Here is a 54,969-nt window from a genome sequence, read left to right on the forward strand (position 1 = left end):
GGTGGGGGAGGGGGCAGCGGTGCTGGTCAACTTCCGGTACCTCGCATCTTCTGCTCGGCGTCGGCCAGCGCGGCCCGCACGTCCTCGGTGGTGACCTGGCGGCCCGTGGCGATCTCGGCGAACAGGTCCCGCATCGCCGAACCCACGGTCGTCTCGAAGTGCGCCTCGGTCGGGATCATCGGTGCCGGTTCCGAGTAGTGGGCCAGCACGTCCGAGAAGACCGCGTCCTCCTCTGTGTGGAAGGCGGGATCGTCGTAGGCGTCGGTGACCACCGGCAGCGTCCCGTACTTCTTGTTCAACGAGGCCTGGATGTCCTTGCTGGTCAGGAACTCCACCAGCTTCAGCGCCTGCTCGCGCTTCGGGCTGTCGGCGAACACCGCGACGTTCGAGCCCGCGACGTGGCTGAGCGCGGGCGTGCCGCCCGGTGGCAGCGGATCGGGCGCGGGCAGCCGGACCACCCCGTAGGCGTCCTCGGACATCCCGTTGTCGGCGAGCGTCGGGATGACGCTGTTCTGGGCGATGAGCATCGCCGCGTTGCCGTCGGTGAAGTCCTCCGCGGCGCTGGAGGTGTTGCCCTCCTCGGCGTCGCCGGGGCTGACGACCTTCTGCGTCGACATCAGGCCCAGGTAGCGCTGCACGGCGGACACCGCACCGGGCGAGTCGAACTCGGGGCCGTTGGCGGTGATGAGGTCGACGCCCTCCCAGCGGGCGAACATGAAGGCGAAGTGCGCGTTCTCGGTGTAGCTGGCGCCCGCGATGGTCAGTCCCCAGCGGTTGCGGGCGGGATCGGTCAGGCGCTGGGAAGCGGCGAGGAACTCGTCCCAGTTGCGCGGGGGAGCGAGTCCGGCCTCGGCGAAGAGCTTCTTGTTGTAGAACACGCCGTAGCTCAACCCGTACAGCGGCAGCGACGTCGGGACCTGGCCGGCCATGCCGGTCGAGCTCATGCTGCTGTCCAGGAACCGCTCCCGGCCGCCGAAGCGCTGCATCAGCCGGTCGTCGAACGGCACGAACGCGCCGGTGGCCTGCAGCGACGCGGCCCAGGTGTTGCCCAGGTTGACCACGTCGGGTCCGACCCCGGAGGTGGCCGCGCCCAAGATCCGGTTGAGCAGGTCGGACCAGCCGATGACCTCGACGTTCACCTCGATGCCCGTCTGGGCGGTGAACTGGGCGAGCTCGTCGCGCAGGATCTCCATGTCCTGCTCGGCGCTCTTGCCCTGGTTGCTGGCCCAGTAGGTGATCGTGTTGGGGTCTTCGGCCGAGCCCGCGCATCCCGTCAGCGTCCCGGCGAGCAGTGCCGCGATCAGCGACACGGCCGCGAGTGAGCGTTTGATCACGAAACGACTCCTCGGCCTCGTCGGACCCGTCGTTGGGCCCGCCGCTCAAACTAGGGACTTAACCGGTTAACAAGAAGGCCGGTCCGATCTGCGTGGCCGATTCGTTACCTTTGGTGCTCTCGTGCTGCTCCGGTCAGGCGAACATCGGTGCCGCAGCGGTGCTCTCGCGCGTGATCAGCTCTCTGGGCTGCAAGCGGGAGTCGTCGGCGACGCCCGTTTCGACCAGCTCCAGCAGCATCAGCGCGGCGCACGCCGCGGCGGCTCCCACGTCGTGCGAGAAGGCCGTGATCGCCGGGTGCACCACCCGGCACAGCATCGAGTCGTCCCACGCCAGGACCGAAACGTCCTCGGGCACCCGCACTCCGAGCTCCGCGGCCCGCGCCACCGACGCCACCGCCATCACGTCGTTGTCGTAGATGATCGCCGTCGGTGGCCGCGCCGAGGCAAGCAGCCGCGCCGTGGCGGCCACACCGCCGCCCTCGGTGTAGTCGCCCTGATCGCGCACCAGCGCCACACCGGGCCGCTCCGCCGCCGCGCGCCGCAGCTCCCGCTCGCGGCGGGCGGTGTGTCGCAGCTGCCCCGGCCCCTGGACGTGGCCGATCCTGCGGTGGCCCAATCCGGCGAGGTGCCCGATCGCGCTGTCGGCGATGTCGTGCTCGTCGACCCACAGCACGGGGATCCCGGCCATGGGCTGCTCGGTCCCGAAGAACACCGCCGGTATCCGCAGCTCCCGCAACAACGCCGGGCGCGGATCGTCGACGCGCAGATCGGTCAGCAGCACCCCGTCGACGCGGCGCTCCGCCCACCACCGGCGGTAGGTCTCCAGCTCGGTGTCCGGGTCCGACGCCAGCGCCAGCTGGAGCGAGAACCCGTGCGCCGAGAGGGTCTGCTCCAACCCGGCGACCACCTGCATGAAGAAGGGCTCGGTCCGCAGCACCTCCGGAGACCGGGCGAGCACGACGCCGACCGTGGCCGCCCGGTCGCTGGAGAGCGCCCGCGCCGCACTGCTCGCGCGCCAGCCCATCTCCGCGGCCACGTCGAGGATCCGCTCCCGCGTCTCCTGGGACACGCCGCCGCGGCCGTTGAGCGCGTAGGACACCGCGGCCTTGGACACGCCCACGGCGTGGGCGATGTCGATGATCGTCGGCCGCTTCACGGCGCCACGGCCTCCTCGAGCCGCCGCGGCAGGTCCTCGCGCAACGCCCAGTCCGGAAGTCCCGCCACCGCTTTCCCCTCGGGAGGCTGCTGTTCGAGCAGCAGTGTATGGCACGTCGGACGCCGGCGAGATCGCTCAGCGATCGACGATGGCGGTGATGATCAGGCCGTTCTCGGCCAGCCAGCGGCCGGTGAAGGAGGTCAGGGGTGCGCCGTGGGGGTCGTAGCCCTGCTTGAGCAGGTGGGCGTGGAAGGTGCCGTCGAGGGAGAGGGTGACTTCGGCTTCCTCGAAGTCGAGCCACTCGCGGCTCAGCGGGAACCAGGACTTGTAGACCGATTCCTTGGCGCTGAACAGGATTCGATCCCAGTGCACGTTTCCCGGCAGCGCCGAGATCATGGCTTTCTCGGCCGGCAGCGACACCGCGTCGAGCACGCCGTCGGGCAGCGGCTCGTGCGGTTCGGCGTCGATGCCGATCGTGCGCACCGCCTTGTCCCAGGCGACCACGGCCGCTCGGTAACCCGCGCAGTGCGTCATGCTGCCCACCACTCCCGGTGGCCAGCCCGGAGCGCCGCGCGCACCAGGCAGGAGAGGGCCGATGGGCGCGCCGATCTCGGCCAGGGCGATGCGGGCGCAGTGGCGCACGGTGGCGAACTCGCGACGTCGCTTGTCGACCGCTCGCGCGATCACCGCGCTCTCCTCGGCGAACAACCGCGCCTCCGATGGGTCGGTGAACAGCTCGTGCCGCGCGAGATCGTCGGGCAGGACTCGTTCGAGCATCACGACTCCTCCGGGAACACGCGGCGCAGCGGCTCCTCGGGCAGACCCCGGCGCTTCCACTCGCGCGGGTAGCCGATGGAGACCTCCTGGAAGCGGACCCCGTCGTAGAAGGTCGTGCGCGGGATGTGCAGGTGGCCGTAGATGGCGGCCGCCGCGCGGTGCCGCACGTGCCAGTCGGCGGTGCGCACGGTGCCGCACCACTGCGCGAACTCCGGGTACCAGAGCACGTCGGTGGGTTGGCGGACCAGCGGGTAGTGGTTGACCAGCACCGTCGGCAGGTCCGGATCGCAGTCGGCGAGCCGCTTCTCGCTGTGGTCCGCGCGGGCCCGGCACCACGCGTCGCGGCTCGGGTAGGGGTCCGGGTGCAGCAGGAACTCGTCGGTGCACACCACCCCGGACTCGTGCGCCACGGCCAGCGCCTCCTCCTTGGTGGAGGTGCCGGCGGGGCGGAAGGTGTAGTCGTAGCCCACGAAAAGCGGCGCGATCGTGACCGGTCCGCCGCGGCCGGTCCACACCGGGAAGTCGTCCTCGGGTGTGACGACGCCGAGCTCACGGCAGCGCCGCACCAGTTCGAGGTAGCGCGCCTCGCCGCGCAGCTGCAGGGGATCCTGCTCCGGCGTCCACAACTCGTGGTTGCCGGGAACCCACACGACCTTCTCGAAGCGCCCGGCCAGCATCTCCAGCGCCCAGGTGATGTCGTCGGACATCTCCCCGACGTCCCCGGCGACCAGCAACCAGTCGTGATCGGAGCCGGCACGCAGCTTCCGGGCTATGTCCTTGTTCTCATCAGCAGCGACGTGCAGGTCGCTGATCGCGAGCAGTTCACCAGAGGCCATGATTCCCCGATGCTAGCCGCCTCAAACCAGCGTCCCACCAGGATTGGTGTGCTATAGGAGCTAAGGTGACGTGCATGGGTGGTCACGAGCGCGGGGAGCTGCTCCGCGACTTCGGCCGGCAGGACCGGTTCACCGCCGAGCTCGCGGTCGGGTCCGAGACGGTTCTCTGCTCCGATCCGACCACCGACATCGTCGATCTGCGAGACCTGGGCGGGACGGCGGAGCGCTCGTTCTGGTGCGCCTCGAGCGGCGCGTCGCCCGCGCCCTCAACGCCCACGACGAACTCACCGAGGAGCAGCGAGTTTCCGCCTCCTGGGCGTTTCTCGTGGTTCGAGCGTGGGAGCGTGGTGGTCGTCGAGGGTGAGGTGGAGGACTCCCGGGTTGAGGTCGAGGGGGCGGAGGCGGATTCCTTGTCGCCTGCTCGTTCGGGGTGCTAGAGCTCCGGGAGATCTCGGCGAGCGAAGGGGCTGACCGGTGAGCGCAGGGGAGTTCGAGGGGCTGGCGGCGGTGGTCACCGGCGGCGGGTCGGGAATCGGCCTGGCGGTGGCGCGGACGCTGGCCGATCGCGGGGCGAAGGTCGCGGCGCTGGACCTGGACCCGGGCGGGGTTCCGGCCGGGATGCTCGGTCTCCGGTGCGACGTCACCGACGAGGACTCGGTGCGCGATGCGGTGCGGGAGTCCGTCGAGCGCCACGGCGGCTTGGACGTGCTGGTCAACAACGCGGGCATCGGCGCGCAGGGCACGGTCGAGACGAACTCCTACGACGAGTGGCGGCGCGTCTTCGACGTCAACGTGCTGGGCATCGTGCGCACCAGCCGCGCAGCCCTGCCGCACCTGCGCAGGTCGGCGGCCGCGTCGATCGTCAACACGTGCTCGATCGCGGCGACTGCGGGCCTCCCGGACCGCGCCGCCTACAGCGCCAGCAAGGGTGCCGTGCTCTCGCTGACGCAGGCGATGGCCGCTGATCACCTCGCCGAGGGGGTCCGCGTCAACTGCGTGAACCCGGGCACCGCCGACACGCCGTGGGTGCGTCGGCTGCTGTCGGCGGCGGACGACCCGGACGCGGAGCTCGCCGCGCTGAACGCCCGGCAACCCTCGGGCCGCCTGGTCTCCGCCGACGAGGTGGCGGCCGCGGTCGCCTACCTGGCGGGCCCCGCGGCCGGGGCCACGACGGGGACGTCGCTGGCCGTTGACGGCGGCATGCAGGGCCTGCGGTTGCGGAAGTGACCGTCCTGGGCGGATCCGGGGTGCGGGTGAGCGCCCTGGGCTTCGGCGGTGCGGTGATCGGCAACCTCTACCGCGAGGTCTCCGAAGCGGCGGCGGCGGAGACGGTCGCCGCCGCGTGGGACGCCGGGGTCCGCTACTTCGACACCGCACCGCATTACGGCCTGGGGCTGGCCGAACGCCGGCTCGGCGCGGCGCTGGCGGGACGGGCCCGGAACGAGTTCTCGGTGTCGACCAAGGTCGGCAGGATCCTCGAACCCGTCCCGAACCCCGGGCGCACCCGCGACGTGGCGGGAGGGTTCGCGGTCCCCGCGGACTTCGCGCGGCGCTGGGACTTCAGCGCCCACGGCGTCCGCCGCTCCCTGGAGTCCAGTGTGGACAGGTTGGGGCTGGATCACGTCGACCTGGTGCTGCTGCACGACCCGGACGAGCACTGGGCGCAGGCGATCGCGGAGGCCTACCCGGCGCTGCACGAGCTCCGCTCGCAGGGAGTGGTGGGGGCGATCGGGGTCGGGATGAACCAGTGGCAGATGCTGCGGCGCTTCGTCACCGACACCGACGTCGACGCCGTGATGCTCGCAGGCCGTTACACCCTGCTGGACTCCTCCGGGGAGCCGCTGCTGGACGAGTGCGCTCGCCGCGGCGTGTCCGTGCTGGCCGCAGGGGTGTTCAACGGCGGGGTGCTGGCCACCGACGACCCCACCGCCCACGCCGTCTACGACTACCTCCCGGCATCACCGCAGGTGGTGGGCAGGGCGCGGCGGATGGTCGAGATCTGCCGCCGCCACGGGGTGGCGCTCCCGCAGGCGGCCATCGCGCACGCCGCGCGGCACCCGGCCGTGGCGTCGGTGGTGCTGGGAGCGCGATCGCCCGAGGAGGTCCGGCGCAACGCCGAGCTGTTCCGCGCGCCCGTGCCCGAGGAGCTGTGGGAGGAGCTGGCGGCGGCCGGGCCCTGACCGTCCGGCCGCCGCCAGCGGTCAGAAGCGGATGACCAACCGGCCTCGGGTGCCACCGGCTTCGAGCCGCCGGTGCGCCTCGGCGCCTTGGTCGATCGGGTAGGTGTCGGCGACGCGCAGCGTCAGCGCGCCCTCCTCGACCTGCTGCCGCAACCGGTCGAGCCGGGCCTGCTCCGACCAGTAGTCGCGGACGAGCACCGCGTGGTACCGGATGCCGCGCTCGGCCTCGGCGGTGAACCCGCGCACCGTGGCGATGCCGCCGCCATCGCGGACCGCCGGCTCGACGGCGTCGTTGAGCACCGCCCCGTCCACGACGCCGTCCACACCGCCGGGCGCGATCTCGCGGATGCGGGTGGCGACGTCGTCGCCGCGCTCGACGATCTCGTCGGCGCCCAGCGAGGACACCAGATCGCGGTCGGTGTCCTTGGCATCGGTGATCACCCGCAGCCCGTCGGCCTTGGCCAGCTGCACGACGTAGCCGCCGAGGGTTCCGGCGGCGCCGGTGACGGCGAGCAGACCGCCGGGGGGCAGCGCGAGCCGGTCGAGGGCGAGGCGAGCGGTGAGCCCGTTCATCGGCAGCGTCGACGCGGCGTCGTGACCGGTTCCGGCAGGAGCGCGCGTGACGGACGCGACGGGCAGCACGACGCTCTCCGAGTAGGCGCCGTGCGCACCGGACGGGATGACGATGGCCATCACGTCATCGCCGACCCTCAGATCGGTGTCGGTGCCCTCGCCGACCTCGTCGATGACGCCGGCGGCGTCCATGCCCGGCACGTAGGGCGGTTCGACGTCGCGGTAGCGATCGGGGAACCAGCCCGCGCGACCGGCGGTGTCGGTCGGGTTGACCGCCGCAGCGCGCACCCGGATCCGCACTTCGCCCGGGCCGGGGTGCCGCTCCGGCACCTCGTGCACGCCCAGGACCTCCGGACCGCCGAACTCGGTGAAACCAACAACACGCATGCCGATCACGAACCCGCGGCGGACGGCCGGTATTCCGCGGCGTCGGGCGGATCACGTGAACTAGTCTGCGTGCATGCGGAGGTTCCAGCAGGTGGACGTGTTCACCGACGTCCCGTACTACGGCAACCCGGTCGCGGTCGTCCTCGACGCGCAAGGCCTGACGGACGCGCAGATGCAGCGCTTCGCGGCGTGGACGAACCTGTCGGAGACGACCTTCGTGCTGCCACCGACCAGCGACGAGGCCGATTACCGGGTGCGGATCTTCACCGCCTCCGCCGAGCTGCCCTTCGCCGGTCACCCGACGCTGGGCACCTGCCACGCCTGGCAGTCGGTGCACGGCCGGCGCGACGCGGTGGTCCAGGAGTGCGGTGCCGGGCTGGTGACGGTGCGCCGCACCGCTGGCGGACTGGCCTTCGAGGCGCCGCCGCTGCTGCGTTCCGGTCCGGTGGAACCGGGACTCCTGGACCGCATCGCCGCAGCGCTGGGCATCGACAGCAGCGAGGTCGTGGACGCGCGGTGGGCCGACAACGGCCCTGGATGGGTCGCGCTGCTGCTGTCCGACGCCGATGCGGTGCTGGCGCTGGAGCCCTCGTACCGCGACGACCTCAAGATCGGCGTCGCCGGCCCGCACCCGGTGGACGGACCCGCCCGGTACGAGGTCCGCGCGTTCGCACCGGGCGGCAGCGGTTGCGTGGAGGACCCGGTCACCGGCAGCCTCAACGCCTCACTCGCCCAATGGCTGCTGTCCGCAGGCCGCACGACGGCCCCGTACACCACCCGGCAGGGAACGGCCCTCGGTCGCGCCGGTCAGGTCCGCGTCGACACCGACGAGCGCAACGCCATCTGGGTGGGCGGGAGCACGGTCACCTGCATCGACGGCGCGGTCGAGATCTGAGCCCCCGCTCCACGAGTCGTGAGCAGCGCCTAACCGTCGATGAGCGCGGCGAAGCCGTCGACGATGCGGTCCAGGCCGAACTCGTAGGCGTGGTCGGGGCTGTAGGCGGCCCGGTGCCGGGCACCGGCGGCTGCGCCGATGCGGGCGGCGTTGGGGTACTTCGCGGGGTCGAAGACCTCCGCCAGCAGGGGTGCGCTGGTGTGCCACCACTGCTCGTCGGTGGTGGCGCTGTCGCGTTGCGCCGCTTCGGATTCCGCCGCCGCGAGGGCGGTGGAGCGGACGAAGCCGAGCACCAGCGTCAGCGCCGAGTCGATGGCCACGTCGTCGAGCCCGAGGCCGAGGAACGCGCCGAGCTCGTGCTCGTACTTGGTGATCAGCCCCGGACCCAGCGGTGGGCGGCTCGTCGAGACCTTCAACGCCCACGGGTGGAGCCGGTAGAGCTCGCGGTTGCGCGCGGCGATCTCGACGACCCGCTCCCGCCACGGCAGGTCTGCCAGCGGTTCTCGCGGCATCCGCTGGTAGATGCCGTCGAGCATGAGGTCCAGCAGCTCGGCCTTGCCGGGGACGTAGGTGTACATCGACATCGTCGAGACGCCCAGGCGTTCGGCGACCCGGCGCATCGTCACCCCCGCGAGCCCGTCGGCGTCGGCGAGTTCGACTGCGGCGTCGACGACCTGGTCGATGCTCAGGCCCTTGCGCGGGCCCCGCTGCGGTGAGCGCTCGCCCAGCTCGTGCCGCCACAGCAGCTCCAGCGTTCGCCCGGGATCTCCGGCGCTGCTCCGCTCCATCACCGCGCACCACCTCCGTACTGTGTACACTGTACGAGGTACGGGGAAGTCGAGCACGAGGGGGTCGCAGATGCGGATCACGGCAACTGCGGTGTCGCTCAACGTCGAGGACGTGGCGGCGTCGAGCCGGTTCCTGGTGGAGCACTTCGGATTCGCCGAGGTCATGGCCGCCGACGGGTTCGCCTCGCTGGCCAGGGAGGACGCCGGCGTCAACGTGGTGTTCCTGCGGCGCGGCCTGGAGTCGCTGCCCGAGGGCCAGCGCGACGACCACGCCGCCGGTCTGATCCTGGCCTTCGAGGTCGACGACCTGGAGGGTGAGCTCGCCCGGCTGCAGGACGAAGGAGTGGTCATCACCATGCCGCTGACGGTCGAGGAGTGGGGCGAGCGGGCGTTCCAGGTCCGCGACCCCAACTGCGTGATCGTCCAGCTCGTCGACTGGAAGGGCTGAGCGCGGGTGCGGCCTCGCGCCTCCGCGGCGGGGGTCGCACCTCGCGTCGGAGCCGGCGGGCGGCGAAGAGCATCAGGACACCGCGGAAACCGGTTCGCTCCGAAGGTGCGGTGGTCGGCCGTCCGGTTGGCGGAGCACGGAGGATCCGGGCCGCATATCCTCGCGGGCATGCAGCTAGATCTTTCGGGACGCACCGCGTTGGTCACCGGATCGACGCAGGGGATCGGGTACTCCATCGCGCAGGGGCTGGCCCGGGCCGGAGCCCGGGTGGCGATCAACGGACGCATCCCGGAGCGGGTCGACGAGGCCGTGCAGCGGATCCAGCAGGACGTGCCCGGCGCCGAGACCGTGGCGGCGGCCGCCGACGTCACCACCGAGGCCGGGACGGCGGATCTGCTGAAGGTCCTCCCGCGCGTGGACGTGCTGATCAACAACCTCGGCATCTTCGGCGCTCAGCCGGCCATGGAGATCACCGACGAGGACTGGCGCCGCTACTTCGAGGTCAACGTGCTCGCCGCGCTGCGCCTCACCCGCTCGTACCTGCCGGGGATGGCGGGGGAGGGCTGGGGCCGGATCCAGTACATCGCCAGCGATTCGGCGGTGGTCATCCCCGCCGAGATGATCCACTACGGCATGTCCAAGACCGCGCTGCTCGCCGCTTCCCGCGGTTTCGCCAAGGAAGCGGCCGGAACCGGGGTCACCGTGAACTCGGTGATCGCCGGGCCGACCCACACCGGTGGCGTGGAGAAGTTCGTCTACGAGCTGGTCGACTCCTCGCTGCCGTGGGATGAGGCGCAGCGGCGGTTCATGCGCGAGCACCGGCCGCAGTCGCTGCTGCAACGCCTCATCGAGCCGGAGGAGATCGCCAACATGGTCGTCTACCTCAGCTCCCCGCTGGCCTCGGCCACCACGGGTGCCGCGGTGCGCGTCGACGGCGGCTACGTGGATTCCATCCTGCCCTGATCGCGCAGGTGGGAGTGGTGGACCAGCCAGCCCCACATCGGTGCTGCGGCGTCGAACTCGCGCTCGGCGCCGCAGCGGCAGACCGCGCGGACCCCGTTGCCCGGCAGCCACTCCACGCGGTTGGCCAGGGTCTCGCCGGTCGGGCAGAGGGTGTCGATGGCGAGCTCCTGTCGGGTCCGCGATCGGGTCGCGAGGGCGTGGGAGCTCCCACCGTATTGCTGTTGATCTTGACAGTAAACGGCAGAACCGTAAATCAGGGTTCGCACATCGCTCGCGAGATGGCGCGGGCGCCCGCGCGCACGAGCGCGCTGAGCGCGTGCGGAGCGGCGCTGCCGTGGCGCACGACCAGCGACACCGAGGCCACGACCTCGCCCCGCTGGTCGTGCACCGGCGCCGCCACCGACAGCGCGTCGTCGGTGACCTGCCGGTCGCTGATCGCGTAACCGCAGCTGCGCGTCTCGGCCAGCATCCGCCGCAACGCCGCCGGGTCGGTCACGGTCAGGTCGGTGAAGCGCGGGATGTGCCCGCCGAGCACGTCGTCCTGGACCTCGGTGGGGGCGTGCGCCAGCAGCACCAGCCCGACGCCGGTGGCGGTGAGCGCGAAGCGCCCGCCCACGCGGGTGCGCACCGGGATCGCGCCGCTGCCTGCGATGCGCTCGACGAAGACGACCTCGGTGCCCTCGCGGACCGCCAGCTGCACGTTCTCCCGGGTCACCGCCGAGAGGTCTTCCATCGTCGGCAGGGCCCGCTCGCGCAGGCCCAGACCGCGCGGTGCGAGCGCGCCCAGCTCCCACAGCCGCAGTCCCACGCGGTAGGCGCCGTCCTCGCCGCGCTCCAGCGCGCCCCAGTCGACAAGGTCACCGAGCATCCGGTAGGCCGTCGAGGGCGGGAGCCCGGCCTGGCGGGCCAGTTCGGTGAGCGTCAGCGCCGTGCGCTCCGGTGAGAACGCGTCGAGCAGGTGCAGCGTGCGGCGGACCACGGGACCGGTGGCGCCGGCCGGCTTTCCGCGCCGGGCGGCCATCACAGCCCGATCGTGCGGCCGAGGAAGTCGTTGCCGAACTTGCCGTCGGGGTCGAAACGCCGTGCCAGCGAGCGGAAATCGGCCAGCTTCGGGTACAGCAGGTCCAGGTCCGGAGGTTCGGTGGTGAACAGCTTGCCCCAGTGCGGGCGACCGCCGAAGGGCTCCAGCGCGGCTTCGACGTCGGGCAGCAGCCGCTCCACCGACGCCTGCGCGGGACGCCAGGTGAAGTGGAAGGCCACCGAATCGGACCCGTGCGCGGGGCTCAGCCACAGGTCGTCGGCGGCGATGGTGCGGATCTCGCCGATGTGCAGCAGCGGAGCCATCTTGTCGGCCAGCGGTCGCAACGCCGCCAGCGCCGCCGCGCCGTGCTCGGCCGGCACGAAGTACTCGCTCTGCAGCTCGTCGCCGTCGCTGGGCGTGACACCGGCTTTGAAGTGCGGCAACCGCTCGTGCCACGAGCCCGCGACACCGAGCTGCTCGGTGAGGTTCTCGATCCCGCTACCGCGCAGCATGTGGGTGGGCACCTCGGCCGGGCGGGCGCCGAAGAAGTCGGTCCGGGCGTCGTCTCCCACGCGGGCCTTCGCCCAGACCTGGACGGTCTCGTCGAAGTCGGTGAACACGCTGACGCTGTAGGCGGCGGAGGCGATGGCGTCGAACTCGCCGAGCAGCGAGTCCCAGTCCAGGCCGAGGTGCACCGTGGTGGCGACGTCGAAGGCCGGTTGGACGCGCAGGCCGATGCGGGTCACGACGCCCAGCGCGCCGAGATGCACCACGGCACCCGCGAAATCGGGGTCCTCGGGCCGCAACCGCACCAGCTCGCCGTCGGCGCGCACGATGTCGAGCCCGGCCACCGCCGCGCTCAGCGAAGCGTTGCCGACGCCGGAGCCGTGGGTGCCGGTGGCGGTCGCCCCGACGACGGTGATGTGCGGCAGCGACGCCATGTTGTGCAGCGCGCGGCCGGAAGCGGCCAGGTGCGCGGCGAGCTCTCCGTAGCGCATGCCGCCGGGAACCCACACCACGTCGCCGTCGATCTCGACGTCGTCGGGCAGGGCTTCCAGCGAGAGGTGATCGGCGGTGGTGTCGGCGATGTCGTTGAAGCAGTGCCGCGAGCCGAGCGGCTTGATCCGCCCGGCCTCGGCGACGATCCGCCGCACCTCCTCCACGCTGCGCGGGCGGTGCATCCGCTGCGCGCGGTAGGTGAGGTTCCCGGCCCAGTTCGTTCCACTACCAGCCACGGGGAAACGTTAACGCGGCGAACGCCGGCGGCGGTACGGTCTGCGATCACCGCACCGCCGCCGGGTGGCTCATGCCGAGACGTTGGCGGTGAGCTTGGCGACCGCGGTCGTCAGCTGCTCGACGACCTCCGGGTCGTCGGCCGGGTGGGTCTCGGCGAAGCGGGTCATGGAGCCGGGGATGCTGAGCTTGACCTCGTCGACGATGGCCGCTCCGGCGATGCCGGCGGACTTGCGGGCCTCGTCCTGCGCCCAGACGCCGCCGTACTGGCCGAAGGCGGTGCCGATGACGGCGGTGGGCTTGCCGGAGAGGGCGCCGGAGCCGAACGGGCGGGACAGCCAGTCGATCGCGTTCTTCAGAACGGCCGGGATGGTGCCGTTGTACTCCGGCGCGAACAGCAGGAACGCGTCGGCCGCGCCGGCGACCTCGCGCAGCCGGGTGGCGGCGGCGGGCACGTCGGCCTCGGTGTCGATGTCCTCGTTGTAGAAGGGCAGGTCGCCGAGACCGTCGAAGACCTCGATCTCGACATCGCTGGGGGCGAGGCTGCGCGCGGCTTCGGCGAGCTGGCGGTTGTGCGAACCGGAGCGGAGGCTGCCGACGAGCGCGAGGATCTTGACGGACATTGGTATCTCTCCAGGTGAGGAGTATGGTGGAAGTTAATCGGACCGTGGTCCGATTAATTTTCTACCACCGAAGCGGACCGCGGTCCAGTTCCTTGTGGGAGGCGTTACGCTGTGCGCATGAGCGCTGGCACTCCGCGGATAGGGCCGACCGGCGACACGCTGGCCGGCCCGGTGGAACTCGACCTCACGTCCGTCGACGGCGCCCGCCGGCCGCGCGCCGACGCCGTCCGCAACCGGGCCAAGCTGCTCGACGCCGCCGCTCGTCTGATGGCCGACTGCGGTGCCGCGAACCTGACCATGGACGCGGTGGCGGCCGAAGCCGAAGTCGGCAAGGGCACCGTGTTCCGCCGCTTCGGCGACCGCAACGGCCTGCTGCTCGCCCTGCTCGACCACGAGGAACAACGCCTCCAGCAGGCGTTCCTGTCCGGACCGCCACCGCTGGGTCCCGGTGCACCGGCCATCGAGCGGCTGCGGGCCTTCGGGCCCGCCGTGATGCGCCACGAGCTCGACAACGTCGAGCTCTACCTCGCCGCCGAGCCGCCCGCCGAACGCCGCTGCGTGGTGCCCGCGCGCGGACTCCGCCGGAGCCACCTGGTGATCCTGCTGCGCATGACCGAAGCCGCCACCGACGTCGAGCTCGCCGCCGAAACCCTGCTGGCTTCCCTCGACACCCCGCTGGTGCACCACCTGGTCGAGCAGCGCGGGTTCAGCCTCGACCGCCTCGACTCCGGCTGGCAGGACCTGGTCACCAGGCTCGCGAAACCCTTGCCGTGATCTTCCGCTGAGCGGGAAGATCGATTTGGTGAGAGCGCGTTCGCGGTGCGAACCTCCGGCGGCTCGTGCGTGAAGGGAGTTCGCCGGTGAACGACCCGGATTTCGAAGTGCCGACCCGACTTTCCGGGACGGCTCGATGAACGCGGTGCCGAGGCGGAGCTTCCTCGCCGCGGCCGGACTGGGCGTTCTCGCCGGGGTCGCGGGCTGCGCGCCCGGCGCGCACCGGCCGGTGGCCGCCACCTACCTGACCACGTCCTACGACGACCTCTACCCGGGCGTGGAGATGTTCCTCGGCAAGGCCCGCGAGCTCGGCGGGTTCGACTTCGACGTGTTCCCCTCCGGGCAACTGCTCGGCGCCGAGGAGCTCGTGCCCGGGATGCTGCACGGCGTCGCCGACGTCGTCCTGCAGACCAGCTCGTACGTGTCCTCGAGCTTCCCGATCCTCGGATCGCTGGAACTGCCCTTCACCACCGAGGACTTCGGCCGCTACCTGCGCGCGTGCGACCCCGACAGCGACGTGTCCCGGCTGATCAACCAGGGGCTCACCGGCCAGAACATGCGGATGCTCGGCGGCATGGCCACCGGGTTCGAATACCTCTGGACCATCGACAAACCCATCCGCACTCCCGAGGACGTGCGCGGGCTGCGGCTGCGGGTCGCCGGTGAGATCGAGGGCGAGACCGTCAAGGCGCTCGGCGGAGCCCCGGTCTTCCTCGGATCCGCCGAGCTCTACCAGGCGCTGGAACGCGGCACGATCGACGGGATGATGAGCTACCTCGGCACCGTGGTCTCCCGCGATCTGCAGGAGATCCTGCGCTACGGCACCGCAGCCCACTTCGGCGCGTACACCGTGGACGCCTACTGCCGCAACGACTGGTACGAGGCGCAGGCGCCGCGGCAGCGCCACGCGCTCGACGAAGCCGGACGGGTGCTCTTCCGCGACGGCACCGCGAAACTCGTCGACGTCCACGAGCACGAGTACCTGCCCGCCGTGCGCGAGGCCGGCGTCGAACTCATCGAGCTCGACGAGGTGCAGCTGCGGCCCTTCCGCGACGCCGTGTCGGCCGTGCACGAGCGCTGGCGCGCCCTGCTGGGCGACCCGGTCGCCGCGCAGCGGGCGCTCCAGCTGATCCGCGACGCCTGAGGAGCGACGATGCTGAACCACCTCCGCCGCATCGTGCTGATCGGCACCCGGTCCATGGCGGTGCTGGCCATGATCACCATCGGGCTGATGATGCTGTCCATCAGCTACGACGTCATCGCCCGCTACGCCTTCCGCGCGCCCACCGACTGGGCCTACCCGCTCAACTCCAGCGCGGTGCTGGCCGTGACGGTGCTGGCCATCCCGCACCTGTACGCCACCGGCCACCACATCTCGATGGACCTCGTGCACCGCTCGTTGCCGCCGAGGTGGCGGAAGGGCGCCGACGCGGTGACGGCGACCGCGGCCGCCCTGCTCGGACTGGTGCTGGCCGTCACCGGCTTCCAGTCCATGGTGCTGTCCTACGGTCACGGGCTCACCGGTTCCGGCACGTTCAGCGTTCCACTGTGGATACCGGACCTGATCCTCGGCGCGGCCGGAGCGTTCCTGCTGCTCGTGGCGCTGCTGTTCCCGCCGCACGCCGAACCGGAGCTCGCCGCGACCGCCGCGGGCGCCGACACCGCACAGGACGGAGCGAACGCGTGATCCTCTCCCACGGGCTCATCGTGGTGCTGGCGGTCGTGCTGCTGCTGGTGCTGATCGCGGTGCGCACACCGATCTTCATCGCCCTGTCGGTCTCCGGCATCGGCGGACTGCTGTGCCTGTCCGGATTCGGCGGGCTGAAGCTGGTGCCGCTGGCGATGGGCGCCCAGCTGCAGGAGTACGCGCTGGTCGCGGCACCGCTGTACATCCTGCTCGGCGAAGCGCTCGCCGTGACCGGACTCGGGCGCGACCTGTTCGGAGCCGCGCACCGCTGGTTCACCCGCGTGCCGGGTGGGCTCGGTGCCTCGGCCATCGCGTCCTCGACGCTGTTCGGCGCCATGTCGGGGGTGAGCATCTCCTCGGTGGCGCTCATCGGGCGGATGGCCGTGCCCGAGATGCTCTCGCGCGGCTACAAACCGGGTTTCGCCGCTGGTTCGGTGGCGGCCTCCGGCGCGCTGGCGATGCTCATCCCGCCGAGCCTGATGTTCATCCTCTACGCCTCGGTCACCGGCGAGAGCGTCGCCGCGCTGTTCGCCGGCGGCATCGTTCCCGGACTGCTGCTGGCCGCGCTGATGATCGGCTACGTCGTGGTGCGCGCCAAGCTCAACCCCGACAGCGCGCCCCGCGACGGCGACCGGTTCAGCTGGCGGGAGCGATGGGCGGCCATCGGCAAGATCACCCCGGCGCTGGTGCTCATCGCGATGGTGCTCGGCTCGATCTACACCGGGTTCGCCACGCCCACCGAGGCCGCGGCGATCGGGGCGCTGCTGGCGTTCGCGATGACCGGGCTGGTGTACCGGAAGCTGGGGTGGCAGAACCTCAAGCTCATCTTCGCCTCGACCGCGACCGTGTCGGCGGCGATGCTGGCGATCGTCGGCTCGGCGTTCGTGTTCACCCAGATGCTGGTGGTGGCGCGGGTTCCCGAGGCGCTCACCGATTTCGTGGTGGGCCTGGACGTGCATCCCTACGTGGTGCTGATCGGGATCATGCTGGTTCTGATCCTGCTGGGCTGCCTGGTCGACGCCGCGTCGCTGCTGCTGGTGGTGACGCCGATCCTGGTCCCGGCCATCGAGGAGCTCGGCTTCGACCCGCTGTGGTTCGGGGTGCTGCTGGTGGTGAACCTGGAGTTGGCGGTGATCACCCCGCCGGTCGGGTTGAACCTCTACACGATGAAGTCGGTGGTCCCGGAGCTCGACCTCGGTGACATCTTCCGAGGCATCGCCCCCTACCTGGCCATCGAGTTCGCCCTGATCCTGCTGATGATCGCCGTCCCCGGAACCGCCACCTACCTGCCGAGCGTCATCACCTAGCTCGTCCTCGTCGCGCGGTCGACTCGGACCGGAACCGCCTCCCTGTCCTGGACTGGTCGCGGGGTCAGAGCCACTGGGGGCGGCTCGAGCCCCGGGGGAGGAGGACGTGGCGGTAGTGGCCCGGCGTCGCCGTCATGCGGACCTGGTCCGTGACGCCCTGGTAGCGGCCCAGAGGTGTGTCCGCGGTGAAGGTCTCGGGATCCAGGTACGCGTGCTGCTCGCCGCGCCCGGCGGTGTCGAAGGCGTAGGAGCGGTCGAAGACCCCGAGGCTCAGGATCCACAGCGCCGCGCGCGTGAGCGAGACGTGGACCCGCCAGCTGCCGCCTTCGGTGGCGCGCCGCGTCAGGGCCGCGGTGATCCCGGCGGTGAGCAGCCAGGACACGATGTAGTCGTTGACCACCAGGATCGGCGGGAGCATCGGCCTGGTGCCGTCACCCTCCAGGTCCATCATCCCGACCAGGCTGCCCGCCGTCTGGTCGAAACCCACCCGGTCTGCCCACGGTCCGCGCTCACCGTTGAGCGTGGTGGTCGCGTGCACGATCCCGGGCCGCAGCTCGGCGGCCTCGGCGGGCGACAGCCCGATCTCGTCGAGGTAGCCGGGCCGCCGGTTGGCGTAGAAGACGTCCGCGCCGACCAGCAGCTCGGCGACCGCGGGACGGTGCTCTCGGGGATCGATCGTCGCCGAGCGCACGCCCACGTTGGCGCTCATGTAGGCGCCCTCGTGCTCGAACTCGCCCGGCCGCCACAGGTTCAGCACGTCCGCGCCGTGCAGCGCGAGCGCCCGACCCGTCCCGGCACCGGCGATGACGTGCCCCATGCCCAGCGCCCGGACACCCGACAGCGGTTGTTCGACGCCCGGTGCCAGGGCTTCGGGTTCGGCGTCGCCGATGCGCTCGATCTCCACCAGCGGCATCGCGGCGAAGTGCTCGGTGTGCTGCGGCTCGGCGAGGACTTCCTCGGCGCTGCGCAGCATCGGCATCACGACACCGGCGACGGCCCCGGCCTCTTCGAGGTCGCGGGCGTTCCACCGGCCGATGGCCGCCGCCACCGCCTCGGAGTCCTCCGGCACGCCGAGCAGCCGCTGCGCACCGGCCTTGAGCTTCGGGTACGGGTTGAGCGGCATCACCCAGCGGTCGTCGGCGGTGGGGTAGAAGCGAAAACCGAAGGACCGGTTGGCATCCCCGGCGCCGGGATAGCCGTTGAGCAGTTCCCACCTGCGGTCGTAGAAGGGGCACAACCGGTGCGGTGCGGTGCGCAGGTCGACCTCGATGTCCTGCCCTTCGCCACCGCGCAGCCGCCACAACCGCGCGATCGCCGCGGATTTGGCCGCGAGGGTGATCGCCGCCGCTGCGCCCAGCCGGAGCGTGCTCGGCACGACCGGGTCGGCGCCCAGGAACCGCACCCGGCCGCCGGTGTCGACCGGGCTCATCCCGATCCCGGCCAGGACCTCGGTCAACTCGGCGTGGGGGTCGAAGTCGTCGTCGGTGCGGGGCGCGGCCACAGCTGCGGCGATCCGGTCGGTCAGCGTCACGATTCGCTCCCGTCTGGGACGTGACCACCGGCGGTCGACGCGGTGGTCGGCGGGACTGCCGATTACTGCGGGAACTCGGAGATGGCCAGGAAGATCTCGCTGCACCACTCGACGATCTCGGACTCCGACGCGTCCAGCCCGCCGTCGAGCCAGGCGGTGAGCGTCTGGGCGAGTCCGCCGACCAGGAAGCTCGACAGCAGCTCCAGCCTCGCACCGTCCTGCACGCCGTAGACCTGCCGCGCCTGCGTGCCCATCAGCTGGGTGAACAGCCGCGTCGACTCGGCCCGCCGGTGCGCCAGCGGTGTTCCCGCCAGGAAGGGGGAGAACAGCAGCCGTCCGCGACGCGGATCGTCTGAGATGAGCTGCACGATCGTCGTCAGGCCGGAGCGCACCTTGCTCTCGGGTTCCTCGACGACGGTCACGGCGTCCAGCGCGGTGGTGGCGATCTCGTTGACGACGTGGTCGTAGACGGCGGTGGCCAGCTCGTCGCGGTCGGTGAAGCTCTCGTAGAAGTAGCGGTTGGCCAGTCCCGCCTGCCGGCAGACCCCGCGCACCGTCAGGCTCGGATCGCCGTCGGAGGAACCGAGGAGCTCCAGCCCGGCCTCGATGAACAAGGCGCGACGTTCGGCCTGGCGGTCCGAACCCGTCACGCCGCCGTAGACGCGCAGAGGAGTGGTGGCCACCGAACCATCTTGACATCCCCCAGCGCGACTCGTCTCATGGATTTGACAACGACCGTTCCCAGATCTGGCCGTGGAGGTCGTGCGATGCGGCGCAGCAGCGGCGTGGAGAACTCGGTCCTGGGAGCCGGCCTGCTGGCCGGATCCGCGAACGTGATCATGCAGCTCAGCCGTCCCGGCGTCGGGTACGGCGTGGTGGAGAGCCGCGTCGACAGCGGAAACCTGTTCAAGCGCCCGGCCAAGCGCACCCGCACCACGATCACCTACATCGCGGTGGCCACCCTCGGCACCGACGAGGAGCGCCGGGCGTACCGGCGCGCGGTGAACGCGCAGCACGCCCAGGTCCGCTCCACCGAGCGGAGTCCGGTGTCCTACAACGCCTTCGACCCGCAGCTGCAGCTGTGGGTCGCGGCCTGCATGTACAAGGGGATCGAGGACGTCCACCGCCTGTTCCGCGACATCTCCGATCCCGCCGACCTCGACGAGGTCTACCGCTTCTCGGCCCCGCTGGGCACGACGCTGCAGGTGCGGGAGGACATGTGGCCCGCCGACCGCGCCGAGTTCGACCGGTACTGGAACGCCCAGCTCGCCGAGGTCCACATCGACGACACCGTGCGCGAGTTCCTGCACGACGTGGCCGCGCTGAAGTTCCTGCCGAAACCGCTCAGCGCCGTGTTCGGCCCCTTCAACGTGTTCATGACCACCGGGTTCCTGCCGCCGAGGTTCCGCGAGGAGATGCGCCTGCCCTGGACGGCCCGCGACCAGGCCCGCTTCGACCGGATCATCGCGGTCGTCTCGGCGGTGGGCGGTCGCGCCCCGCGCCCGCTGCGCCGCTTCCCGTTCAACCTCGCCCTGTGGGACCTGCGCCTGCGCATGCGACGCGGTCTGCCGGTGGCGTAGGAGCGGTTGGGCCCAGGGCGATTCGTCAGCGGGGGTGCGGGTTGAGGTGGGCGTGGAGGTCTCGGCTGGCGGCGGCCATGGTGGGGGTGACGCCGAGGTCGGTGAGCATCTCGGTGGCCGCGGCCATCTCGTCGGTGCGGCGCACCGCGTGCTGGTAGGTGCCGGAGACGATGCGGTCCACGGTGGACTCACCCGCCGCGGTGAAGTCGGCGATGATGTTCTCCCGCAGCAGGTCCTCGAAGCCGGCGGCCCTGGCGGCCTCCAGGGCTTCGACGATCGAGGCGGCCATGCCCTTGAAGTAGACGCTGCGCAACAACTTCCGGGTCGCCGCCAGCCCCGCCGGGCCGTCGAGGACCTCGACGTTCGCGCCGAAGCCGCGCAGCAGCTCGGCCGCGCGCTGCGCGCCGGATCCGCTGACCAGCAGCGGGACCTGGAGCCTCGGCCCCGGGACCGGTGCCATGATCGCCACGTCGGCGAACGGCACACCGCGCTCCTCGGCGATCTCGGCCAGCCGGCGCTTCTTCTCCGGCGACGCCGTGTTGAGGTCGGCCCACACCGAACCCCGCGGGAGCGAGCCGATACCGGACTCCATCGCCTCCACGGCGACCGCCGAGCGGTTCACGCTGAGCACCAGATCCGCGCCGGTCGCCGCATCGGACTCGCTGGTGGCCGCTATGAGGTCCGGCCCGGCCGCCACCGCGGGGTCGTAACCGCGCACCACCGCGCCCGCCGCCGCCAGGCCGGCGCTGAACGCACCGCCCGCTTCGCCCAGGCCCAGCACGCCGATCACGGTCCGCTCCGACTGCTCCATCCGGTGCCACCTCCAGTCGCTCCACCGACGCATCCACCCCGAAACTAGCCCGTCGGTCAGCCGTGGCCGGTGAAGTGTTCCCGGGCTCACGCGTCCCGGCTCCACCACCTCCGCCGCGGGCGCACTTCGAGAAAGGCCCCACGGCGAGTTGATCACCGGCTACAGTGGGCGGCTGCAGGCGGACATCAACCGGAACCGGAGGCGGACCTTGGCGGCGGAGATCAAGCGCCCTCGCGCACGCGCAGCGGGTGTGCTGGTGCTGATGGCGGCGTTCCTGGTCGTCGTGTGGTTCGACGATCCGACGGTCGGCGGGTTCCTCACCGGTGGCATCCTCGCCGGTTTCGCCGGCCTGTGGTTGCCGACGCGGATCGGCATCGCCGTCACCGCGCCCTACGTGGTCGGCTTGTTCTTCGTGCAGCACGTGGGTCACGGCCACGCACCGGGTGCGGTGATGCTCATCGTCATCGGTGCGATCGTCTGCTTCGGCATCGGCGTGTTCGTGCGCTCCAGGCACGACAGCAGCGCCGAGCCCGCCGAACCGGAGGCGTGAGCGCGCCCGGTCAGTCGAGCCAGAGGGCGGCTGCGGTGAGCAGGGCGGACGAAGCGCGCAGCAGGGTGGGTTCCAGGCCGGTCGGCACGAACTCGGGCGAGTGGTTGCCGGGCGCCTTCCCGGCCGCCACCGCGGCGTTCGGCCTCGCCGGGTCCGCGTAGAGCGCGGGGTCGAAACCCCCGAAGTTCCAGAACACCGACGGTACCCCGGCCGCGGTGCCGAACGCGCCGAAGTCCTCGCTGCCGGCCTTGGCCTGCGGCGTGTGCACGAACTCGTCACCGAACTGTCCGGCGAAGGCGTCGGAAACCCGTCGGGCGGCGTCGACGTCGTTGACCAGCAGCGGGAACGAGTTGATCGGCTCGATGTCGGGCTCGCGGGGCGCGCCCGCTGCCGCGGCCTCGTGGCGGACGATGCGGCCGATGGCGGCCAGGACGGTCTCCCGCACCTCCGGGTCGAAGGTGCGCACGTTGAGCTTGAGCTCGGCGGTGGTGGGGATGACGTTCTCCTTGCCGCCCGCGTGCACCGCGGCGACGGTCACCACCGCGACGTCCTCGGGGGAGATCTCCCGCGCCACCACGGTCTGCAACCGCAGCACGATCGAGGAGGCGATGACGATCGGATCGACCGTGGCCTGCGGCTGCGCGCCGTGCCCGCCGCGGCCGTGCACGGTGACCCGCAGGCTGTCGGCGGCGGCCATGAACACCCCGGGCCGCACGTACAGGTGCGTGCTCGGGGCGGAGGCGATGTGCTGGCCCAGGGCCACGTCGAAGGCGGGGAAGCGGTCCAGGAAACCGTCGTCGATCATGGCCCGCGCACCGCCGCCGACCTCCTCGGCGGGCTGGCACACCGCCAGAACCGTTCCCGACCAGGCGTTTCGACGCGCGGCCAGCTGCTCGGCCGCACCGATCAGGGCCGCCATGTGCGCGTCGTGCCCGCAGGCGTGCATCACCGGTGACTCGTTGCCGTCGGCGTCGACGCCGACGGCCGTGCTGCGGTAGGGGACCTGCTCGACCTCGCGGACGGGCAGCGCGTCCATGTCCGCCCGCAGCAGCACGCCCGGCCCGTCGCCGTTGCGCAGCACGCCCACGACGCCGGTCCCGCCGACCCCGCTGGTCACCTCGTAGCCGGCCGCCCGCAGGCGCTGCGCCAGGACCCCGGCGGTGCGCTCCTCCCGGAACGACAGCTCCGGGTTCCGGTGCAGGTCCTCGTAGAGCTCGCGGACACCTGCGACGCGGTCTTCCAACCCGGCCAGCAGCCCGGACATCCCTGCTCCTCCCGTGGGCGACGGAGCCACCCTCGCACCTCGCACACCGCAGGCGAAGCGCGTGGGGTCTCATCGGGGGATCGGCCTCGCCTGCGAGAGCCATCAGCGCCATGCTGGGGTGGCCTGCCGCCGCCGGACCGGCGGCCGTTCCGGGGAGGGAAGCATGACCATTGCCGAGCAGCCCGCCACCACGACCGCGCACCCGCTGGACCCGATGACCGCCGAGGAGGTGACCGCGGTCCGCGCGGCGCTCGACGGCGCCGGCCTGCTCGGTGAGAACGTCCGGTTCACCTTCGTCACGCTCGAAGAACCCGACAGGGACGCGGCGCTCGCCCACCGACCGGGACAGGAAGCGGACCGCCGGTTCCGGGCGGTGCTGCTGGACCTGGCCAGCGGCGTCTCGCACGACACCGTCGTCTCCGCCACGCGATCCACTGTGGACTCCGTGCGCCGGCTGGACCCGGCGGTGGACGGGCAGCCGCCGATCATCGACACCGAGTTCGAGCTGGTCGAGGAGATCGTCAACGCCGACGAGCGCTGGACCTCGGCGCTGCGCAAGCGCGGGATCGACCCGGCCACGGTGCGCGCTGCGCCGCTGTCGGCGGGCGTCTACGACGAGCCGGGGGAGCGGGGCAAGCGCATCATCCGGTCGCTGGGGTTCCAGCAGTTCCACCCGGCCGACCACCCGTGGGCGCACCCGGTGGACGGGCTGTGCGCCTACATCGATCTCACCAACCGCGAGGTCACCCGCATCGTCGACCACCGCGAGCTCCCGGTCCCGCAGGAGTCCGGCAACTTCGACGACCCCGAGGTCACCGGGCCGGCCCGCACGAGCCTTCGGCCCATCGAGATCACCCAGCCCGAGGGCCCGAGCTTCACCGTCGAGGGCCACCGGGTGCGCTGGGAGAACTGGGACCTGCGGCTGGGTTTCAACGAGCGGGAAGGGCTCACCCTGCACCAGCTGTCCTTCCACCAGCGGCAGGTGCTGCACCGCGCCTCGATCGCCGAGATGGTGGTGCCCTACGCGGATCCGTCGCCGGTGCGGTTCTGGCAGAACTACTTCGACTGCGGCGAGTACATGTTCGCCCGCTACACCAACTCGCTGGAACTGGGCTGCGACTGCCTCGGCGAAATCCACTACTTCGACGCCGTGGTGGCCGACGACTTCGGCAGGCCGCGCACCATCCGCAACGGCATCTGCATGCACGAAGAGGACTACGGGGTGCTCTGGAAGCACACCGACCTGTTCACCGGTTCGCAGGAGACCCGGCGCCAGCGCCGCCTGGTGATCTCGTTCTTCACCACCGTCGGCAACTACGACTACGGCTTCTACTGGTACTTCTACCTCGACGGCACCATCCAGCTGGAGTGCAAGGCCACCGGCATCACCTTCACCGCCGCCTACCCCGACGAGGGCCACGAGTACGCCACCCAGATCGCCCCCGGCCTGGGCGCCCCGTTCCACCAGCACCTGTTCTGCGCTCGGCTCGACGTGGCCGTGGACGGGCAGCGCAACGCGGTGGAGGAGGTCGAGGCCGAACGCGTCCCGGTCAGCGAGACCAACCCGCGCGGAAACGCGTTCCGGGCCAAGAGGACCCGGCTGAGGACCGAGGGGCAAGCCGCCCGGCTCGCCGACAACTCCCGGGCCCGGACGTGGCACATCGTCAACCCCGGCAGCCAGAACCGCTACGGCGACAACGTCTCCTACGTCCTGCACCCCGAGGGCCGGCCGGTCATGCTCGCCGACGAGTCCGCCTCGGTGCACGCCCGCGGGACCTTCGCGACCAAGCACCTGTGGGTCACCCGCTACGACCGCGAGCAGCGCTACCCGGCCGGCGACCTGGTCAACCAGAACCCCGGAGGCGCGGGGCTACCGGCCTGGACGGCGCGGGACCGCGACATCGACGGCCAGGACATCGTCGTCTGGCACACATTCGGGCTCACCCACTTCCCGCGGCCCGAGGACTGGCCGATCATGCCCGTCGACCGCGCGGGCTTCACGCTCACGCCGGTCGGGTTCTTCGACCGCAACCCCACCCTCGACGTCCCGCGCTCGACCGGCACCGGCTGTCACGGGGAGGGATCTACCGGCCTCTGACCTGCAACGACCCGAGCAGCTTCGCGGTGGCGCGCTCGATCTCGTCCACCGCCTGTTCGAAGCTCTCGGCGTTGTGGGCGGCCGGCGCCCGGAACCCGGAGATCTTGCGGACGTACTGCAGGGCGGCCGCCCGGACGTCGGCGTCGGTGACCTGCTCGGCGTAGGGCGGGCGGAGGGTCTTGATGCTGCGGCACATGCCCGCATTGTCCGCCTCACCTCTGACAGCGACCAGCGGTAGTTTGGCTCCGGGCGCCGACACCGGGGAGGGACGACGATGGGGCTGCCGATCTGCGCGACCTGCGGGATGCAGTACGCCGAGGCCCGAGAGGACTGCCCGATCTGCGAGGACGAACGCCAGTGGGTGCCGCGCGACGGCCAGCAGTGGACCGACCTGGACGCCCTCCGCGCCGAGCGCAGCGCCGTGCTGCGCGACGAGGGCGGCGTGCTCGGCATCGGCTGCGAACCGAAGTTCGCCATCGGCCAGCGCGCGCTGCTGGTGCGCACCGACGCGGGCAACGTCCTTTGGGACTGCACGGCCTACCTGGACGACGAGATCGTCAGCGCGATCAACGACCTGGGCGGCCTGATCGGCATCGCCATCAGCCACCCGCACTACTACACGACGATGATCGAGTGGGCCCGCGCCTTCGACGTGCCCATCCACCTGCACGAAGCCGACCGGCAGTGGGTCGGCCGCCCGGACCCGGCGATCCGGTTCTGGGGCGGCACGACCCACGAGATCGTCCCCGGCCTGACGCTGATCAACCTCGGCGTCCACTTCGCCGGCGGCGCCGTCCTGCACAGCGCCGCCGGGAAGGGCTCGTTGTTCACCGGCGACATCGTCCAGGTCATCCCGGACCGCACGCATGTCGGCTTCATGTACAGCTACCCGAACCTCATCCCGGAACGCCCCAGCGTGGTCCGGCGGGCCGCCGAGCTCCTCGACGAGCTCACCTTCGACTCCCTCCACGGAGCCTGGTGGGACACCGTGATCCCCACCGGTGCCCACGAGATCGTCCAGCGCTCGGCAGCCCGCTACCTGCGGTTCGTGAACGAGGAGTGAGCAGCCGACCTACGCGGGCACCCGGCGCAGCGGCATCGGCTTCCACCAGGTCGCGGTGCGCAGCGCCCACTCCGCGGGCCCGTACCGGAAGTGCCCGAGCCACCAGTGGCTGAAGGCGGCCTGGACGGCGAGAACGATCAACGCCAGCCCGAGCGCGGTGGACCAGTCGGTGGATTCGCGCAGGCCCAGCGGCCCGGCCACGGCGACGACCAGGAGCGTGGCGGTGAGGTAGTTGGTCAGCGCCATCCGGCCGAGCGGTTCCACCAGCGCCGCCAGCGGTCGGCCGATCCTCGTGCGGAGCACGAGCAGGAACGCCGAGGCGTAGGCGACCGCGCCGAGAACACCGGCAGCCGCCGCGATGCGGGTCGTCAGCGGACCGTCCGGTGGGTACACCAGCTGTGCCCAGACGGCGGGAACGCTCAGCAGCACCGCGATGACGAGCACGACCGCGAGTTGTCCGGGACGGCGGTCGACCGTCCGCGCGATCCCGGTCCGGGCGCACGCCAGGCCGAGCAGGAACAGCCCCGGGATGCTGAACATCCCGCCCGAGACCGCGGTGAACCCGGCGAGTGCGGCGAGAACGCTCACCGGCACCAGCACGCGGGTCGGCAACCACGACGCGGGCAGCAGGACCAGCAGCCCGAAGATCGCGTAGGGCAGCAGCGCCTCGCCGGGCTGCAGCACGTGGTGGGCGGCGCCGAGGAGCCCGAGGACGAGCAGCCTGCGCGCCAGCATCAGGCGGGGACGGCGCGAGCGCTGCGCGCCCTCCAGGAACAGCGAGAAGCTCAGCCCGAACAGGAACGCGAAGATCGGGTAGAAGTGCTGCTCCACCAGCATCCCGAGGCCGTTCGAGATGAGGTGCGACGCGCCGTTCTCGGAGCCGTGGGCCATGCGGGTGATCTGCGGGATGTTGACCAGGAGGATGCCGCAGAGCGCGAAACCGCGGAGGGCGTCCCACTCGGTGACCCGGCGCGGCGCGGAACCGCCGGGACCGGTCGGGCGGGACGGTGGTGGATCAACGGTTCGGGCCACGACGGCCCGGGAGGATTCGCTTCCTGAGGTGCTCATGACCGCTACGGTGCACCGCAGGCGCAGCTCTCCGCCTCGGCCTGCGGGCCGATTCGCCTCGGCCGAAAGTCCGGAATCCGGCGGCCGGCTGACCGTCAGCCGGTGTGGTCGGCGGGGACGGCACCGGTCGACCACGCCCACGCCGCGATCTCCACCCGGTTGCGCGTCCCCAGCTTGGACTGGATGTTGGTCAGGTGGGTCTTGACCGTCCCGAGGGAGAGGTGCAGCTCGGCGCAGATCTCCTGGTTGGTGCGGCCCACCGCCACCAGCCGCGCCACGCCCAGTTCGCGCTCGGACAGCACCGCGGGCGGCGTCCGCGCTCGATCCGGTGCTTCCCGGGTCTCCAGCCGGTGCAGCAAGCGCACCGTGACCGCCGGTGAGATCAGCGCGTCCCCGCGGTGCGCGGCCTCCACGGCTTCGACCAGCAGCGCCGGACTGGCGTCCTTGAGCAGGAACCCGCAGGCGCCGTTGCGCAACGCCTCGTGCACGTAGTCGTCCTGGTCGAAGGTGGTCACGACGACCACGCGCATCGGTTCGGCTGTGGCGGCACCGGCCAGGACCCGGGTCACCTCCAAGCCGTCGAGCTCGGGCATCCGGATGTCGACCAGGCAGACGTCCGGGCGGAGCCGCCGGGCCAGCTCGACGCACTCGGCGCCGTCGGCGGCCTCGCCGACCACCTCGATGTCCGGCCGGGCGTCGAGGATCATCCGGAAACCGCTGCGCACCAACCGCTGGTCGTCGGCGATGAGCACTCGTGTCGGGGTGTCGCTCACGCCGAAGAGTCTGGCACGCCCAGCACCGGGAAGTCGGCGGCGATGCGCCATCCGCCGTCGGGCGTGGCACCCGCCTCCATCGTGCCGTCTACGGCGGACACCCGTTCGCGAAGTCCGACGACGCCGAACCCGCCGTGGCCGCCCACGGGCGGCGCGGCCCGCTCGGCGGGTGGGGTGTTGGCGACCTCCGCGCGCAGCCGGTCGTCGGTCAGGTCGATCCGCACCGACACCACCGCGCCGGGGGCGTGCCGCCGCGCGTTGGTCAGCGATTCCTGCACCAGCCGGTGCACTGAGGTCTCCACCTCGGGAGCGAGCCGAGCGCTGCGGGCCGCCGCGGCGACCGACAGCGTCGCGCGCTGGTCCTCGCCGCTGCAGAAATCGCTGACCAGCGCCGCGATCTCGCTGAACAGCTCGCCCTGGCGCCGTGGTGGTCCGTCGACCTCCCGCAGCACCCGGACCAGCCGCCGCATCGAGTCGAGCGTTTCGGTCCCCGCGGCGTGGATCTCGGTGAGGATCGCGTCGATCTTCTCGGGCGCCGTGTCGCGGATGGCGCGTGCGGCGTTGGCCTGCACCACGATCCCGGTGACGTGGTGGGCGACGAAGTCGTGCAGGTCGCGCGCCAGCTCCAGGCGTTCGCCCTGCCGCACTGACTCCACCGCGCGGGCCCGGCGGGAGTCGAGGACGCGCAGGTAGCAGCTCAGGCCGACCACGCCACCGGTGGCGAAGGTGAGCAGGAACGCGTAGGAGAGCACGGAGGTGAACTCCTCCGGATCCCAGCCGAAGGTCCGCGCCGGACCGGTGATCACGGCGAGGCCGAGCGGCAGAGCGACCAGCGGCACGGGGATCCGGCGGCACGCCCGACCGAGCAGGATCAGCAGGCAGATCGACTCCAGCACGCCCCAGTTGCCCCTGACCTCGGTCGTCAGCAGCATCGTCGCGGTCAGCGCCAGCGAGCCGACCGCGGCGATCCAGCAACGGCGGTGCAGCGAGACGTACCGGTCGGGGATGAACAGCAGCAGCGCGGCGACGGCTCCGGCGACCAGCGGCGGGATCCAGTTGTTGTCCCCGTCGCGGATGCCGTCGGAGGACTCCAGGTCCAGCAACCACACGAGCAGCAGCGCCCCGCACAGCCCGGCGGTGAGCGCGTGCCGGGCGGGGCGGGGGAGGGCAGGGCCCTCGGCGGGAACCTCGTTGTGCACGTCGAAAGGCTAGGACATGCGGGTTCCCCGCCGGATCAGCCGCGCGGACGATGTGGCGGAGCGGGCATCGGCCGCGCGGCCGATGCCCGCTCCGGGTGCACCAGCTCAGACCGCGTCGTGGGCGACGTTGAGGTCGCGGTCCCCGGTCTCCGGGGCGACGAGGGAAGCGATGAAGCTGATCGCCATCATCACCATCATGTAGATCGCGACCGGGATCCACGATCCGCCGAACGCGGCCATCAGACCCGCGCAGATCAGCGGGGCGACGCCACCGCCGACGACCGAGGAGAACTCGCGGCCCAGCGCCACGCCCGCGTAGCGGTAGCGGTTGCCGAACAGCTCCGGGAAGTAGCTCATCTGCACGCCGACCGAACCGTGGCAGGCCAGGATGAACCCGAGCACGATCGCCACCGTGATCGCCACCGGCGAGCCGGTGTTGAGCGCGATGAACGTCGGCACCGGAAGCAGCACCAGTGCGCCCATGATCGTGGAGTAGACGCTCCTGCGGCCGACCACATCGGACAGCGCGCCGAACCCGAAGGCGGCGATGCCGCCGCAGATCGCGCCCAGCAGCAGCACCTTCGGCACGAACGCCTTGTCCACGCCGACCGTGGAGACCAGGTAGGAAGCCATGAACACCTGGTAGGTGTAGGACTGGGCGTTGGAACCGACGTTGAGGAAGAACGCCAGCAGCAGCGGCTTGCGGCCCTTGCGGAACGTCTCGGCTACCGGCGCCTTCGTCTCGCCGACCTGCTCCTTGAGCTCCTGGAAGACCGGGCTCTCGTTGAGCTTGCGCCGGATGATCAGCGCGGCGATCGTCACCAGCAGGCTGCTGCCGAACACCAGCCGCCAGCCCCAGCTCATCAAGGCGTCCTCGGGCAGCGACTGCGCGAGGATCCACGCGACCGCTCCGAGCGCGGTGCCCAGCGCGGCACCGGTCATCACCAGCGACGCCAGCGCGCCGCGCTTGCCCCTGCCCGCGGTCTCGGTGAGCAGCGTGGCACCACCGGCTTGCTCGGCGCCGGCGCCCATGCCCTGGAAGAACCGGCACGCGACCAGCAGGATCGGCGCTAAGAGCCCCACCTGCGAATAGGTGGGCAGCAGTCCGATGGCCAGCGTGGACCCGCCCATCAGCAGCAGCGTGGCCACCAGGACCCACTTGCGGCCCAGGCGGTCACCGAAGCGGGAGAAGATCAGCCCGCCCAGCGGCCGCGCGGCGAACCCGACCGCGTAGGCGCTGAAGGAGGCCAGGATCCCGGCGACCGGCGAGATGTTCGGGAAGAACAACTTGCTGAAGATCAGCGCCGACGCGGTGCCGTAGATGACGAAGTCGTACTGCTCCAGCGTCGTGCCGATCAGGCCGGCCCACGCCGCGCGCCGCACGGCCTTGCGGTCGGGAGGGGCTTCGGTGGTGTCCGCAGTGGAACTTCTTTGTTCGCTCATGGGTCCACGCAATCTTGTCGTGCGGTTATCCGTCGGCTTGCAGGGCTTCTTCGGTCGCCGCGGCGACCCCGTGGGCGCTGAGCACGTCGACGAGCTCGGCGACCCGCGCCTGGAACTCCTGGTGCGCGGCGAGTTCGTCGCCCAGCAGTCCGTCGCGCAGGGCGGCGGCGACGAACGCGCGCGTGCCGGAGGCGTTCGCGCGCGCGGTGCGCAGCGCTTCGGCGGCCGGATCGACCATCGCCGCGGTGTGCTCGGTGGTCCCGGGCGCGGTGGTGCAGCGCAGGTAGGCGGCCACGCTCAGCGCGAGGTGCTGCGGCACCCGACCGGCCTTGAGGTGCAGCGCGGCCGGTTCCGGGACGCGCTGGGCGAGCTTGGTCGAGCCGTCGGAGCCGACCTGCCGCGTGCGGTGGCCGAGCGCGCTGTTGCTCCAGCGCGTGAACAGCTGGGCGGAGTAGTCCTCGAAGTCGATGTCGGCGGGCATCGTCAGCGTCGGCAGGTAGTCGGCGCGCATCAGCCGTCGCGCGGCCTCGGCGATGTGCGGGCGGGCGGTGGCCTCGGAGATCAGGTCGCAGCCGTCGAGCGCGCCCAGGTAGGCGATCAGCGAGTGCGTGCCGTTGAGCAGCCGCAACTTCATCAGCTCGTAGGGCTCGACGTCGTCGGTGAAGGTGACACCGCCGTGCTCCCAGGCCGGACGCCCGGCGGCGAAGTGGTCCTCCAGCACCCACATGCTGAACGGTTCGGCGGGCACGGGGGCCTCGTCGCGCAGTCCGAGCCGGTCGGCGACGGCCTTGCGGTAGGCGTCGGTGGTCGCCGGCACGATCCGGTCGACCATCCCGTTCGGGAAGCTGACCGAGCCGCGCAGGTAGGCGAGCAGGTCGTCGCGCTCGGCGGCCGGCAGGGCCTCGGCGAACTCGCGCACCAGGCGTCCGGTGAGCTCGCCGTTGCCGGTGAGGTTGTCGCAGCTGAGGATCGCCACCGGCGAGGCGTGCGTGGCGGCGCGGCGCTGGAGCGCGCGGGCCAGCCGGCCGATCGTGGTCCGCGACGCGCCACCGGCGAGGTCGGCCCGGATCGCCGGGTCGTCGAGGTCGAGGGACTTGGTGCGCGGCGAGTAGCTGTAGCCCTTCTCGGTGATCGTCAGCGTGACGATGCGGGTCTCGTGCGCCGACAGCGCGTCCAGCACGGCATCGGGCTGCTGCGCGGCGACCAGCACGTCGCTGTGCACGGCCGGGACGCCGATCTCGGTGCGTTCCGGGGAGATCTCGACGACCCCGTAGCGCATGTCCTGCTCGCGCATGGCCTGGGCGATGGTCGCCGAGGAGTTGGCGACGCCGACGATCGCCCACGGCCCCTCGGTGTGCTCCAGCGCGCGGGCGGTGTGCACGGCCTGGTGCGCGCGGTGGAAGTTGCCGAGTCCCAGGTGGACGATGCCCGGCGCGCCCAGCGAGCGGTGGTGCTGCAGTGCGGAGGCGGGTGTGGTGGACGCGGTGAGTCGTTGCATGGCGAACCAATCAGGCGGGCCGGCGGGCGGCGGGAGCGGTCGAGTCGCGCACGACCAGGTGCGAGGGCAGCAGGTGCTTGCGCGGCGGCGGTCGGTGTCCGCCGAGGATCGGGCCGAGCAGCTCCATGCTCAGCGATCCCGCCTTGGACCACGGGATGGAGATGCTGGTCAGCGACGGCCGGGAGACCTCGGTGAGTGCCACGTCGTCGATGCCGATGACGCTGAGCCCCTCGGGGACCTGCACCCCCAGGGCGCGAGCGCCCTTGATCACGCCGAAGGCGACCAGGTCGTTGTGGGTGATCACCGCGGATGCTCCGGTGGCCAGCACGCTGGCGGCCACGGCCGTTCCGGCGGCGACGGTCTCGGCGTGCCAGTCCAGCACGTGCAGCGAGATGCCGGCCTCGGCTGCGAGGGCTTCGACGAGCCGCACGCGGCGGGGGCTGGACCAGGAGTGGGTGGAGCCGGAGACGAACGCGATGCGCTCGTGGCCCAGCGCGGCGAGGTAGTCGACGGCCTGGCGCAGGCCGTCACCGGCGTCGGCGAGCACGCAGTCCACGGCGTCGTGCTCCTGGTTGATCAGCACTGACGGCGTCGACCCGCACAGCTCCACGAGCTCGTCGGCGGGCAACCGCGACGAGCACAGCACGATGGCCGACACCTGGCTGCGCAGGTGCGCGATGGCCTCGCGTTCGCGCTCCGGGTCGCGGTCGGTGTCGTGGAGCACCAGGGTGTGCCTGCGCCGCCGGCCTTCGCCCTGCGCCGCCTTGACCAGCGTGCCGTAGACGGGGTTGGCGATGTCGGGCACGACCATCGCCACCGTGGAACCGGCGACCTGCGCCTCCGCCGGCTTGGCGGTCTGGTAGCCCAGCTCCTGGGCGGCGTCGAGGACCTTGCGCAAGGTGTCCGGGCCGAGCCGCTGCGGGTCGCTGAACGCGCGCGACGCCGTGGACAACGCGACGTCGGCTCGCTTCGCCACGTCGGTCAAGGTCGGCGCCATCGCCCCTCCGCTCCGTCGCGCCCGGGCGGTGCGCCGGGCAGAGCAGATCTTGACCAACCTTGCGCAAACTTGTCAACCGCTTGCCGAACTCATCCGGCCAGAGCGCGGCGCAGCACCTGCCCGACTTCGGCGATCTGCCGCTGCGAGACCTCGGTCGACACGATCGCATGCGAGCCGTGGAACGTCCCCGGCCACCAGATCCGGATCGGCACCTCCGTTCACCCGGGACGAGCCGGTCGGTGACCTCCACGGTCGAGGTGTCGCTGCGGTAGCCCCGAGTCCACTCGGGCCGACAGGAAGTCGCTTCCGCGATGGGTGAGCTCGATGCGCGTCTTCGCGGGGACTCGATCCGCTGACCGAAGTGGTCGCGCACTGGACGCCGCACTGCGCGACCCCGGCTGAGCGCAACTAGTCGAGGGCGGTGCCCGACTGGCCCAGGGCTTCGCCGACGCGCAGCCGGTAGAGGCGGGTCGGACGGCCGCGCCGGGTGGGTTGCGCGCTTCCCTCGGAGGTGACCAGTGCGGCGGTGCCGAGCTTGCGGATCAGCCGCCTCCCGCTCGGATCGGTGATGCCGAGCAAGGTGGCCAGCTCGCTGGGCGAGACCGCGCGTCCGCGCAACTCGCGTTCCAGCGACACCAGGCGGGACAGCGTGGTCGGGCTCAACCCGACCTCGCGCGCCATCCGCTCCAGCTCGGCGCTGTGGTCCCGGTAGGCGAATTCGGTGCGCCGTCCGGCACCGCCGATCGGCCCGATGATGACGCCGCTGTCCTGGATGACGAACCCGCAGGAGTGCGGCTCGGCCTCGGCGCGCACCGCCGCGCGCTCGGCGAGCGCGATCCCGGCGCGCACCGAAGCGCCCAAACCGAAACCCGCGGCGATGCGCACGTCCATGCTCCGTTCGGCCTGCTGCAACGCGGGAACCACCTGCCAGCCCGCTGTCGCGCGTTCCAGCAGCGCCTTGTGGGCGAACAGGACCAGCCCGCGCTTGCCCCGGTTCTCCACCCAGGAGCCGGCCAAATGCGGGTCCTGCAACAGGATTTCGCGCAACCCCGCCCGCGCGCGTTCGACGTCCTCGCCCTCGCGGACCTGGAAGACCCCGGCGGCGAAACGGCAATCCTCGGCCTGACCGGCCTTCACCCGCAGCAGCAGGTCCTGCAGCTCGGCGCGCACGGATGCCGCCAGCAGGTCGGTGTCGACCACCGGTGCCTCCGCGCGCAGCGCCTCGGCGACCTCCAGGCGCGGGGTGATCACCACGCCGCCGTTGCGCAGCGCCGCGCGGTGGTGCTCCACGATCTCGGCGATCGGCTGATCGGTGGCGTAGGGGAGAGCGGAGTGGCGGACGCCGAGCGTGGTGGCGACTTCCTTGATCACGTGGTGGTCGAAGGTGTCGATGCTGGCCCTGCGGTGCTCGGGGTAGTCGCTGCGCATCCTGGCGACCGCCAGCGCCAGCTCGAGCGAGCTAGGTCGTGTCACCGCCACCGGGAGGTCCTCCGGAACCCGACCGCGCACGGCCTCGTAGGAACGCGGCCCGATGAGCAGACCGTTCACCCCCGGCGAGGCGAGCAGTTCCCGCAACCGGTCCACGGCTTGGGCGGATTCCCCGCAGACGGCCCAGCGCAGTGTCACGCCGGAAACGGTGCTCGCTGCCTGGCGGAAGACCTCTTGGTGCCGCGCGTGTACCAGGACGCCGATCACCACGCTCATGTCCCCACCTGGATTCAGTTCGCCGACGAAACTTCACCAGGATTGCGCGATCAGTGGTCGGGGTCAACGCGGTCGGTCTAGTCGGTGATGATTCGGATGCGCTCGGCGTGATCGAGTCGATATCCGACGCCGCGCACCGTCGTGATGAGATCCATCTCGGGACCGAGCTTGTTGCGGAGCCGGCGGACGTGGACGTCGACCGTGCGCGTGCGGGGTTCGCTGGAGAAATCCCACACCGCCGCCAGCAGCGTGTTGCGGTGGTGCACCCGGCCCGGGTTGCGGGCCAGGAACAGCAGCAGGTCGAACTCCAGCCGCGTGAAGCGGATGTGGGTGCCGTCCGGGCGGACGATCTGCCTGGCGTGGACCAGGATTCGCAGCTTCGGCGACTCCACCGGCGCGGTGTCCACCGTGGACTGCGCCGGGATCGCTTCGCGCAGCTCGGCGTTGCGGGTCAGTATCCTCTCGAGCAGGCCCAGGTCTTCGCGGGTGACCACGAATCGGGCGGTGACCTCGACGAGACCGGCGTCGGCCGGGGCGAAGTCCGCTGTTGTCGGTTCCAGCGTCATGGCACGCTTCTCCATCGCTGCGGGGTGTGAACGGGCGGGAGCGGAAGAGCTCAACCGCGCGGACACGCAGCGGAGGCGACCCACAGCAGGTCGATGTGCGCACGCTGCACCAGCAGCGGTCCGGAGGCCATGCCACCAGATGGAATCAGGGTCGATGACGACCGTCAAAGCGCGCTCGTACAGTGGGAATACGCAGGTCAGCGACGGAACCAGCGGCGCCTGCGCGGCGCGTAGGGCTGCTCGGCGGCCGGTTTCGGGGCCTCGGGAGCCTGCGCGGCCGGTCGCTGCGACCGCCAGCGCTCGACCAGCGAGTCCACGTTGACCGGTGCGATCGCGATCTGCGGGCCGACCGGGAAGCGCAGGTGCTCGACGATGCGCCGGTTGAGCTCGCCCGCGACCTCGCGCACGGTCTGCTCGCTGGTCAGCTCGGCGACGGTCTCGCGCAGCTCGTCGATCTCGCGCCGCAGGCGCAGGGGAGTGGGCAGCAGCGCGTCACCGGAGAGGCCCTCGCGGCGGATCTGCTCCTTGATCCACCACTGCTCGTCCAGCGGCGCACCGGCCCCCGGCAGCGGCTTGCCCGCGCCGGGCAGGTCGTCGAACTCGCCGCGCTCCTGGGCGGTGCGGATCTGCCGGTCCACCCACGACTCGAAGGTGACCCCGGGAGGTTTGCGCTCGGCCATGACGCGATTGTCCGGTACGAGCGCGACCGCGCGCCACCGTCAGGCGGTGCGGCGCAGGAACCCGTTGAGCAGCGCGGCCTGGCCCGCGTGCTGCAGGTCGTCGGCGATCACGCTCACCAGGCGCACGCCCAGGGTGACCGGCGGGGACCAGCTGGCGTCGATGACCTCGTCCAGGTCGTCGTCGCCGAGGCCGGTGACGAACCGCAGCGTCTGCTCGTGCACCGCGTCGTAGTAGCCGGTCAGCAGCTCACCGGAGGCGTGCACCGACTCGACCTGTTCCGAGTCGTGCCCGTAGCCGGTGTCCTCCTCGTCCAACGGCAGCCCGAACCGCGCGGCCCAGTTCTGCACCAGCCACACCTGCTCGGTCTCGGCGACGTCGGCGATGTGGTCGTCCTGCACCCGCGCCAGGTGCCACAGCAGCCAAGCGATCGAGTTGGACTCGGGGTCGATGCGGTGCGCCAGCGCCTCCTCGTCGAGACCGGCGACCGCTTCGTGCACCACTGCCTGAATCCGGCTGAACGCATCGACGAGCACATCGGCGCTGGTCATCCGGTTCCGCTCCTCACATCCGGCGGCAAACGCTTGCGCACACGGTACGGCGCAGCACCGCCACCGGCAGCGGATCTGCGACGGCGTGTTGCCGTGTCAGCGTCGCGGCGGGACCGGGATGCGGTCGAGATCGGAGGCGACGACGATCGTGCCGTCGAAGACCTCCGCCGCCTCGTCGTGGAAGCGGCGAGGATCGGTGTAGCGCTGCGAGAAGTGGGTCAGCACCAGGCACCGCACCCCGCAGTCGGCGGCGACCCGGGCGGCCTGCGCGGCGGTCAGGTGCCGGTACCGGTCGGCGAGGTCGGCGTCCTGGTCGAGGAAGGTCGATTCGATGACCAGCATGTCCGCGTCGGCGGCCAGCTCGAACACGCCGTCGCAGAGCCGGGTGTCCATCACGAACGCGAACCGCTGCCCGGCCCGCTCCTGGCTGACCTCCGCCAGCTCCACGGTCCGGTCGCCGATGCGCACCGACCCCTGCCGCTGGAGCGTGCCGATGTCGGGCCCGCGCACGCCGAGCTCCGCCAGCGCGTCCGGCAGCATGCGGCGCCCGTCGGGTTCCTCGAGCCGGTAGCCGAACGCCTCGATGCGGTGGTCCAGCCGCACCGCGCGCAACGATCCGAACGGGCCGCGCGCGATCGTGCCGTCGCCGGTGATCGGGTGCTCGTCGAGCTGGACGGTGTCGTCGTAGGCCGCCGCGTAGCGCAGGTGTCCGAAGAACTTCGCGCCCGACGCCGGGTAGTGCGCGTGCACCGCGCCGCGAACCCGGTCGCTGGACATCCGGTGCACCACCCCGGGCACGCCCAGGCAGTGATCGCCGTGGAAGTGCGTGATGCACAGGTGGTCGACGTCGTTGGCGCTGACGCCGGCGAAGGTCATCTGCCGCTGCGTGCCCTCACCCGGGTCGAACAGCAGCCCCAGACCGTCCCAGCGCAGCAGGTAGCCGTTGTGGTTGCGGGTGCGGGTCGGCGCCTGGCTTGCGGTGCCGAGCACGACGAGTTCCCGGTTGGACACGTCCAGCACCCTATGCGCCGGATCGGCTCGCGCGGCGCGGACCTCAGTCCTCGGGCGGGCGTGGTCGACCGGATTTCACCTGCGATTCCTCGTCCTGTTCCTGCGCGGACTCCAGCGCCCGGGTTTCCTCGGGCGGGTCGGGCCGCAGCAGGCTGCCGGGGACGGAGTGCCCCGCGGCGCCGAGCTTGTTCATCTTCTTGGGCACCGGGGTGCCCTGGTAGTCCAGCGGTTCCGGGTGGCCGTGCTCGTCGACCGGGCCGAGCGGCTGGTGGACCTCGATGAACTCGCCGTGCGGGAGCCGCTTGACGATGCCGGTCTCCACGCCGTGCTCCAGCACCTCGCGGTCGCTGCGCTGCAACCCGATGCAGACCCGGTAGGTGATGTAGTAGGCCAGCGGTGGGAGCACCAGCACCCCGATGCGCCCGGCCCAGGTCATCATGTTCAGCGACAGGTTGAACACGAAGGCGACGATGTCGTTCATCCCGGAGATGAGCACGACGACGAAGAACGCGATCGCCATGATGCCCAGCGAGGTGCGGACCGGGTTGTCGCGCGGGCGCTGCAGCAGGTTGTGGTGCGCGTCGTCGCCGCTGAGCTTGCGCTCCAGCATCGGGTAGACGGCGGCGATGGTGAACACCAGGCCCATGCCCAGGATCAGCGGGAAGAACGGGGATCCGATGGTGAACGGCCCGAGGTAGAGCTCCCACGGTGGCCACAAGCGGCCCATCCCGTCGGTCCACATCATGTACCAGTCGGGCTGGGAGGCGGAGGACACCTTCGACGCGACGTAGGGACCGAAGTTCCAGATCGCGTTGATCTGGAAGATGCCGCTCATGATCGCCAGCACGCCGGTGACGATGAGGAAGAACGCGGCGGACTTCGCCGCGAACACCGGCATGATCCGCACGCCCACCACGTTGGACTCGGTGCGCTTGGGGCCCGGGTACTGGGTGTGCTTCTGGTACCACACGATCGCCAGGTGGACCGCGACGAGCGCGAGGATGATCCCGGGCAGCAGGAACACGTGGAACAGGTAGAAGCGCGGGATGATCTCGGTGCCGGGGAACTCCGAGCCGAACAGCAGCCAGTGCAGCCACGTGCCGATGACCGGGATGGACAGCAGGATGCCGGAGGCGATCCTCAGGCCGGTGCCGGAGAGCAGGTCGTCGGGCAGCGAGTAGCCGATGAAGCCCTCGAACATGCCCAGCACGAACAGGCTGACGCCGATGAGCCAGTTCGTCTCGCGCGGCCGGCGGAACGCTCCGGTGAAGAAGATCCGGAACATGTGCGCCACGATCGCGGCCATGAAGATCAGCGCGCCCCAGTGGTGCAGCTGCCGGGCGAACATCCCGCCCCGGACCTCGAAGGAGATGTCGAGCGTGCTCTCGAACGCCCGGGACATCTCGACGCCGCGCAGGTTGGTGAACCTGCCGTCGTAGGTCACCTCGGCCATCGACGGGTCGAAGAAGTACGCGAGGTAGGTGCCGGTCAGCAGCAGGACGATGAAGCTGTAGAGGGCGATCTCGCCGAGCAGAAAGCCCCAGTTGGTGGGGAAGACCTTGTTGAGCTGGCGCCGCATCCCCGGTGCCGCGCGGAACCGCTTGTCCAGCTCGTCGGCTCCCTCGGCCACCGAGCGGGACAGCTTGCTCTCGGGCTTCGTCGGCTGGGTCAGCTTGCTCATGTCGACCCCAGGTGTCCCGGATTCACGACATTGCCGACCCAGACTACTGCTTTCGGCGGTGCCGAGCAGCCGAGTTCGTGCTACTTCGCGTGGAAGAGGGCCTCGAAGAAGGTGGTCAGCGAGCCGATGACGGTGGTCACCGCGCCCACGATGGTGGTGACCGCGTTGCGGACCGCCTCAGCGGCGGAGACGGGGTCGCGCACCAGCAGGGAGCCGCACACCAGCACCACGAGAATCACGATCACGGTCACGGCTTTGCGGTTCATGCGATCAGCCTCCGTCGGTCCGCCCGGCGCCGCAGGAACCCTACCTTGCACACCCGCCCCAGCCGTCGCGCGAGGGGTCACGCGTGTCACGTCTGGGACGCGTGTGCCGCAGCAGCGTCCGGCGGGGGGCGTCAGGCCTTCTTGACCGCGGAGATGTCGAGCTCGACGGTGATCTTCTCGCTGACCAGCCAGCCGCCGGTCTCCAGCGCGGCGTTCCAGGTCAGGCCCCAGTCCTTCCGGTTGACCTGCAGTCCGCCCTCGAACCCGACGCGGATCTCGCCGAAGGGGTCCTTGGCCTGGCCGGTGTGCTCCAGGTCGAACTCCACGGGTTTGGTGGTGCCCTTGATCGTGAGGTCGCCGGTGACGGTGAAGGTGTTCCCGCCCTGCGGCCGCACGCAGGTGGAGGTGAACACGATCTCCGGGTGGTTGTCGATGTCGAAGAAGTCGGCGGTGCGCAGGTGCTCGTCGCGCTGCTCCTGGCCGGTGCTGATGCTGGAGGTCTTCATCCGCGCGGTGCCGGTGGAGTTGGCGGGGTCGTCGGCGTCGATGCGGATCTCGCCGTCGACGTCGAGGAACTGCCCGCGCACCTTGGTCACCATCGCGTGCCGGGCGACGAATCCCAGCCGGGAGTGCGCCGGGTCGATGGCGTAGGTGCCGGTGAGCTTTCCGAGGTCGGTGGCTTCGCTCATGGGTTGTCGCTCCGGTCTTCCCACGGGGGTTCGGACACCACCGACTATGCCGTAGAAGTTTCAACCACGCGTGGGCTTCGCGGCTCGTCCCTGGAACGGGTGAGCGGCGAGTCGAGTGGTAGCCGCGTGTCGGCGCTGGGAGGCTGCACGCGTGCAGGACAAGATCAGTGACGGCCGTTCGATCCGACGCTGGCGGCGCCGGCTCGCCGACGAGCGCGAGGAGGCTCGCGTCTACCGGAGCCTGGCCGCTCGCCGCAGCGGCGAGGAGCGGGAGATCCTCCTCGGTCTCGCCGAGGCCGAGGAGCGCCACGCCCGCTACTGGGAGGACCTGCTCGGCGATGAGATCGGCCCGCAGCGGCGCGGGCAGTTCCGGATGCGCGTCCTCGTCGCCCTGGCGCGCCGCTTCGGCTCGGTGTTCGTCCTCGCCCTGGCCCAGCGCGCCGAGAGCCGCTCGCCGTACCACTACGACCAGGACGTGCCCGCTTCGATGGCGGCCGACGAGCGCATCCACGAGGAGGTCGTGCGCGCCCTGGCGGCGCGCGGCCGCGCCCGGGTGTCGGGGTCGTTCCGCGCGGCGGTCTTCGGCGCCAACGACGGTCTGGTCAGCAACCTCGCCCTGGTCCTGGGCGTGATCGGCGGGAACCTGTCCTCCGAGGTCGTGCTGCTGACCGGGTTCGCGGGCCTGCTGGCCGGAGCCCTGTCGATGGGTGCCGGTGAGTACATCTCGGTCCGCTCCCAGCGCGAACTCCTCGCCGCGGCCACCCCGGACCCGCAGGCCCGCGCGGTCGTCCCGCACCTCGACGTCGACGCCAACGAGCTCGCCCTGGTCTACCGGGCCAGGGGCATGGACGAGGCCGAGGCGCAGCGCCGCGCCGACGCCCTGCTGCGGCAGTTGCAGTCGACGTTGCCGCACGCCCACCAGGAGTACGAGGCCGCCCCCGAGAACGGCCGGGGCGGGGAGGCCTCCGAAGACCACGAGGTGGTCGGCTCGGGTGCGAAGGCCGCGGTGTCGAGCTTCGCGTTCTTCGCCTCCGGTGCGCTGATCCCGGTCCTGCCCTTCGCCGTGGGCCTGATCGGAGTGGTGGCGACCGTGGCCTCGGTCGTGCTGGTGGGGCTCGCGCTGATGCTCACCGGTGCCACGGTCGGCGTCCTCTCCGGAGCCGCCCCGCTGCCCCGAGCCCTCCGGCAACTGGCCATCGGCCTGGGAGCCGCAGCCGTCACCTACCTCCTCGGCGTCCTCTTCGGAGCCACCATCGGCTGACCGTCGTGCGCGGGCCGACGGTGGTGTCGGTGCGGGGTCGCGAGGCCGCGACGTCGTGGTCGACGGACCGGTGAGCCCGTCGACCACGACCGGGGTGCTCAGCGGTCCAGGCGGGACATCGCGTCCGGGTGGTAGCGCTCGCCTGCGGCGGTGCCGGGCGGGAACTGCTCGGACAGCTCCGCGACGAGCTCGGGGCTGAGGTCGACGTGGGCGGCTTGGACGTTGGCCTCCACGCGCCCGATGCGGCGGCTGCCCGGGATCGGCAGGAGGTCGTCGCCCTGGGCCAGCAGCCACGCCAGCGCCAGCTGCGCCGGGGTGATCCCGAGGCGGTCCGCGTGCTCGCGCAGCGGCCGGGTCAGCTCGATGTTGCGCTGCAGGCTCTCCTCCTGGAACCGCGGGTAGCGCTTCTTGCGGACCTCCAGGTTCTCCACGTCGGAGGCGCTGGTGAACGAACCGGTGAGCACCCCGCGTCCCAGCGGGGAGTAGGCCACCAGGCTCACGCCCAGCTCGCGGGTCGCCGGCAGCAGCTCGGCCTCCGGGTCGCGGGTGAACAGCGAGTACTCCTGCTGCACCGCGGTGATCGGGTGCACCTGGTGCGCGCGGCGCAACGTCGCTGCGCTGATCTCCGAGAGCCCGATGTGGCCGATCTTGCCCTCGGCGACGAGCTCGGCCATCGCGCCGACGGTGTCCTCGATGGGCGTGGTGCGGTCGAGCCGGTGCAGGTAGTAGAGGTCGATGTGGTCGGTGCCCAGCCGCGACAGGCTGGCGTCCACGGCCTGCCGGACGTACTCGGGCTTGCCTCCGCCGGTCTCCTTGTTGGCGCCGAACTTGGTGGCCAGCACGACTTCGTCGCGGCGGTCGGCCAGCAGTCCGCTGATGAGCTGCTCGTTGTGGCCGTCGCCGTAGACGTCGGCGGTGTCGAGGAAGTTCACGCCGAGGTCGAGCAGCTCGTTGAGCAGCTTCGCCGATTCGGCGTCGTCGGCGGTGCCGTAGACGCCGGACAGGCCCATCGCGCCGTAGCCGATGGCGCTGACCTCGGGACCGTTGCGGCCGAGTCGGCGACGTGGGGGAGTGTCGGACACGGATCGACTCCTGATTCGCGTAGGTGGTGGTGCTCGCCGGCCTAGCCCTGGTAGTTAGCGGAGCTCACAACCTGGGACGTGGTGTCACAGCTCGAAGCCGGCGCGGCGCTCGGCGGGAACCAGGTCGAGGTAGTCGGGGTGCTTGGCGATCCAGCCGCGCACGTACGGGCAGAACGGCAGCACGTTCAGCTCGCGGCCCCGGACCTCGTCCAGCGCGGCGCGCACCAGCTTGCTCGCCAGGCCCTGACCGCTGAAGCCGTCGTCGATCTCGGTGTGGGTGAACGAGATCTGCCCGGTCTTGAGCTTGTACTCGGCGAAGCCCGCCAGCTCCCCGTCGACGCGGATCTCGAACCGGCCGGCGTCGGGGTTGTCCTTGATCTCGGGCTCGGTGCTCACCACTGCTCTCCCGTCATTGGATGATGGTTCAACAATGATTGTGCATGCTGGTGCCCGCTGGAGGAGGCTGAGGACGTGAGCAATGTCGAGAACGAACCCGATGAGTTGCGCTGCGGAGGCGTGGCCACCGCTGCTCCGGAACCCGAACTGCTGCGACCGCGCGAGGTCCCGCTCGGCGGTCCGCGCGCGATGCTGGTCGGCCGGACGCTGCCCAACCGCGACCGCCGGATGGTCGGGGCCTGGTGCTTCGCCGACTTCTACGGCCCGGCGGACATCACGGGTCAGGCCGGGATGCAGGTCCCGCCGCACCCGCACACCGGCCTGCAGACCGTCAGCTGGCTGCTCGACGGGCAGGTCCTGCACCGCGACAGCTTGGGCAACACCCAGCTCGTCGAGCCGGGTCAGCTGAACCTGATGACCGCCGGCCGGGGCATCTCGCACTCCGAGGAGTCCCCGGCGGATCACTCGGCGATCCTGCACGGCGTGCAGCTGTGGGTCGCGCTGCCCGCCGACGAGCGGGGCGTGTACCCGCACTTCGAGCACCACGGCGACCTGCCGGTGATCACCAGCCCGGAGGGGTCGGTGATGGTGCTGATGGGCTCGCTGCTCGGCGCTACCTCGCCGGCCAAGGCCTACACCCCGCTGGTCGGCGCGGAGCTGACCATCAACCCCGGTGCGACCCTGCGCATCCCGGTCGAGCAGGACTTCGAGCACGCGGTGCTGGCCCTGTCGGACCTGGTGGTCGACGGCCGCGAGGTGGCCACCGGCGACATGCTCTACGTGGGGCGGGGCGGCGGTGACGTGACGATCGGGACAGAGGGACCCGGGCGGGCGATGTTGCTCGGCGGTGCGCCGTTCGAGGAGGAGATCGTCATGTGGTGGAACTTCGTCGGCCGCACCCACGACGAGGTCGCCGAGGCCAGGGCGGAGTGGGAACGAGGCCGCGAAAGCCCCGACGAGCGGGGACGTTTCGGTGTCGTGCACGGATACGCCGCACCCGCTCTGGCGGCGCCGGAGCTGCCGAACGTGGCGCTGCGGGCGCGCGGCCGCGTCCGAGATCGACCTTGATCGTCCCCCGGCGACCGGCCCGTGCCACCGCGTAGAGTTCCGGGAAAGTGTTCTGATGAAAGGAGCAGTTGAATGAGCAAGGGCCTGGAGATCCGCCTCGCGTCCCGTCCGCAGGGGTTGCCGACGATGGACAACTTCGACTTCGTCGAGGTGGAGGCTCCGCAGCCGGGTGACGGGGAAGTGCTGGTCCGCAACCTGGTCATGAGCGTCGACCCGTACATGCGGGGCCGGATGAACGAGGGCAAGTCCTACGTGCCGCCCTTCGAAGTCGGCGAGGCCCTCCAGGGCGGTGCCGTCGGCGAGGTCGTGAGCAGCAACGCCGAGGGCTACGAGACCGGCGACCTCGTGCTGCACATGCTGGGCTGGCGCGACTACGCCGTCGTGCCCGTCAAGCACGCCACCAAGGTCGACGCGAACGTCGCGCCGCCGAGCGCTTACCTCTACGTGCTCGGCATGCCGGGCATGACCGCCTACGCGGGTCTGGTCGAGGTGGCCGAGCAGAAGGAGGGCGACGTCGTGTTCGTCTCCGGTGCGGCGGGCGCGGTGGGTTCGCTGGCCGGGCAGATCGCCAAGCTGCGCGGTGCGAAGAAGGTCATCGGCAGCGCCGGTTCCCCGGAGAAGGTCAAGTACCTGCTCGACGAGGTCGGCTTCGACGCGGCGTTCGACTACCACGACGGACCCGTCCGCAAGCAGCTCAAGGAAGCCGCGCCCGAGGGCATCGACGTGTACTTCGACAACGTCGGCGGTGAGCACCTCGAGGCCGCGATCTCGGCGTTCAACGACTTCGGCCGGGCCGCCGAGTGCGGGATGATCTCGCAGTACAACAACGAGACCCCGCAGCCCGGCCCGCGCAACATGATGATGATCGTGCAGAAGCGCCTGAAGCTGCGCGGCTTCATCGTCGGGGATCACGCCCACCTCAAGGACGCGTTCGTCAGCGAGGTCGGCGGCTGGCTGGCCGAGGGCAAGATCAGCTACCGCGAGACGGTCGTGGAGGGCCTGCGCAACGCTCCCGACGCGTTCCTGGGCCTGATGCGCGGTGACAACACCGGCAAGATGCTGGTGAAGATCGCCTGATCAGCTCACTGGGCGGGGTGGTTGCGCAGCCACTCCGCCCAGGTGGTCCGGCCGTGCCGGTCGTTCGGGCACGTCCAGTCCGACGCGATGCGCCGCAGGCGCTTGGGCGCGGGAACGTTGAGCACGCGCGGCTTCGTCCCGCGCGCCTGCTGCCAGGCCGTCAGCGCTTGCTTCAGCGTGAGGACCTCGGGACCGCCGAAGTCCGGACGCCGCCCCGCGGGGCCCTCGGTCACGCATCCCGCGAGGTAATCGGCGAAATCGCGCTCGTCGACCGGCTGCGTGCGCAGCTCGCCGGGCAGCGGGATGACGGGGAGCCGCGCGGCGCGACCGAACATCCGGTCCAGCAGCCAGTGGAACTGGGTGGCGCGCGCGATCGACCACGGCACGTCGGAGACGCTGATCAGCTCCTCGGCGGTGTGCTTGAGCCGCAGGTAGGGCAGCGCCGGTCGGTCGATGCCGACGATCGAGACGTAGACGAGGTGGCCGACGCCCGCGGCCGCGGCGGCTTCGATCAGCCGCGAGGTGCCGTCGACGTCGACGTCCGGTGGGCTGCGCCAGAAGTCCACCGGCAGCAGGTATCCGCGCTGCGCGCCCGGTGACCAGGTCGCCGCGTGCACCACGGTGCTCGCCCCGGCGACGAGCTCCTCGATGCCCGTGCCGACGGCCAGATCCCCGGGCACCCATTCGACATCGGCGTCCGTGCCCGGGTGCCGGGTGAGCACCCGGACCTTGTGCGTCGGCTTGAGCAGGCGAACCAGTTGACGTCCCAGATGACCGGTGCCACCGGTGATCGCGACCGTTTCCATGGGCCGGCACCTCCCGGGATCGACGATCCCACTGGTGCGCGGCCTCCGCGAGCGGCGTCAGCTCCCCAGCAGCGGACCGGTGAGGCCGTCGACCACGCCCCCGACCAGCGGCAGCAGACCCGGCTTCGGCTCGGGCGTCGTGCTGGGCTGGGTCGGCTCCGTGGTCTGGCTCGGCTCGGAAGGCCGGGTCGGCTCGGAGGTTTCGGTCGGCTCCGAGGTCCGAGTGGGTTCGGAGGTGGGCGTCGGCTCCGAGGTCGGCGTCGGCTCGGCGGTCGCCGACGGGGTGCTCGTCGATTCGGTCGTGGTCGACGGCGCGGAGCTGCGCGCGGTGGTCTCCTCGGAAGACTCCGAGGTCGGCGCGGCGGGCTTCGGTCCTGCCATCGCCGGTGCGGTCGGTGCCGGCGGCGGCACGATCGGGACGACCGGGGGAGTGCCGGGGTTCGCCTCGGGCGTCATCAGCTGCGGCAAGTACGGCCGGGACGGTGCGGATGCCTGGGCTCGCGCGGCGTTGGCCGGATCGGGCATCGCCACCTCGTCCGCGCGCGTCTGCGAGTAGTGCGCGCTGGTGGCGGCGATGACGGCGAGCACCGCCGCGGTCGTGTACCCGAGCACCGGTGCGGTGTACCGCCACGCGGCGCCACGCCGGTGGCGTCCTCGCCCGGATCGCGCCAACGACGACCTGCCCACTGCCACTCACCCCACTGCCGGTTGATCCGTTCCGCCCAACGACCCTCACCCGAACGAGTGAGAGTCGATCGCACCTTACGTCACGATCGCGCCCGTTCGCCAGCACCGCCCCGATTCCTCCCGGACGCGGGACGAGACGCCCTCTCGACCGGATGGCGGGCACTCGGAAAGCAGCGCGGCGCGCGGTGTTCGGGGCGCTATGTTGCCGTCGAGCCGAACGAGAGGTGCGACGTGAAGCTGCTCGACGACGTCAGTGACGTGCTGCCCACCGATCGCGACGCGGCCACCCTGGTCGGCCGCGTGCACGACCCGCAGGAGTCCGGCCCGTCCGTGGTCGCCGTGCGCGGCGACCAGCTGGTCGACCTCACCGACACCGTCCCGACGCTGACCGATCTGCTGGAGCACCGCGATCCCGTCGAGCTCGCCCGCGGCGCCGCACCGCGCAAGAGCTGGCCGCTGGCGGACGTGCTCGCCGCGACGGTCGACGGCGGGCCGGGGCCGAGGTTGCTGGCGCCGGCGGACCTGCAGGTGCTCAAGGGGGCCGGGGTCACCTTCGTCAAGAGCATGCTGGAGCGCGTCATCGAGGAACGCGCCGCGGGCGACGTGACGCGCTCGGCGGAGATCCGCGAGCAGGTCGAGTCCGCGATCGGCGGCACCCTCGCCGCGATCCGGCCGGGCTCGGAGGAGGCCCGCGCGGTCAAGGAAGTGCTGGTGCGCGACGGACTCTGGTCGCAGTACTTGGAGGTCGGGCTCGGCCCTGACCCGGAGATCTTCACCAAGGCACCGCTGCTGGCGGCCGTGGGCGCGGGCGCGGAGATCGGCATCGCGGAGGGCTCGGACTGGAACAACCCGGAACCCGAGGTGGCGCTGGCCCTCCGCAGCGACGGCCGGATCGTGGCCGCGACGCTGGGCAACGACGTCAACCTGCGCGACGTCGAGGGCCGCAGCGCGCTGCTGCTGCCCAAGGCCAAGGACAACAACGCCTCGGCATCGCTGGGGCCGTTCCTGCGCCTGTTCGACGACGGGTTCGGCCTGCACGACGTGCGGAACCTGGACGTGCGGCTGGAAGTGCGGGGCGCGGACGGGTTCGTCCTCGACGGGCACAGCTCCATGCGCGAGATCAGCCGGGACCCCGAGGAGCTGGCCGCGTCCGCGCTGGGACCGCACCACCAGTACCCGGACGGGCTGATCCTCTACACCGGAACCCTCTTCGCACCCACCGAGGACCGGGGAGCGCCGGGCAAGGGCTTCACCCACCAGGTCGGCGATGTGGTGCGGATTTCCACCCCGAAGCTCGGCACCCTCGCCAACCGGGTCAACCGCAGCGAGCGGTGTCCGCAGTGGACCTTCGGCGTGCGCTCCCTGCTCGCCAACCTGGCCCACCGCGGACTGCTCTGACCCCCTGGAAACGCCACCGGCCCGCGAGGGGCCGGTGGTCTTCGCTCAGTTGTGGTCGGACAGGCGCGCGCTGCGCTTCACCTGAGCGGCCACGTCGCGGAGCCCCCGCCGGGTGCTCATCGACCCGGTGCCCTCCAGCGCGTCGGTGAACATCACGAAACCCAGAACCAGAACCAGCAGCATTGCCACGACGACGACGAACACTTTTCCTCCCCTTTCCGATTGCGGTATCGAGCTCCCGCAATCCCTCGTTACCCTTGGGACGCGCTTCACCCGCCAGCGTGGCGTCAAATCACCCGAATGTGACGCAGATCGCTGTCGGTGGTGGCGTCATGCCGTCCGGCAGCGGGTGCATAGGATCGGCGCCGAGGGCCGAACGGACGGTCCCGAAGCACTGCGACGAGGACTAACCTGGAGCCATGGCGACCACCCCGCCCGCGCCGTCATCACGACCCAACCCGGCGCAATGGGTCTGGTACGCCTTCGGCGGCAAGCTGCCGGACCGGTGCGCCGAGTGGGTGCTGCACGACGTCACCTGCCGCACCTGGGCGTTGCGGCACCTCGCCCGCGCCCTGACCCAGCTCGCCCCGTTCTGCGCCGTGCTGATGCTGCTGCCCGGTCCGATGTGGATCCGGTTGAGCTCGCTGGCCCTCGGCCTGCTGGTCGGGCTGTTCTACTCGGTCTGCTACATGGGCGAGACCGGTGAGCACCGCGCCATCAAGCACGGCTTCCCGCCCGGCGTCGCCCGCGACACCCGCACCATGCGCCGCGACGTCGACCGCGCCAACAAGCACGGGGTCGGCTACCGCCCCTGGTGGGAGTGACCCGGCTTCCCCCGTGGCAACAATTCGTCACTTTGCGTGATCGCGCGGTCATTGCGGGTGCTCACCTGTGGGCCTACGTTCGGTTCATCCGCCCGAGATCCGGCGGGAAGTCCGAGCGGGAGGGGCCTCGTCGATGCCCAACGTCGTTCGCGCAGCACTCGTGCAGGCCAAGTGGACCGGTGACACCGCGAGCATGGTCGACGCGCACGAGCAGCACGCCAGAGCCGCAGCCGCGCAGGGCGCGCGGATCATCGGCTTCCAGGAAGTGTTCAACGCCCCCTACTTCTGCCAGGTCCAGGAGGACGAGCACCACCGCTGGGCGGAGGCGGTGCCCGACGGCCCGACCGTGCAGCGCATGTGCGCGCTCGCCCGCGAGCTGTCGATGGTCGTCGTCGTTCCGGTCTTCGAGGTCGACGGGCCCGGCTTCCGCTACAACACCGCGGCGGTGATCGACGCGGACGGCACCTATCTCGGCAAGTACCGCAAGCACCACCTGCCGCACCTGCCCGGGTTCTGGGAGAAGTTCTACTTCCGGCCCGGCAACCTCGGCTGGCCGGTCTTCGACACCGCGGTCGGACGCGTCGGGGTCTACATCTGCTACGACCGGCACTTCCCGGAGGGCTGGCGAGCGCTGGGCCTGGCGGGCGCCCAGATCGTCTACAACCCGTCGGCCACCAGCCGCGGCCTGTCCTCCTACCTGTGGAAGCTCGAACAACCGGCCGCGGCCGTGGCCAACGAGTACTTCGTCGCCGCCATCAACCGCGTCGGCGTCGAGGAGTACGGCGACAACGACTTCTACGGCACCAGCTACTTCGTCGACCCCTACGGCCAGTTCGTCGGCGACCCCGCCAGCGACACCGACGAAGAACTCCTGGTCCGCGACCTCGACCTGAACCTCGTCGAGGAGGTCCGCCGCAAGTGGGCCTTCTACCGCGACCGCCGCCCCGACGCCTACGGCCCGCTGACCCAGCCCTGAGGGAGCCCGCGATGAGCAGAACCGTCATCCGCGGTGGCCTGGTGATCACCGCGACCGAGGAGATCGAAGCCGACGTCCTGGTCGAGGACGACACGATCGCCGCCATCGCCACGCCAGGCGTGGCCCAGGACTGGACGGCCGACGCGGTGCTCGACGCCACCGGCCACTACGTCATCCCCGGCGGCGTGGACGCCCACACGCACATGGAGATGCCCTTCGGCGGCACCTTCGCCGCCGACACCTTCGAAACCGGCACCCGCGCCGCGGCGTGGGGCGGCACGACCACCATCATCGACTTCGCCATCCAGCCCGTCGGCCGCACGCTGCGCGAAGGCGTGGAGGCCTGGCACGCCAAGGCCGACGACCACTGCGCCATCGACTACGGCTTCCACGGCATCCTCTCCGACGTCGGCGACGGCGTGCTCAAGGAGATGGACGCGCTGGTGGACGAGGGCATCACCAGCTTCAAGATGTTCATGGCCTACCCGGGCGTGTTCTACAGCGACGACGGGCAGATCCTGCGCGCCATGCAGCAGGCGGGCGACAACGGCGCGCTGATCATGATGCACGCCGAGAACGGCATCGCCATCGACGTCCTGGTCCGCCAGGCGCTCGACGCCGGCCACACCGATCCGAAGTACCACGGCCGCGTCCGCCACCCGCTGCTGGAGGCCGAGGCCACGCACCGCGCCATCCAGCTGTCCACAGTGGCCGGTTCCCCGCTGTACGTGGTGCACGTGTCGGCCACCGAGGCGGTCGCCGAGATCACCAGGGCCCGCCACGAGGGTTTGCCCGTCTTCGGCGAGACCTGCCCGCAGTACCTGTTCCTGACCGTCGACGAACTCGCCGCACCCGGATTCGAAGGCGCCAAGTACGTCTGCTCCACGCCGCTGCGCCCGGCCGACCACCAGGCGTCGCTGTGGCGGGCGCTGCGCACCGACGACCTGTCGGTGGTCTCCACGGATCACTGCCCGTTCTGCTTCACCGACCAGAAGGAGCTCGGGCGCGACGACTTCTCCAAGATCCCCAACGGCATCCCGGGGGTGGAGAACCGCCTCGACCTGCTGCACGACGCCGTGGTCGCGGGCCGGATCAGCCGCCGCCGGTGGGTCGAACTGGCCAGCACCGCCCCGGCTCGGATGTTCGGGCTGCACCCGCGCAAGGGAACCATCGCCCCGGGGGCCGACGCCGACATCGTCGTCTACGACCCCGGTGCCGAACAGGTGCTCTCGGCCGAGACCCACCACATGAACGTGGACTACAACGCCTACGAGGGCAGGCGGGTCACCGGCCGGGTGCGCACGGTGCTGTCCCGGGGCGAGGTCATCGTGCACGACGGCGAGTACCGCGGCCGGCCCGGCAGGGGCCGCTTCCTGCGCCGTGAATCCTGCGGATACCTGAGCTGAGGAGCGCGGCCATGGACTTCGGACTCGTGCTGCAGACCGATCCTCCCGCATCGTTGCTGGTCGACCGCATGCGGCAGGCGGAGGAACTGGGGTTCACCCACGGCTGGACGTTCGACTCCTGCGTGCTGTGGCAGGAGCCGTTCGTCATCTACAGCCGGATACTCGCCGCCACCCGGCGGTTGCGCGTCGGCACGATGGTGACCAACCCCAGCACCCGGGACTGGACGGTGACCGCCTCGCTGTTCGCCACCCTCAACGACATGTTCGGGCCGCGCACCGTCTGCGGCATCGGCCGCGGCGACTCCGCGGTGCGCGTCACCGGCGGAAAACCCACCACCCTGGCCACTCTCGGCAAGGCGATGGAGGTGATCAAGGACCTCGCCGAAGGCCGCGAGGCGTCGCTGAACGACACGCCGGTCCGGCTTCCGTGGGTCCGCGACGGGTGGCTGCCGGTGTGGATGGGCGCCTACGGGCCGAAGGCCCTGGAGCTGGCCGGGCGCCAGGCCGACGGGTTCATCCTGCAACTCGCCGACCCGTACCTCACTCGGTGGATGGTCGAGCACGTCCGCGACTCGGCGGAGCGGGCCGGACGAGACCCGGGGGAGGTCACGGTGTGCGTGGCGGCTCCGGCCTACGTCGGTGACGACCTCGCGCACGCGCGCGAGCAGTGCCGGTGGTTCGGCGGCATGGTCGGCAACCACGTCGCCGACCTCGTCGCCCGCTACGGCGACGCCGGTGATGCCGTGCCGGCCGCCCTCACCGACTACGTCAAGAACCGCGGCGGCTACGACTACTCGCACCACGGCCGCGCGGGCAACCGGAGCACCGAGTTCGTTCCCGACGAGATCGTCGACCGGTTCTGCCTGCTCGGGCCTGCCTCCGCGCACGTGGACCGGCTCGCCGAACTCCGCGAGATCGGCGTGGACCAGTTCGCCGTCTACGCCATGCACGACGCGATCGACGACACCGTGCGCGCCTACGGCGAGAAGATCATCCCAGTCCTCGGCTGACCTGATCCGCGGGTTGCCCGGCTGCGGCGGCAGTCACACGGGTCCGGTTTGTAGAGTTCCGCTCGATCTAGCGGTCCCGCGCTGCGGGTGGAACAGGAAGGCTCGCCATGCGGCAGGGACTGGGCTCGAAGCTGGGCATCGGCTGGCGACTGCACGGCGACGGCGGAACACCGCGCCCCGGTGAAGCCGTCGCGCCGGACGAACGGCTCTCGTGGGGCCGGACGATCGGGCTCGGCGCCCAGCACGTGGTGGCGATGTTCGGCGCCACCTTCGTCTTCCCGGTCCTGATGGGACTGGACCCGAACCTGGCGATCATGGTCTCGGGCGTGGCCACGATCCTGTTCCTGCTCATCGTGCAGGGCAAGATCCCCAGCTACCTCGGTTCCAGCGCCTCGTTCGTCGGGGCCGTGACCGTCATCCGCGCCGGAGGCGGGGACAGCTCGGCGGTCACCGGCGCGATCCTGATCTGCGCGCTCGTGCTGGGCGCGGTCGGGTTGATCGTGCACTTCGCGGGTCCGGCGGCGATCCACCGGATGCTGCCGCCGGCGGTGTCAGGCGCGGTGGTCATGCTGATCGGCTTCAACCTCGCGCCCGTGGTCGCCGAGACCTACTGGCCGCAGGACCAGTGGGTAGCGCTGATCACGATGGTGATCGTGCTGGCGGCCAGCGTGCTGCTGCGCGGCTTCTGGGGGCGCGTCGCCGTCTTCCTCGGCCTGGTCGGCGGGTACGCGCTGTCGTGGGCGTTCGACGCGGTCTTCGGCCCGATCACCGCGCCCGACGCGGACGGCAACGTCAGCACCCACCCGAGGCTGGACCTGGGCGGCGTGGCCGACGCGCCCTGGTTCGGGCTGCCGCAGTTCCACGCGCCCTCGTTCGACCTGGCCGCGATCATCGTCGTGCTCCCGGCGGTCATCGCGCTCATCGCCGAGAACACCGGGCACGTCAAGGCCGTCGAGCAGATGACCGGCAGCGAGCTCGACGGCAGCCTCGGTCGCGCGATCTTCGCCGACGGCTTCGCCAGCGCGCTGTCCAGCGCCGTCGGCGGCCCGCCGACCACCACCTACGCGGAGAACATCGGCGTCATGGCAGCCACCCGCGTGTACTCGACCGCCGCCTACTGGGTGGCGGCGATCGTGGCCATCGCCTTCGGGCTGTGCCCGAAGTTCGGCGCGGTCATCGCCGCCACACCCGGTGGTGTGCTCGGCGGCATCACCGTGGTGCTCTACGGGATGATCGGCCTGCTCGGCGCCAAGATCTGGGTGGAGAACCGGGTGGACTTCGCCGACCCGGTCAACCTCCTGCCCCTGGCCGCCGGACTGGTCGCCGGCATCGGCGGGGTGTCGTTGCAGATCACCCCGTCGTTCGAGTTCAGCGGCATCGCCCTGGGCACGGTGGTGACCCTGCTCGGCTACCACCTGCTGCGCGCGGGCGTGGTACGCCGGAGCTAGACGTCCACTTCCGGGGTGCGAACCACGACTTCCTGCGCGGAGATCGGCCGGCCCGGCAGCGGGCGGCTGTTGTCGGCGCGCAACCCGTCGAGCAGCACCGCGATGTAGCGGGCCGGGGCCACCGTGCGCAGCTCCTCGGGCAGCGCCTGCACTCCCTGCAGCGCCAGCGAGCTCAGCACGGCGATGTCGCCGGTGCTGACGTCGTCGCGCAGCGTTCCATCGGCCTGGGCTCGCTTGACCAGGCCGTCGACCAGCTCCATGAACTCGTTGTTCACGGCCTCGGTGTTGGGATCGGCGTTGATGAGCGCCCGCGCCCTGGAGGACAGGACGGTCAACCGGACCACGGTGCGCAGCGCCATGCCGCGGTGCAGGATCTGGCTGAGCGCGCGCCACGCGTCGGGCTCCTGCTCGATGGTCGCGCGGGTGTCTTCCAGCACGGAGCTGAAGGCGTCGTGGGCGACGGCCCGGATCAGCGAGTCCCGATCGGGGAATCGGCGGTAGAGGGTGCCGACCCCGACACCGGCGGTTCGGGCGACCTCCTCCATGGGTACCTCGGTACCGCGTTCGGTGAACACGGCCTGGGCGGCGGTGATGATCCGGTCCCGGTTTCGGCGTGCGTCTGCGCGCAGTCGCGGCGTCGTTTCGGTGGTCATGATCCTCGATTCGGCCCTGTTGTGCTTCGGGCGGATTGTCGCATGCCGGGTACTCCGTTAAGGGGATGAGCGACGTCCATTTTGCTTTGCGGGGCGAACGATCGCACTACCTGCAACGTTCACCCGCACGTGGCTGATTCGGCGGCTGCGGTGATCGGCTGTTCGAGTGTCGTGCACATTACATCTGCCTGGTTTGGGAAGTCCCGAAACACGGCCGTAGGATTGGTTCGTACCGGGTTATTACCCAAACCTTCTTCCGATCGACCCGCTTGGGCGGGTATGTGCGTGCGCGCGTTCGGAAGGCGGGGCGGACAGTAGGAGGGAGGCAAGTAAGTGGCAACGGTGTGGGTGGCCCTGGCGGCCGAGGCGATCGTTCTTCTGGGTGCGGCCGGAGCGCTGACCAGCTGGGTCAGGCGTTCGGACGAGACCCCGGACCAGGTCATCGAGCCCGCCGGGCAGATCGCCTGAGGTAAGCGCGCGCACGGGCTTGTTCCCGCTCGGGACAAGCCCGTGAAGCTTTCGCAATCGTTCTTGGAACGCACTTCGTTACAGGTTTCGGCGCAATTCGGCGTCTCTTTTCCGCGACCGGTCGAGCACCTCCCGGTGAATTGCGGGATTCCTGATCTTCTCCTGGCGCCCCGTGGTGTGCGGCACTGCTGTGCGCCCGGTCGCAGATCGCCCGATAGGCTGGTGCGCACCAACGACCGGCTTCACCGATCGGGAAGGCATCCGTGACCTCTCCACACACGCCCAGCAGTCCGGACACCCCGACGACGCCCGCTGCGGGGCCGGGGAGCGGTGGAGGGGGCGCGTCGGTGCTGCAGAACTACCGGACCTTCCTGCAGCGCGCGGTGAGCAAGCCCGGTCAGGTCGG

The 54,969-nt window shown here is 71.0% G+C and carries 60 protein-coding genes (1 of these 60 only partly in view); 25 read left to right on the forward strand and 35 right to left on the reverse strand.

Going from position 1 to position 54,969, the window contains the following annotated elements; genetic code table 11:
• Positions 1-26 precede the first annotated feature (26 nt).
• The 4 genes from E1202_RS15135 to E1202_RS15150 form a co-directional block, all read right to left on the reverse strand.
• Positions 27-1,334: an ABC transporter substrate-binding protein gene (locus E1202_RS15135; RefSeq protein WP_132683739.1), complete on the reverse strand. Its 1,308-nt coding sequence runs from the start codon at positions 1,332-1,334 to the stop codon at positions 27-29.
• A 133-nt stretch (positions 1,335-1,467) separates the two neighbouring features.
• Entirely contained in the window at positions 1,468-2,490 is a 1,023-nt protein-coding gene (locus E1202_RS15140) for a LacI family DNA-binding transcriptional regulator (protein WP_132683740.1), read from the reverse strand.
• Positions 2,491-2,625: 135 nt separating this feature from the next.
• Positions 2,626-3,267: a 4'-phosphopantetheinyl transferase family protein gene (locus tag E1202_RS15145; protein WP_132683742.1), complete on the reverse strand. Its 642-nt coding sequence runs from the start codon at positions 3,265-3,267 to the stop codon at positions 2,626-2,628.
• The gene (locus E1202_RS15150; RefSeq protein WP_132683743.1) at positions 3,267-4,103 is read right to left on the reverse strand and encodes a metallophosphoesterase family protein; all 837 of its coding nucleotides are present in this window, start codon (positions 4,101-4,103) and stop codon (positions 3,267-3,269) included. The genes E1202_RS15145 and E1202_RS15150 overlap by 1 nt, the downstream gene beginning before the upstream one ends.
• A gap of 474 nt (positions 4,104-4,577) precedes the next feature.
• Here E1202_RS15150 and E1202_RS15155 point away from each other — a divergent pair, with 474 nt between their 5' ends.
• Together E1202_RS15155 and E1202_RS15160 are read left to right on the forward strand one after the other, a co-directional pair.
• Positions 4,578-5,330 carry an SDR family NAD(P)-dependent oxidoreductase gene (locus E1202_RS15155; RefSeq protein WP_207918648.1) on the forward strand — a complete coding sequence of 251 codons (753 nt, stop codon included), beginning with the start codon at positions 4,578-4,580 and terminating at the stop codon, positions 5,328-5,330.
• The gene (locus tag E1202_RS15160; RefSeq protein WP_132683745.1) at positions 5,327-6,283 is read left to right on the forward strand and encodes an aldo/keto reductase; all 957 of its coding nucleotides are present in this window, start codon (positions 5,327-5,329) and stop codon (positions 6,281-6,283) included. Before E1202_RS15155 ends, E1202_RS15160 begins: the two co-directional genes overlap by 4 nt.
• 21 nt (positions 6,284-6,304) lie before the next feature.
• Here E1202_RS15160 and E1202_RS15165 read toward each other — a convergent pair whose 3' ends face one another.
• The gene (locus E1202_RS15165; RefSeq protein ID WP_132683747.1) at positions 6,305-7,243 is read right to left on the reverse strand and encodes an NADP-dependent oxidoreductase; all 939 of its coding nucleotides are present in this window, start codon (positions 7,241-7,243) and stop codon (positions 6,305-6,307) included.
• Positions 7,244-7,316: 73 nt separating this feature from the next.
• Here E1202_RS15165 and E1202_RS15170 point away from each other — a divergent pair, with 73 nt between their 5' ends.
• Positions 7,317-8,138: a PhzF family phenazine biosynthesis protein gene (locus E1202_RS15170; RefSeq protein WP_132683748.1), complete on the forward strand. Its 822-nt coding sequence runs from the start codon at positions 7,317-7,319 to the stop codon at positions 8,136-8,138.
• 29 nt (positions 8,139-8,167) lie between these two features.
• Here E1202_RS15170 and E1202_RS15175 read toward each other — a convergent pair whose 3' ends face one another.
• The gene (locus tag E1202_RS15175; protein ID WP_132683750.1) at positions 8,168-8,926 is read right to left on the reverse strand and encodes a TetR/AcrR family transcriptional regulator; all 759 of its coding nucleotides are present in this window, start codon (positions 8,924-8,926) and stop codon (positions 8,168-8,170) included.
• Positions 8,927-8,996: 70 nt separating this feature from the next.
• Here E1202_RS15175 and E1202_RS15180 point away from each other — a divergent pair, with 70 nt between their 5' ends.
• Complete coding sequence (locus E1202_RS15180; protein WP_132683752.1) at positions 8,997-9,374, forward strand: VOC family protein; 378 nt, start codon at positions 8,997-8,999, stop codon at positions 9,372-9,374.
• A gap of 168 nt (positions 9,375-9,542) precedes the next feature.
• Positions 9,543-10,337, forward strand: coding sequence for an SDR family NAD(P)-dependent oxidoreductase (locus tag E1202_RS15185; RefSeq protein ID WP_132683753.1), 795 nt, complete (start codon positions 9,543-9,545; stop codon positions 10,335-10,337).
• Here E1202_RS15185 and E1202_RS15190 read toward each other — a convergent pair.
• From E1202_RS15190 to E1202_RS15205, 4 genes are all read right to left on the reverse strand, one after another.
• Positions 10,313-10,453, reverse strand: coding sequence for a hypothetical protein (locus tag E1202_RS15190; protein ID WP_235878398.1), 141 nt, complete (start codon positions 10,451-10,453; stop codon positions 10,313-10,315). The two genes, E1202_RS15185 and E1202_RS15190, sit on opposite strands and share 25 nt — an antisense overlap.
• A 137-nt stretch (positions 10,454-10,590) precedes the next feature.
• Positions 10,591-11,358: an IclR family transcriptional regulator gene (locus tag E1202_RS15195; protein WP_132683755.1), complete on the reverse strand. Its 768-nt coding sequence runs from the start codon at positions 11,356-11,358 to the stop codon at positions 10,591-10,593.
• Positions 11,358-12,593, reverse strand: a complete 1,236-nt coding sequence (locus E1202_RS15200) for a D-arabinono-1,4-lactone oxidase (RefSeq protein ID WP_328590988.1) — start codon at positions 12,591-12,593, stop codon at positions 11,358-11,360. Before E1202_RS15200 ends, E1202_RS15195 begins: the two co-directional genes overlap by 1 nt.
• 69 nt (positions 12,594-12,662) lie before the next feature.
• Positions 12,663-13,214, reverse strand: coding sequence for an NADPH-dependent FMN reductase (locus E1202_RS15205; RefSeq protein ID WP_132683756.1), 552 nt, complete (start codon positions 13,212-13,214; stop codon positions 12,663-12,665).
• Between the two features lie 117 nt (positions 13,215-13,331).
• Here E1202_RS15205 and E1202_RS15210 point away from each other — a divergent pair, with 117 nt between their 5' ends.
• The 4 genes from E1202_RS15210 (at position 13,332) to E1202_RS15225 (ending at position 16,982) form a co-directional block, all read left to right on the forward strand.
• Positions 13,332-13,988 (forward strand): TetR/AcrR family transcriptional regulator, encoded by a 657-nt coding sequence (locus E1202_RS15210; RefSeq protein WP_132683758.1) that lies wholly within the window; start codon positions 13,332-13,334, stop codon positions 13,986-13,988.
• Positions 13,989-14,124: 136 nt separating this feature from the next.
• The gene (locus tag E1202_RS15215) at positions 14,125-15,132 is read left to right on the forward strand and encodes a TRAP transporter substrate-binding protein (protein ID WP_132683760.1); all 1,008 of its coding nucleotides are present in this window, start codon (positions 14,125-14,127) and stop codon (positions 15,130-15,132) included.
• Between the two features lie 9 nt (positions 15,133-15,141).
• Positions 15,142-15,675 (forward strand): TRAP transporter small permease, encoded by a 534-nt coding sequence (locus tag E1202_RS15220; protein WP_132683761.1) that lies wholly within the window; start codon positions 15,142-15,144, stop codon positions 15,673-15,675.
• Positions 15,672-16,982, forward strand: a complete 1,311-nt coding sequence (locus tag E1202_RS15225) for a TRAP transporter large permease (RefSeq protein ID WP_207918649.1) — start codon at positions 15,672-15,674, stop codon at positions 16,980-16,982. Before E1202_RS15220 ends, E1202_RS15225 begins: the two co-directional genes overlap by 4 nt.
• 64 nt (positions 16,983-17,046) lie before the next feature.
• On the opposite strand, the gene E1202_RS15230 is transcribed toward E1202_RS15225, so the two are convergent.
• Entirely contained in the window at positions 17,047-18,513 is a 1,467-nt protein-coding gene (locus tag E1202_RS15230) for a CoA transferase (protein WP_132683763.1), read from the reverse strand.
• 62 nt (positions 18,514-18,575) lie between these two features.
• Positions 18,576-19,196: a TetR/AcrR family transcriptional regulator gene (locus tag E1202_RS15235; protein ID WP_132683764.1), complete on the reverse strand. Its 621-nt coding sequence runs from the start codon at positions 19,194-19,196 to the stop codon at positions 18,576-18,578.
• Between the two features lie 84 nt (positions 19,197-19,280).
• On the opposite strand from E1202_RS15235, the gene E1202_RS15240 reads away from it, so the two are divergent.
• Positions 19,281-20,093: an oxygenase MpaB family protein gene (locus E1202_RS15240; protein WP_132683766.1), complete on the forward strand. Its 813-nt coding sequence runs from the start codon at positions 19,281-19,283 to the stop codon at positions 20,091-20,093.
• Positions 20,094-20,118: 25 nt separating this feature from the next.
• Here E1202_RS15240 and E1202_RS15245 read toward each other — a convergent pair whose 3' ends face one another.
• Positions 20,119-20,904, reverse strand: coding sequence for a DUF1932 domain-containing protein (locus E1202_RS15245; protein ID WP_132683768.1), 786 nt, complete (start codon positions 20,902-20,904; stop codon positions 20,119-20,121).
• 208 nt (positions 20,905-21,112) lie between these two features.
• On the opposite strand from E1202_RS15245, the gene E1202_RS15250 reads away from it, so the two are divergent.
• On the forward strand, positions 21,113-21,454 hold the full coding sequence (locus tag E1202_RS15250; RefSeq protein ID WP_132683769.1) for a hypothetical protein: 342 nt from the start codon (positions 21,113-21,115) through the stop codon (positions 21,452-21,454).
• A 10-nt stretch (positions 21,455-21,464) separates the two neighbouring features.
• Here E1202_RS15250 and E1202_RS15255 read toward each other — a convergent pair whose 3' ends face one another.
• Positions 21,465-22,718: an amidohydrolase gene (locus E1202_RS15255; RefSeq protein ID WP_132683771.1), complete on the reverse strand. Its 1,254-nt coding sequence runs from the start codon at positions 22,716-22,718 to the stop codon at positions 21,465-21,467.
• A gap of 163 nt (positions 22,719-22,881) precedes the next feature.
• Between E1202_RS15255 and E1202_RS15260 the strand changes: the two genes are divergently transcribed.
• Positions 22,882-24,816: a primary-amine oxidase gene (locus E1202_RS15260; protein ID WP_132683773.1), complete on the forward strand. Its 1,935-nt coding sequence runs from the start codon at positions 22,882-22,884 to the stop codon at positions 24,814-24,816.
• On the opposite strand, the gene E1202_RS15265 is transcribed toward E1202_RS15260, so the two are convergent.
• Positions 24,803-25,012, reverse strand: a complete 210-nt coding sequence (locus tag E1202_RS15265) for a DUF2277 domain-containing protein (RefSeq protein ID WP_132674176.1) — start codon at positions 25,010-25,012, stop codon at positions 24,803-24,805. The two genes, E1202_RS15260 and E1202_RS15265, sit on opposite strands and share 14 nt — an antisense overlap.
• A gap of 78 nt (positions 25,013-25,090) precedes the next feature.
• Between E1202_RS15265 and E1202_RS15270 the strand changes: the two genes are divergently transcribed.
• Positions 25,091-25,879 carry an MBL fold metallo-hydrolase gene (locus E1202_RS15270; RefSeq protein WP_132683775.1) on the forward strand — a complete coding sequence of 263 codons (789 nt, stop codon included), beginning with the start codon at positions 25,091-25,093 and terminating at the stop codon, positions 25,877-25,879.
• 9 nt (positions 25,880-25,888) lie between these two features.
• Here the strand turns inward: E1202_RS15270 and E1202_RS15275 are convergent, their stop codons facing one another.
• The 15 genes from E1202_RS15275 to E1202_RS15345 all read right to left on the reverse strand — a co-directional run bounded on the left by E1202_RS15275 (position 25,889) and on the right by E1202_RS15345 (position 40,003).
• Complete coding sequence (locus E1202_RS15275) at positions 25,889-26,947, reverse strand: DUF418 domain-containing protein (protein WP_132683777.1); 1,059 nt, start codon at positions 26,945-26,947, stop codon at positions 25,889-25,891.
• 95 nt (positions 26,948-27,042) lie between these two features.
• Positions 27,043-27,720 carry a response regulator gene (locus E1202_RS15280; protein WP_268952327.1) on the reverse strand — a complete coding sequence of 226 codons (678 nt, stop codon included), beginning with the start codon at positions 27,718-27,720 and terminating at the stop codon, positions 27,043-27,045.
• A complete protein-coding gene (locus tag E1202_RS15285) occupies positions 27,717-28,919 on the reverse strand; it encodes a sensor histidine kinase (RefSeq protein WP_132683781.1) in 1,203 nt (400 codons plus the stop codon). Before E1202_RS15285 ends, E1202_RS15280 begins: the two co-directional genes overlap by 4 nt.
• Positions 28,920-29,024: 105 nt before the next feature.
• Entirely contained in the window at positions 29,025-30,362 is a 1,338-nt protein-coding gene (locus tag E1202_RS15290) for an MFS transporter (RefSeq protein ID WP_132683783.1), read from the reverse strand.
• Positions 30,363-30,387: 25 nt separating this feature from the next.
• Positions 30,388-31,860 (reverse strand): mannitol dehydrogenase family protein, encoded by a 1,473-nt coding sequence (locus tag E1202_RS15295; RefSeq protein ID WP_132683785.1) that lies wholly within the window; start codon positions 31,858-31,860, stop codon positions 30,388-30,390.
• Between the two features lie 10 nt (positions 31,861-31,870).
• Complete coding sequence (locus E1202_RS15300; protein ID WP_132683787.1) at positions 31,871-32,857, reverse strand: LacI family DNA-binding transcriptional regulator; 987 nt, start codon at positions 32,855-32,857, stop codon at positions 31,871-31,873.
• A gap of 89 nt (positions 32,858-32,946) precedes the next feature.
• Entirely contained in the window at positions 32,947-33,069 is a 123-nt protein-coding gene (locus tag E1202_RS32605; RefSeq protein WP_268952328.1) for a hypothetical protein, read from the reverse strand.
• Between the two features lie 196 nt (positions 33,070-33,265).
• Entirely contained in the window at positions 33,266-34,561 is a 1,296-nt protein-coding gene (locus tag E1202_RS15310) for a transcriptional regulator (RefSeq protein WP_132683789.1), read from the reverse strand.
• A gap of 77 nt (positions 34,562-34,638) precedes the next feature.
• Positions 34,639-35,142, reverse strand: coding sequence for a winged helix-turn-helix domain-containing protein (locus E1202_RS32610; RefSeq protein WP_132683790.1), 504 nt, complete (start codon positions 35,140-35,142; stop codon positions 34,639-34,641).
• 182 nt (positions 35,143-35,324) lie between these two features.
• Entirely contained in the window at positions 35,325-35,807 is a 483-nt protein-coding gene (locus E1202_RS15320) for a DnaJ family domain-containing protein (RefSeq protein WP_132683792.1), read from the reverse strand.
• Between the two features lie 39 nt (positions 35,808-35,846).
• On the reverse strand, positions 35,847-36,356 hold the full coding sequence (locus E1202_RS15325; protein WP_132683794.1) for a mycothiol transferase: 510 nt from the start codon (positions 36,354-36,356) through the stop codon (positions 35,847-35,849).
• A gap of 96 nt (positions 36,357-36,452) precedes the next feature.
• The gene (locus E1202_RS15330; protein WP_132683795.1) at positions 36,453-37,367 is read right to left on the reverse strand and encodes a ribonuclease Z; all 915 of its coding nucleotides are present in this window, start codon (positions 37,365-37,367) and stop codon (positions 36,453-36,455) included.
• 43 nt (positions 37,368-37,410) lie between these two features.
• Entirely contained in the window at positions 37,411-39,048 is a 1,638-nt protein-coding gene (gene qcrB, locus E1202_RS15335; RefSeq protein WP_132683797.1) for a cytochrome bc1 complex cytochrome b subunit, read from the reverse strand.
• Between the two features lie 80 nt (positions 39,049-39,128).
• The gene (locus E1202_RS15340; protein WP_132683799.1) at positions 39,129-39,314 is read right to left on the reverse strand and encodes a hypothetical protein; all 186 of its coding nucleotides are present in this window, start codon (positions 39,312-39,314) and stop codon (positions 39,129-39,131) included.
• Positions 39,315-39,445: 131 nt separating this feature from the next.
• Positions 39,446-40,003, reverse strand: a complete 558-nt coding sequence (locus E1202_RS15345) for a YceI family protein (protein WP_132683801.1) — start codon at positions 40,001-40,003, stop codon at positions 39,446-39,448.
• A 151-nt stretch (positions 40,004-40,154) separates the two neighbouring features.
• Between E1202_RS15345 and E1202_RS15350 the strand changes: the two genes are divergently transcribed.
• The gene (locus tag E1202_RS15350; protein WP_132683802.1) at positions 40,155-41,264 is read left to right on the forward strand and encodes a VIT1/CCC1 transporter family protein; all 1,110 of its coding nucleotides are present in this window, start codon (positions 40,155-40,157) and stop codon (positions 41,262-41,264) included.
• A gap of 98 nt (positions 41,265-41,362) precedes the next feature.
• Here the strand turns inward: E1202_RS15350 and E1202_RS15355 are convergent, their stop codons facing one another.
• Both E1202_RS15355 and E1202_RS15360 read right to left on the reverse strand, forming a co-directional pair.
• Positions 41,363-42,346 (reverse strand): aldo/keto reductase, encoded by a 984-nt coding sequence (locus tag E1202_RS15355; protein WP_235878400.1) that lies wholly within the window; start codon positions 42,344-42,346, stop codon positions 41,363-41,365.
• A gap of 84 nt (positions 42,347-42,430) precedes the next feature.
• Positions 42,431-42,742, reverse strand: a complete 312-nt coding sequence (locus E1202_RS15360) for a GNAT family N-acetyltransferase (RefSeq protein ID WP_132683803.1) — start codon at positions 42,740-42,742, stop codon at positions 42,431-42,433.
• A gap of 75 nt (positions 42,743-42,817) precedes the next feature.
• Here E1202_RS15360 and E1202_RS15365 point away from each other — a divergent pair, with 75 nt between their 5' ends.
• The gene (locus E1202_RS15365) at positions 42,818-43,810 is read left to right on the forward strand and encodes a pirin family protein (protein ID WP_132683804.1); all 993 of its coding nucleotides are present in this window, start codon (positions 42,818-42,820) and stop codon (positions 43,808-43,810) included.
• A gap of 72 nt (positions 43,811-43,882) precedes the next feature.
• Complete coding sequence (locus E1202_RS15370; RefSeq protein WP_132683805.1) at positions 43,883-44,887, forward strand: NADP-dependent oxidoreductase; 1,005 nt, start codon at positions 43,883-43,885, stop codon at positions 44,885-44,887.
• A 5-nt stretch (positions 44,888-44,892) separates the two neighbouring features.
• Here the strand turns inward: E1202_RS15370 and E1202_RS15375 are convergent, their stop codons facing one another.
• Positions 44,893-45,693, reverse strand: coding sequence for an SDR family oxidoreductase (locus tag E1202_RS15375; RefSeq protein WP_132683806.1), 801 nt, complete (start codon positions 45,691-45,693; stop codon positions 44,893-44,895).
• 34 nt (positions 45,694-45,727) lie between these two features.
• Between E1202_RS15375 and E1202_RS32190 the strand changes: the two genes are divergently transcribed.
• Positions 45,728-46,249: a hypothetical protein gene (locus E1202_RS32190; protein WP_132683807.1), complete on the forward strand. Its 522-nt coding sequence runs from the start codon at positions 45,728-45,730 to the stop codon at positions 46,247-46,249.
• 362 nt (positions 46,250-46,611) lie between these two features.
• Positions 46,612-47,778 (forward strand): fumarylacetoacetate hydrolase family protein, encoded by a 1,167-nt coding sequence (locus tag E1202_RS32195; protein ID WP_132683808.1) that lies wholly within the window; start codon positions 46,612-46,614, stop codon positions 47,776-47,778.
• A 45-nt stretch (positions 47,779-47,823) separates the two neighbouring features.
• On the opposite strand, the gene E1202_RS31455 is transcribed toward E1202_RS32195, so the two are convergent.
• Positions 47,824-47,982 carry a hypothetical protein gene (locus E1202_RS31455; protein ID WP_165943868.1) on the reverse strand — a complete coding sequence of 53 codons (159 nt, stop codon included), beginning with the start codon at positions 47,980-47,982 and terminating at the stop codon, positions 47,824-47,826.
• Positions 47,983-48,197: 215 nt separating this feature from the next.
• Between E1202_RS31455 and E1202_RS15390 the strand changes: the two genes are divergently transcribed.
• From E1202_RS15390 to E1202_RS15410, 5 genes are all read left to right on the forward strand, one after another.
• Complete coding sequence (locus E1202_RS15390; RefSeq protein WP_132683809.1) at positions 48,198-48,602, forward strand: DUF5313 family protein; 405 nt, start codon at positions 48,198-48,200, stop codon at positions 48,600-48,602.
• A 133-nt stretch (positions 48,603-48,735) separates the two neighbouring features.
• Positions 48,736-49,578, forward strand: coding sequence for a nitrilase-related carbon-nitrogen hydrolase (locus E1202_RS15395; RefSeq protein WP_132683810.1), 843 nt, complete (start codon positions 48,736-48,738; stop codon positions 49,576-49,578).
• A gap of 11 nt (positions 49,579-49,589) precedes the next feature.
• A complete protein-coding gene (gene hydA, locus E1202_RS15400) occupies positions 49,590-50,984 on the forward strand; it encodes a dihydropyrimidinase (RefSeq protein WP_132683811.1) in 1,395 nt (464 codons plus the stop codon).
• Between the two features lie 11 nt (positions 50,985-50,995).
• Positions 50,996-51,994 carry a TIGR03842 family LLM class F420-dependent oxidoreductase gene (locus E1202_RS15405; protein ID WP_132683812.1) on the forward strand — a complete coding sequence of 333 codons (999 nt, stop codon included), beginning with the start codon at positions 50,996-50,998 and terminating at the stop codon, positions 51,992-51,994.
• A 107-nt stretch (positions 51,995-52,101) separates the two neighbouring features.
• Complete coding sequence (locus E1202_RS15410; RefSeq protein WP_132683813.1) at positions 52,102-53,442, forward strand: uracil-xanthine permease family protein; 1,341 nt, start codon at positions 52,102-52,104, stop codon at positions 53,440-53,442.
• On the opposite strand, the gene E1202_RS15415 is transcribed toward E1202_RS15410, so the two are convergent.
• Complete coding sequence (locus E1202_RS15415; protein ID WP_132683814.1) at positions 53,439-54,095, reverse strand: TetR/AcrR family transcriptional regulator; 657 nt, start codon at positions 54,093-54,095, stop codon at positions 53,439-53,441. The genes E1202_RS15410 and E1202_RS15415 overlap by 4 nt on opposite strands.
• A 333-nt stretch (positions 54,096-54,428) precedes the next feature.
• Here E1202_RS15415 and E1202_RS32615 point away from each other — a divergent pair, with 333 nt between their 5' ends.
• The gene (locus E1202_RS32615; protein ID WP_268952329.1) at positions 54,429-54,563 is read left to right on the forward strand and encodes a hypothetical protein; all 135 of its coding nucleotides are present in this window, start codon (positions 54,429-54,431) and stop codon (positions 54,561-54,563) included.
• Positions 54,564-54,946: 383 nt separating this feature from the next.
• Positions 54,947-54,969 carry the 5' end (the start) of a class I SAM-dependent methyltransferase gene (locus tag E1202_RS15420; protein WP_132683854.1) on the forward strand. Its footprint extends 535 nt past the window's final position, so the window shows 23 of its 558 coding nt (coding positions 1-23); the start codon lies at positions 54,947-54,949; its stop codon lies off the right edge, out of view.

The sequence above is a fragment of the Saccharopolyspora karakumensis genome (assembly GCF_004349225.1).
GTDB classification, from domain to species: Bacteria; Actinomycetota; Actinomycetes; order Mycobacteriales; family Pseudonocardiaceae; genus Saccharopolyspora; species Saccharopolyspora endophytica.

Bases quoted from the DNA above. Each gene is read 5' to 3' on its own strand.
- E1202_RS15145 (WP_132683742.1), bottom strand. From the start codon at position 3,267: ATGCTCGAACGAGTCCTGCCCGACGATCTCGCGCGGCACGAGCTGTTC.
- E1202_RS15150 (WP_132683743.1), bottom strand. From the start codon at position 4,103: ATGGCCTCTGGTGAACTGCTCGCGATCAGCGACCTGCACGTCGCTGCT.
- E1202_RS15165 (WP_132683747.1), bottom strand. From the start codon at position 7,243: ATGCGTGTTGTTGGTTTCACCGAGTTCGGCGGTCCGGAGGTCCTGGGC.
- E1202_RS15170 (WP_132683748.1), top strand. From the start codon at position 7,317: ATGCGGAGGTTCCAGCAGGTGGACGTGTTCACCGACGTCCCGTACTAC.
- E1202_RS15175 (WP_132683750.1), bottom strand. From the start codon at position 8,926: ATGGAGCGGAGCAGCGCCGGAGATCCCGGGCGAACGCTGGAGCTGCTG.
- E1202_RS15180 (WP_132683752.1), top strand. From the start codon at position 8,997: ATGCGGATCACGGCAACTGCGGTGTCGCTCAACGTCGAGGACGTGGCG.
- E1202_RS15185 (WP_132683753.1), top strand. From the start codon at position 9,543: ATGCAGCTAGATCTTTCGGGACGCACCGCGTTGGTCACCGGATCGACG.
- E1202_RS15195 (WP_132683755.1), bottom strand. From the start codon at position 11,358: ATGGCCGCCCGGCGCGGAAAGCCGGCCGGCGCCACCGGTCCCGTGGTC.
- E1202_RS15205 (WP_132683756.1), bottom strand. From the start codon at position 13,214: ATGTCCGTCAAGATCCTCGCGCTCGTCGGCAGCCTCCGCTCCGGTTCG.
- E1202_RS15210 (WP_132683758.1), top strand. From the start codon at position 13,332: ATGAGCGCTGGCACTCCGCGGATAGGGCCGACCGGCGACACGCTGGCC.
- E1202_RS15215 (WP_132683760.1), top strand. From the start codon at position 14,125: ATGAACGCGGTGCCGAGGCGGAGCTTCCTCGCCGCGGCCGGACTGGGC.
- E1202_RS15220 (WP_132683761.1), top strand. From the start codon at position 15,142: ATGCTGAACCACCTCCGCCGCATCGTGCTGATCGGCACCCGGTCCATG.
- E1202_RS15240 (WP_132683766.1), top strand. From the start codon at position 19,281: ATGCGGCGCAGCAGCGGCGTGGAGAACTCGGTCCTGGGAGCCGGCCTG.
- E1202_RS15245 (WP_132683768.1), bottom strand. From the start codon at position 20,904: ATGGAGCAGTCGGAGCGGACCGTGATCGGCGTGCTGGGCCTGGGCGAA.
- E1202_RS15255 (WP_132683771.1), bottom strand. From the start codon at position 22,718: ATGTCCGGGCTGCTGGCCGGGTTGGAAGACCGCGTCGCAGGTGTCCGC.
- E1202_RS15260 (WP_132683773.1), top strand. From the start codon at position 22,882: ATGACCATTGCCGAGCAGCCCGCCACCACGACCGCGCACCCGCTGGAC.
- E1202_RS15265 (WP_132674176.1), bottom strand. From the start codon at position 25,012: ATGTGCCGCAGCATCAAGACCCTCCGCCCGCCCTACGCCGAGCAGGTC.
- E1202_RS15270 (WP_132683775.1), top strand. From the start codon at position 25,091: ATGGGGCTGCCGATCTGCGCGACCTGCGGGATGCAGTACGCCGAGGCC.
- E1202_RS15275 (WP_132683777.1), bottom strand. From the start codon at position 26,947: ATGAGCACCTCAGGAAGCGAATCCTCCCGGGCCGTCGTGGCCCGAACC.
- E1202_RS15290 (WP_132683783.1), bottom strand. From the start codon at position 30,362: ATGAGCGAACAAAGAAGTTCCACTGCGGACACCACCGAAGCCCCTCCC.
- E1202_RS15295 (WP_132683785.1), bottom strand. From the start codon at position 31,860: ATGCAACGACTCACCGCGTCCACCACACCCGCCTCCGCACTGCAGCAC.
- E1202_RS15300 (WP_132683787.1), bottom strand. From the start codon at position 32,857: ATGGCGCCGACCTTGACCGACGTGGCGAAGCGAGCCGACGTCGCGTTG.
- E1202_RS15310 (WP_132683789.1), bottom strand. From the start codon at position 34,561: ATGAGCGTGGTGATCGGCGTCCTGGTACACGCGCGGCACCAAGAGGTC.
- E1202_RS32610 (WP_132683790.1), bottom strand. From the start codon at position 35,142: ATGGAGAAGCGTGCCATGACGCTGGAACCGACAACAGCGGACTTCGCC.
- E1202_RS15320 (WP_132683792.1), bottom strand. From the start codon at position 35,807: ATGGCCGAGCGCAAACCTCCCGGGGTCACCTTCGAGTCGTGGGTGGAC.
- E1202_RS15325 (WP_132683794.1), bottom strand. From the start codon at position 36,356: ATGACCAGCGCCGATGTGCTCGTCGATGCGTTCAGCCGGATTCAGGCA.
- qcrB (WP_132683797.1), bottom strand. From the start codon at position 39,048: ATGAGCAAGCTGACCCAGCCGACGAAGCCCGAGAGCAAGCTGTCCCGC.
- E1202_RS15340 (WP_132683799.1), bottom strand. From the start codon at position 39,314: ATGAACCGCAAAGCCGTGACCGTGATCGTGATTCTCGTGGTGCTGGTG.
- E1202_RS15345 (WP_132683801.1), bottom strand. From the start codon at position 40,003: ATGAGCGAAGCCACCGACCTCGGAAAGCTCACCGGCACCTACGCCATC.
- E1202_RS15370 (WP_132683805.1), top strand. From the start codon at position 43,883: ATGAGCAAGGGCCTGGAGATCCGCCTCGCGTCCCGTCCGCAGGGGTTG.
- E1202_RS15375 (WP_132683806.1), bottom strand. From the start codon at position 45,693: ATGGAAACGGTCGCGATCACCGGTGGCACCGGTCATCTGGGACGTCAA.
- E1202_RS15390 (WP_132683809.1), top strand. From the start codon at position 48,198: ATGGCGACCACCCCGCCCGCGCCGTCATCACGACCCAACCCGGCGCAA.
- E1202_RS15395 (WP_132683810.1), top strand. From the start codon at position 48,736: ATGCCCAACGTCGTTCGCGCAGCACTCGTGCAGGCCAAGTGGACCGGT.
- hydA (WP_132683811.1), top strand. From the start codon at position 49,590: ATGAGCAGAACCGTCATCCGCGGTGGCCTGGTGATCACCGCGACCGAG.
- E1202_RS15405 (WP_132683812.1), top strand. From the start codon at position 50,996: ATGGACTTCGGACTCGTGCTGCAGACCGATCCTCCCGCATCGTTGCTG.
- E1202_RS15410 (WP_132683813.1), top strand. From the start codon at position 52,102: ATGCGGCAGGGACTGGGCTCGAAGCTGGGCATCGGCTGGCGACTGCAC.
- E1202_RS15415 (WP_132683814.1), bottom strand. From the start codon at position 54,095: ATGACCACCGAAACGACGCCGCGACTGCGCGCAGACGCACGCCGAAAC.